Source organism: Streptomyces sp. NPDC058279, from assembly GCF_042881255.1.
GTDB lineage: Bacteria > Actinomycetota > Actinomycetes > Streptomycetales > Streptomycetaceae > Streptomyces.
This window is the reverse complement of sequence record NZ_JBHVYA010000002.1, coordinates 55,250-112,920: the sequence shown is the minus strand read 5'-3', so window position 1 is coordinate 112,920 and position 57,671 is coordinate 55,250. Positions and strand designations below refer to the sequence as shown.

At 71.9% G+C, this 57,671-nt stretch carries 48 protein-coding genes (1 of these 48 cut by a window edge); 31 read left to right on the top strand and 17 right to left on the bottom strand.

Annotated elements, in window-relative coordinates:
• From ACFVXJ_RS05260 to ACFVXJ_RS05240, 5 genes are all read left to right on the top strand, one after another.
• On the top strand, window positions 1-1,195 hold the 3' portion of the coding sequence (locus ACFVXJ_RS05260; RefSeq protein ID WP_389658926.1) for an NAD(P)/FAD-dependent oxidoreductase. The gene continues 32 nt to the left of window position 1, outside the view; the window shows 1,195 of its 1,227 coding nt (coding positions 33-1,227); the start codon falls outside the window, past its left edge; its stop codon occupies window positions 1,193-1,195.
• A gap of 67 nt (window positions 1,196-1,262) precedes the next feature.
• Complete coding sequence (locus tag ACFVXJ_RS05255) at window positions 1,263-1,628, top strand: Rv2175c family DNA-binding protein (RefSeq protein WP_136215209.1); 366 nt, start codon at window positions 1,263-1,265, stop codon at window positions 1,626-1,628.
• A 90-nt stretch (window positions 1,629-1,718) separates the two neighbouring features.
• On the top strand, window positions 1,719-2,351 hold the full coding sequence (gene thiE / locus ACFVXJ_RS05250; protein WP_389658923.1) for a thiamine phosphate synthase: 633 nt from the start codon (window positions 1,719-1,721) through the stop codon (window positions 2,349-2,351).
• A gap of 96 nt (window positions 2,352-2,447) precedes the next feature.
• Window positions 2,448-3,362 (top strand): methylenetetrahydrofolate reductase [NAD(P)H], encoded by a 915-nt coding sequence (gene metF / locus ACFVXJ_RS05245; protein ID WP_389658920.1) that lies wholly within the window; start codon window positions 2,448-2,450, stop codon window positions 3,360-3,362.
• A 50-nt stretch (window positions 3,363-3,412) separates the two neighbouring features.
• Window positions 3,413-4,321, top strand: coding sequence for a hypothetical protein (locus ACFVXJ_RS05240; protein WP_389658918.1), 909 nt, complete (start codon window positions 3,413-3,415; stop codon window positions 4,319-4,321).
• Window positions 4,322-4,336: 15 nt separating this feature from the next.
• On the opposite strand, the gene ACFVXJ_RS05235 is transcribed toward ACFVXJ_RS05240, so the two are convergent.
• The 5 genes from ACFVXJ_RS05235 to ACFVXJ_RS05215 form a co-directional block, all read right to left on the bottom strand.
• The gene (locus ACFVXJ_RS05235; protein ID WP_389658915.1) at window positions 4,337-5,737 is read right to left on the bottom strand and encodes a phytoene desaturase family protein; all 1,401 of its coding nucleotides are present in this window, start codon (window positions 5,735-5,737) and stop codon (window positions 4,337-4,339) included.
• A 103-nt stretch (window positions 5,738-5,840) separates the two neighbouring features.
• On the bottom strand, window positions 5,841-6,467 hold the full coding sequence (locus tag ACFVXJ_RS05230) for a DUF4126 domain-containing protein (protein ID WP_389658912.1): 627 nt from the start codon (window positions 6,465-6,467) through the stop codon (window positions 5,841-5,843).
• A gap of 132 nt (window positions 6,468-6,599) precedes the next feature.
• Window positions 6,600-7,001 carry a DUF3040 domain-containing protein gene (locus ACFVXJ_RS05225; RefSeq protein ID WP_361315931.1) on the bottom strand — a complete coding sequence of 134 codons (402 nt, stop codon included), beginning with the start codon at window positions 6,999-7,001 and terminating at the stop codon, window positions 6,600-6,602.
• Window positions 7,002-7,307: 306 nt separating this feature from the next.
• On the bottom strand, window positions 7,308-8,066 hold the full coding sequence (locus ACFVXJ_RS05220) for a methyltransferase (RefSeq protein WP_389658909.1): 759 nt from the start codon (window positions 8,064-8,066) through the stop codon (window positions 7,308-7,310).
• A 97-nt stretch (window positions 8,067-8,163) separates the two neighbouring features.
• Window positions 8,164-8,658, bottom strand: coding sequence for an SAV_6107 family HEPN domain-containing protein (locus ACFVXJ_RS05215; RefSeq protein WP_389658906.1), 495 nt, complete (start codon window positions 8,656-8,658; stop codon window positions 8,164-8,166).
• Between the two features lie 215 nt (window positions 8,659-8,873).
• Between ACFVXJ_RS05215 and ACFVXJ_RS05210 the strand changes: the two genes are divergently transcribed.
• Genes ACFVXJ_RS05210 through ACFVXJ_RS05200 form a run of 3 tightly spaced genes read left to right on the top strand, consistent with a single transcriptional unit; the run spans window position 8,874 to window position 12,539 of the window.
• Window positions 8,874-9,818 (top strand): ATP-binding cassette domain-containing protein, encoded by a 945-nt coding sequence (locus ACFVXJ_RS05210; protein WP_389658903.1) that lies wholly within the window; start codon window positions 8,874-8,876, stop codon window positions 9,816-9,818.
• A complete protein-coding gene (locus ACFVXJ_RS05205) occupies window positions 9,790-11,877 on the top strand; it encodes a YhgE/Pip family protein (protein ID WP_389658900.1) in 2,088 nt (695 codons plus the stop codon). The genes ACFVXJ_RS05210 and ACFVXJ_RS05205 overlap by 29 nt, the downstream gene beginning before the upstream one ends.
• 29 nt (window positions 11,878-11,906) lie before the next feature.
• Window positions 11,907-12,539: a TetR/AcrR family transcriptional regulator gene (locus ACFVXJ_RS05200; RefSeq protein ID WP_136215220.1), complete on the top strand. Its 633-nt coding sequence runs from the start codon at window positions 11,907-11,909 to the stop codon at window positions 12,537-12,539.
• Between the two features lie 340 nt (window positions 12,540-12,879).
• On the opposite strand, the gene ACFVXJ_RS05195 is transcribed toward ACFVXJ_RS05200, so the two are convergent.
• From ACFVXJ_RS05195 to ACFVXJ_RS05180, 4 genes are all read right to left on the bottom strand, one after another.
• On the bottom strand, window positions 12,880-15,273 hold the full coding sequence (locus tag ACFVXJ_RS05195) for a transglutaminaseTgpA domain-containing protein (protein ID WP_389658896.1): 2,394 nt from the start codon (window positions 15,271-15,273) through the stop codon (window positions 12,880-12,882).
• Window positions 15,270-16,649 carry a DUF58 domain-containing protein gene (locus ACFVXJ_RS05190; RefSeq protein ID WP_389658893.1) on the bottom strand — a complete coding sequence of 460 codons (1,380 nt, stop codon included), beginning with the start codon at window positions 16,647-16,649 and terminating at the stop codon, window positions 15,270-15,272. Before ACFVXJ_RS05190 ends, ACFVXJ_RS05195 begins: the two co-directional genes overlap by 4 nt.
• Window positions 16,649-17,659: an AAA family ATPase gene (locus ACFVXJ_RS05185; RefSeq protein WP_389658890.1), complete on the bottom strand. Its 1,011-nt coding sequence runs from the start codon at window positions 17,657-17,659 to the stop codon at window positions 16,649-16,651. The genes ACFVXJ_RS05190 and ACFVXJ_RS05185 overlap by 1 nt, the downstream gene beginning before the upstream one ends.
• Before the next feature lie 157 nt (window positions 17,660-17,816).
• Window positions 17,817-18,404 carry a beta-class carbonic anhydrase gene (locus ACFVXJ_RS05180; protein WP_389658887.1) on the bottom strand — a complete coding sequence of 196 codons (588 nt, stop codon included), beginning with the start codon at window positions 18,402-18,404 and terminating at the stop codon, window positions 17,817-17,819.
• A gap of 275 nt (window positions 18,405-18,679) precedes the next feature.
• Between ACFVXJ_RS05180 and rsmH the strand changes: the two genes are divergently transcribed.
• From rsmH to ACFVXJ_RS05100, 16 genes are all read left to right on the top strand, one after another.
• A complete protein-coding gene (gene rsmH, locus ACFVXJ_RS05175; protein WP_389658884.1) occupies window positions 18,680-19,639 on the top strand; it encodes a 16S rRNA (cytosine(1402)-N(4))-methyltransferase RsmH in 960 nt (319 codons plus the stop codon).
• The gene (locus ACFVXJ_RS05170; RefSeq protein WP_389658881.1) at window positions 19,636-20,154 is read left to right on the top strand and encodes a hypothetical protein; all 519 of its coding nucleotides are present in this window, start codon (window positions 19,636-19,638) and stop codon (window positions 20,152-20,154) included. Before rsmH ends, ACFVXJ_RS05170 begins: the two co-directional genes overlap by 4 nt.
• Window positions 20,155-20,289: 135 nt before the next feature.
• Window positions 20,290-22,260 (top strand): peptidoglycan D,D-transpeptidase FtsI family protein, encoded by a 1,971-nt coding sequence (locus tag ACFVXJ_RS05165; protein ID WP_389658878.1) that lies wholly within the window; start codon window positions 20,290-20,292, stop codon window positions 22,258-22,260.
• A 37-nt stretch (window positions 22,261-22,297) separates the two neighbouring features.
• On the top strand, window positions 22,298-24,007 hold the full coding sequence (locus ACFVXJ_RS05160) for a UDP-N-acetylmuramoyl-L-alanyl-D-glutamate--2,6-diaminopimelate ligase (RefSeq protein WP_389658875.1): 1,710 nt from the start codon (window positions 22,298-22,300) through the stop codon (window positions 24,005-24,007).
• On the top strand, window positions 24,004-25,422 hold the full coding sequence (gene murF, locus ACFVXJ_RS05155; RefSeq protein ID WP_389658872.1) for a UDP-N-acetylmuramoyl-tripeptide--D-alanyl-D-alanine ligase: 1,419 nt from the start codon (window positions 24,004-24,006) through the stop codon (window positions 25,420-25,422). Before ACFVXJ_RS05160 ends, murF begins: the two co-directional genes overlap by 4 nt.
• Entirely contained in the window at window positions 25,419-26,489 is a 1,071-nt protein-coding gene (gene mraY / locus ACFVXJ_RS05150; RefSeq protein WP_361315892.1) for a phospho-N-acetylmuramoyl-pentapeptide-transferase, read from the top strand. The genes murF and mraY overlap by 4 nt, the downstream gene beginning before the upstream one ends.
• Complete coding sequence (gene murD / locus ACFVXJ_RS05145) at window positions 26,471-27,904, top strand: UDP-N-acetylmuramoyl-L-alanine--D-glutamate ligase (RefSeq protein ID WP_389658869.1); 1,434 nt, start codon at window positions 26,471-26,473, stop codon at window positions 27,902-27,904. Before mraY ends, murD begins: the two co-directional genes overlap by 19 nt.
• Window positions 27,905-27,973: 69 nt before the next feature.
• The gene (ftsW, locus tag ACFVXJ_RS05140) at window positions 27,974-29,389 is read left to right on the top strand and encodes a putative lipid II flippase FtsW (protein WP_389658866.1); all 1,416 of its coding nucleotides are present in this window, start codon (window positions 27,974-27,976) and stop codon (window positions 29,387-29,389) included.
• Between the two features lie 6 nt (window positions 29,390-29,395).
• On the top strand, window positions 29,396-30,490 hold the full coding sequence (gene murG / locus ACFVXJ_RS05135) for an undecaprenyldiphospho-muramoylpentapeptide beta-N-acetylglucosaminyltransferase (RefSeq protein WP_361315885.1): 1,095 nt from the start codon (window positions 29,396-29,398) through the stop codon (window positions 30,488-30,490).
• Between the two features lie 15 nt (window positions 30,491-30,505).
• Entirely contained in the window at window positions 30,506-31,348 is an 843-nt protein-coding gene (locus ACFVXJ_RS05130; RefSeq protein WP_389658862.1) for a cell division protein FtsQ/DivIB, read from the top strand.
• A gap of 288 nt (window positions 31,349-31,636) precedes the next feature.
• Window positions 31,637-32,842, top strand: coding sequence for a cell division protein FtsZ (gene ftsZ / locus ACFVXJ_RS05125; protein ID WP_389658859.1), 1,206 nt, complete (start codon window positions 31,637-31,639; stop codon window positions 32,840-32,842).
• Window positions 32,839-33,570: a peptidoglycan editing factor PgeF gene (pgeF, locus tag ACFVXJ_RS05120; protein WP_389658856.1), complete on the top strand. Its 732-nt coding sequence runs from the start codon at window positions 32,839-32,841 to the stop codon at window positions 33,568-33,570. Before ftsZ ends, pgeF begins: the two co-directional genes overlap by 4 nt.
• A gap of 3 nt (window positions 33,571-33,573) precedes the next feature.
• Window positions 33,574-34,293 carry a YggS family pyridoxal phosphate-dependent enzyme gene (locus tag ACFVXJ_RS05115; protein ID WP_389658853.1) on the top strand — a complete coding sequence of 240 codons (720 nt, stop codon included), beginning with the start codon at window positions 33,574-33,576 and terminating at the stop codon, window positions 34,291-34,293.
• Between the two features lie 164 nt (window positions 34,294-34,457).
• Window positions 34,458-35,066: a cell division protein SepF gene (locus ACFVXJ_RS05110; protein WP_361135826.1), complete on the top strand. Its 609-nt coding sequence runs from the start codon at window positions 34,458-34,460 to the stop codon at window positions 35,064-35,066.
• Between the two features lie 60 nt (window positions 35,067-35,126).
• Complete coding sequence (locus ACFVXJ_RS05105; RefSeq protein ID WP_030155988.1) at window positions 35,127-35,423, top strand: YggT family protein; 297 nt, start codon at window positions 35,127-35,129, stop codon at window positions 35,421-35,423.
• 82 nt (window positions 35,424-35,505) lie between these two features.
• On the top strand, window positions 35,506-36,720 hold the full coding sequence (locus ACFVXJ_RS05100) for a DivIVA domain-containing protein (RefSeq protein WP_389658848.1): 1,215 nt from the start codon (window positions 35,506-35,508) through the stop codon (window positions 36,718-36,720).
• A 434-nt stretch (window positions 36,721-37,154) separates the two neighbouring features.
• On the opposite strand, the gene ileS is transcribed toward ACFVXJ_RS05100, so the two are convergent.
• Window positions 37,155-40,301, bottom strand: a complete 3,147-nt coding sequence (gene ileS / locus ACFVXJ_RS05095; RefSeq protein WP_389658845.1) for an isoleucine--tRNA ligase — start codon at window positions 40,299-40,301, stop codon at window positions 37,155-37,157.
• A 562-nt stretch (window positions 40,302-40,863) separates the two neighbouring features.
• Here ileS and ACFVXJ_RS05090 point away from each other — a divergent pair.
• The 5 genes from ACFVXJ_RS05090 (at window position 40,864) to ACFVXJ_RS05070 (ending at window position 45,953) form a co-directional block, all read left to right on the top strand.
• A complete protein-coding gene (locus ACFVXJ_RS05090; protein ID WP_389658842.1) occupies window positions 40,864-41,970 on the top strand; it encodes a TraR/DksA C4-type zinc finger protein in 1,107 nt (368 codons plus the stop codon).
• 109 nt (window positions 41,971-42,079) lie between these two features.
• Entirely contained in the window at window positions 42,080-42,640 is a 561-nt protein-coding gene (lspA, locus tag ACFVXJ_RS05085; protein ID WP_389658838.1) for a signal peptidase II, read from the top strand.
• Between the two features lie 53 nt (window positions 42,641-42,693).
• The gene (locus ACFVXJ_RS05080) at window positions 42,694-43,635 is read left to right on the top strand and encodes an RluA family pseudouridine synthase (protein ID WP_389658835.1); all 942 of its coding nucleotides are present in this window, start codon (window positions 42,694-42,696) and stop codon (window positions 43,633-43,635) included.
• Entirely contained in the window at window positions 43,632-44,096 is a 465-nt protein-coding gene (locus ACFVXJ_RS05075) for a GNAT family N-acetyltransferase (RefSeq protein WP_389658832.1), read from the top strand. Before ACFVXJ_RS05080 ends, ACFVXJ_RS05075 begins: the two co-directional genes overlap by 4 nt.
• Window positions 44,097-44,360: 264 nt before the next feature.
• Entirely contained in the window at window positions 44,361-45,953 is a 1,593-nt protein-coding gene (locus tag ACFVXJ_RS05070) for a Na+/H+ antiporter (protein WP_389658829.1), read from the top strand.
• On the opposite strand, the gene ACFVXJ_RS05065 is transcribed toward ACFVXJ_RS05070, so the two are convergent.
• Window positions 45,950-47,002, bottom strand: a complete 1,053-nt coding sequence (locus tag ACFVXJ_RS05065) for a mechanosensitive ion channel family protein (RefSeq protein WP_389660046.1) — start codon at window positions 47,000-47,002, stop codon at window positions 45,950-45,952. The genes ACFVXJ_RS05070 and ACFVXJ_RS05065 overlap by 4 nt on opposite strands.
• Before the next feature lie 55 nt (window positions 47,003-47,057).
• On the opposite strand from ACFVXJ_RS05065, the gene ACFVXJ_RS05060 reads away from it, so the two are divergent.
• Entirely contained in the window at window positions 47,058-47,627 is a 570-nt protein-coding gene (locus ACFVXJ_RS05060; protein WP_389658826.1) for a dienelactone hydrolase family protein, read from the top strand.
• A 115-nt stretch (window positions 47,628-47,742) separates the two neighbouring features.
• Here the strand turns inward: ACFVXJ_RS05060 and ACFVXJ_RS05055 are convergent, their stop codons facing one another.
• The 5 genes from ACFVXJ_RS05055 to ACFVXJ_RS05035 all read right to left on the bottom strand — a co-directional run bounded on the left by ACFVXJ_RS05055 (window position 47,743) and on the right by ACFVXJ_RS05035 (window position 53,626).
• Window positions 47,743-48,690 carry a zinc metalloprotease gene (locus ACFVXJ_RS05055; RefSeq protein WP_389660043.1) on the bottom strand — a complete coding sequence of 316 codons (948 nt, stop codon included), beginning with the start codon at window positions 48,688-48,690 and terminating at the stop codon, window positions 47,743-47,745.
• A gap of 223 nt (window positions 48,691-48,913) precedes the next feature.
• Window positions 48,914-50,572 (bottom strand): alkaline phosphatase D family protein, encoded by a 1,659-nt coding sequence (locus tag ACFVXJ_RS05050; RefSeq protein ID WP_389658823.1) that lies wholly within the window; start codon window positions 50,570-50,572, stop codon window positions 48,914-48,916.
• Between the two features lie 123 nt (window positions 50,573-50,695).
• On the bottom strand, window positions 50,696-51,490 hold the full coding sequence (locus tag ACFVXJ_RS05045) for a thioredoxin domain-containing protein (protein WP_389658821.1): 795 nt from the start codon (window positions 51,488-51,490) through the stop codon (window positions 50,696-50,698).
• Window positions 51,491-51,546: 56 nt separating this feature from the next.
• Window positions 51,547-52,239 (bottom strand): hypothetical protein, encoded by a 693-nt coding sequence (locus ACFVXJ_RS05040; RefSeq protein ID WP_389658818.1) that lies wholly within the window; start codon window positions 52,237-52,239, stop codon window positions 51,547-51,549.
• A 61-nt stretch (window positions 52,240-52,300) separates the two neighbouring features.
• On the bottom strand, window positions 52,301-53,626 hold the full coding sequence (locus ACFVXJ_RS05035) for a DUF2252 domain-containing protein (protein WP_389658815.1): 1,326 nt from the start codon (window positions 53,624-53,626) through the stop codon (window positions 52,301-52,303).
• A 159-nt stretch (window positions 53,627-53,785) separates the two neighbouring features.
• Between ACFVXJ_RS05035 and dnaE the strand changes: the two genes are divergently transcribed.
• A complete protein-coding gene (gene dnaE / locus ACFVXJ_RS05030; protein ID WP_389658812.1) occupies window positions 53,786-57,328 on the top strand; it encodes a DNA polymerase III subunit alpha in 3,543 nt (1,180 codons plus the stop codon).
• 72 nt (window positions 57,329-57,400) lie between these two features.
• On the opposite strand, the gene ACFVXJ_RS05025 is transcribed toward dnaE, so the two are convergent.
• Complete coding sequence (locus ACFVXJ_RS05025; RefSeq protein WP_389658809.1) at window positions 57,401-57,565, bottom strand: hypothetical protein; 165 nt, start codon at window positions 57,563-57,565, stop codon at window positions 57,401-57,403.
• Window positions 57,566-57,671: the final 106 nt, after the last annotated feature.

Genomic DNA, 57,671 nt, shown 5'->3' with positions numbered 1-57,671 from the left:
CGTCGTCATCGTCGGTGCCGGAATGGCCGGGGTGCAGACCGCGGTCGCCCTGCGGGAACAGGGCTTCACCGGCCCCGTGACGCTGCTGGGAGCCGAACCCCACCAGCCCTACGACCGGCCCCCGCTGTCCAAGGCGGTGCTGCTCGGCAAGGCCGAGGGCTCCGCCTTCGACGTGGACTTCGAGGCCCTCGGCATCGGCCTGCGGCTCGGCGTCGAGGTCACCGGGCTACGGGCCGAAGCGCGCGTCGTGGACACCGAGGCGGGCCCGGTCCCGTACGACGTCCTCGTCCTGGCGACCGGCGCCCGCCCGCTGACCCTGCCCGGCTCCGACGGGGTCCCCGGCGTGCACCTGCTGCGCACGCTGGACGACGCGACCCGGCTGCGGCCGGTGCTCGCGGCGGCGCCGCCGGTGGTGGTGGTCGGCGCCGGGTGGATCGGCGCGGAGTTCGCGACGGCGGCCCGGGAGGCGGGCTGCCCGGTGACCGTGGTCGAGGCGGCGGAGCGGGTGCTGGCCGGTGCCGTGCCGGCGGAGGTCGCCGAGCCGATGGGGCGCTGGTACGCCGAGGCGGGCGCGGAACTGCTGACCGGGGCCCGGGTGGCGTCCGTGGAGGAGGGCCGGGTCCATCTGGCGGACGGGCGGACGCTGGAGGCGGGCGCGGTCGTCGTCGGCGTCGGGGCGCGGCCGGCGACGGACTGGCTGGCCGGATCCGGGGTCGAGCTGGGCGCGGACGGGTCGGTCACCGCCGACTCCCGGCTGCGGACCTCCGTGCCGGGCGTGTACGCGGTCGGGGACTGCGCGTCGTTCCCCTCGGCGCGGTACGGGCAGCGGCTGCTGGTCCACCACTGGGACAACGCGCTCCAGGGCCCGAGGGTGGTCGCGGCGAACGTGGTCGCGGGGGAGGCGGTGGAGACCGAGCCCTACGACCCGGTGCCGTACTTCTGGTCGGAGCAGTTCGGGCGGTTCGTGCAGTACGCGGGACACCACGGCGGGGCGGACGAGATGGTGTGGCGCGGCGATCCGGCCGGCCCGTCGTGGTCGGTGTGCTGGCTGCGCGGCGGGGCGCTGGTGGCGGTCCTGGCGGTGGGGCGGCCCCGGGACCTGGCGCAGGGGCGCCGCCTGATCGAGGCCGGCACGGCGGTCTCCGCGGCGGCGGTCTCCGACTCCGACACCCCGCTCAAGTCGGCGGCCGTCTGACCCGGCCCCAACCCGGACGGGGTGGTCCAGGTACCGGCGGCGAGTCCGAGATGGCAGGCTTGTGCCCGTGACCGAGATTGACGCAAAGATCGATGCCCTTGTCCCCGCCTGGCTCTACCTCCCCGACATCGCCGAGATGCTCGACATCGAAGTGACCCGGGTCCGCCAGCTGGTCAAGGAAGGTCAGCTGCTCGCGGTGCGCCGCGGTGAGAACCGCTCCCTCCAGGTCCCCGCCCCCTTCATCGACGGCGACAAGATCGTCAAGGGCCTCACCGGCCTGCTGACGGTCCTCCGCGACGACGGCTTCTCCGACGAGGAGATCCTGGAGTGGATGTTCACCCCCGACCCGACCCTCCCCGGCACCCCCGCGCAGGCGCTGAGCGAGAATCGTGGCACGGAGGTGAAGCGCCGCGCTCAGGCGCTCGCCCTCTGATTCCACCCGCACTGATCCATACGGACTGACCCGCCCGGTGTACGGGCCACCCGCGGCCCGTACACCGCCACGACCCCCGGGGGTACACCCATGCTGCTGTCCGACGCCCGGCTCTACCTGTGCACGGACGCCCGCAAGCGGCAGGGCGACCTCCCCGAGTTCCTCGACGCCGCCCTGGCCGGCGGCGTGGACATCGTCCAGCTCCGCGACAAGGGCATGGAGGCCGGCGAGGAACTCGAACACCTCCGAGTCTTCGCCGAGGCCGCCCGCCACCACGGCAAGCTGCTCGCCGTCAACGACCGTGCCGACGTCGCGCACGCCATCGGCTCCGACGTGCTCCACCTCGGCCAGGGCGACATCCCCGTCCCCGCCGCCCGGGCGATCCTCGGCGGGAACGTCCTCGTCGGCCGCTCCTGCCACGGCGGGTCCGAGGTCGACGCGGCCGTCGCCGAGCCCGGCGTGGACTACTTCTGCACCGGCCCCTGCTGGCCGACCCCCACCAAGCCCGGCCGGCACGCCCCCGGCCTCGACCTCGTGCGGTACGCGGCCTCCCTGCGCCAGGACCGCCCCTGGTTCGCCATCGGCGGCATCGACGCCACGAACCTGGACCAGGTGCTCGACGCCGGCGCCACCCGCATCGTGGTCGTACGGGCCATCACCGAGGCCACCGACCCCGGCGCCGCCGCCAACGAACTCGCCAAGCGGGTCCGCGAGCGCGGCTGACCGGCCGACGACCCCGCACCGCCACGGGTGTCCAAAAAGCTGTCCAATGGGCGGACCGCGCTACGGCGGGTGCCCACCCCCGTCTAACCTGCCCGTATGGCCCTTGGTACCGCTTCCACCTGGTCGGACCGTGCACACACGGTCCGCGACCTCCTCGCGTCCGGGCGCTCGTACTCCTTCGAGTTCTGGGCCCCCAAGACCGAGAAGGGCGAGCGCAACCTGTGGAACGCGCTGCGCCGGATCGAAGCGGTGGCCCCCAGCTTCGTCTCCGTCACCTACGGAGCCGGCGGCTCCACCCGCGGCGGCACCGTCCGCGCCACCGAGCAGATCGCCGCGAACACCACCCTGACCCCCGTCGCGCACCTCACCGCCGTGGACCACTCCATCGCGGAGCTGCGCCACGTCATCGGACAGTTCGCCGACGCGGGGATCCGCAACATGCTCGCGCTGCGCGGTGACCCGCCGGGCGACCCCATGGGCCCCTGGGTCAAGCACCCGGAGGGCGTGGACTACGCCGCCGACCTCGTGCGCCTGCTCAAGGAGTCCGGCGACTTCTGCGTGGGCGTCGCGGCCTTCCCCGAGATGCACCCCCGCTCCGCGGACTGGGACACGGACATCCGGCACTTCGTGGACAAGTGCCGTGCCGGCGCCGACTACGCCATCACGCAGATGTTCTTCGACCCGGAGAATTATCTGAGGCTGCGCGACAGCGTGCAGAATGCGGGCTGTGAGACCCCGATCATCCCCGAGGTCATGCCTGTTGTGGGGATCAAGCAGTTGGACCGACTGCCCCAGCTCAGCAACGCCGTCTTCCCCGAGGCGGTAAAAGACCGCATGCTCGCGGTCAAGGACGACCCGGCCGCTGTACGCTCCATTGGCATCGAGTTCGCCACGGAGTTCTGCGCGCGGCTGCTGTCCGAGGGTGTCCCGGGGCTGCACTTCATCACGCTGAACAATTCCACGGCGACTCTCGAGATCTACGAAAACCTGGGTCTGCACCAGCGGGCCTGATCGGCCGGCCCCCGTTTCCCGCGCGGTCGGCCGTACGAGAGGGGCCATGCATGGGAATGACGGTCCTCTACATCGCGTTCGGCTTCGTCGCGTTGTGGCTGCTTGCCGAGGTCCTGATGCAGTACAAGGCCCGGCTCCGCTGGCGCCTGCTCGCCTTCGCCGGCTTCGTCGGCGTGGTCGCCGGGGTGGTGCTGCCGTCGGTGCTCGTCATCGCCGTCGGCGCGAGCGCTTTCGCGGTGGGCCAGACCCTCGTGACGCTCTCCTTCCGCAAGGGCTTCGTGGCCGGCTGGGCGCTGCGCCGGGGCGGGGAGCCGGTGCGCAAGGGCGGACGCCGCCGTAGCGGCGGCCCGCGACCGCCGCGTCCGGAGCCCGCGTTGGAGGTGACGGCGCTGGAGTACGGCGCCGAGCGCGACCTGCCCGACTACGAGGCGTCGTCCGGGCACCGGACGGCCGACCGGGACGCGTCGGACGCGGGGGACGAGGACGTGTTCACCCCGCAGCCCGTGCCCGAGGAGACCGGCTCCTACGGCATACAGAGTTTCGCGCCCCAGGCGTCGGCGTACTCCGAACACCCCGCCGAGACGGCCGCCTTCGCCGCCCCGTTCGCCTCGCCCGAGCCGGACGCCCACCAGTTCGCCGCCTACTACGACCCGCAGAACCAGGGCGGCTACGACTACTCCGCGGGCTACCCGGGAGCCGAACAGCAGGTCTACGCCGCCTACTCGGACCCGTACATCGGCACCGGCGGCGGCGTCGCCCCGCAGCAGTACGACTACACGGCGTACGGCGACTACGGCCGGCAGCAGTACGCGATGGACACCCCGCCAGGCGGGGTCTGGGTGCCGCAACAGCGCGACGCCGCCCAGCCCTACCCGCCGGAGGAGCAGCAACCCCCGCAGCAGCCGCAGGGTTACCCGTACCAGGGCGAGCCCGGCGAGTACGGCCAGTACCGCTACTGAGCCCCCGGGCCGTCGTCAGCGGGAGCCGCGGAAGCCGGCGCCCTCCACGATCAGCCCGGCCACCAGGGCGCCGGTCATTCCCGCGTGCGGGAGGCCACCGCCCGGGTGGGCCCAGCCGCCCGCGAGGTACAGGCCGGGCAGGGCGGTGGTGTTCGCGGGGTAGAGCAGCCGGCCGCCGGCCCCGGCCAGCGCGGGCGCCGGGACCGCGCCGTCCACCGCGCCCGTGACGTCGGCGATGTCGGCCGGGGTGCGCAGCTCGTGCCACAGCAGCCGCTCCCGCAGCCCGGGCAGGGCGCGGGCGGCCGCCGCCAGCAGGTCCTCGGCCGAAGGCGCCGCCGCGGGCTCCACGACGGCCTGTACGGTGACGGCCTCGTGCTCAGGGTCGGGCGCCGTGGCCGGGTCGTCCGGGCGCAGCACGGTGACGCCGGCCCCCGCCAGGGTGCGGTGCACGGCATCCGCCGGGCGGCCCCCGCGCAGGGCCAGGAACAGGGTGGACCGGGAGCGCAGGCCGGCACCGCCGCGGGCGGGCGTGGAACCGGGGGCGAGCGGGATCGCCAGTGCCCTCGGATCCACCCCGCACACCACCGCGTCGGCCTCCGCCACCGCACCGTCGGCCAGCAGCAGCCCGGCGGCCCGTCCGTCGCGCCGCACGACCTCCCGCACCTCGCAGCCGAAGACGAAGTCGACCTTCCGCTCGCGACACCGCTCGTGGACGGCGGTGGCCAGCGCCCGCATCCCGCCGCGGACGTACCAACTCCCGAAGGTCTGCTCCATGTACGGCAGCACCGCCGCGGCGGCGGGCGCGGTCGCGGGGTCCACCCCGTGGGCGAGCACCCGCTCGGCGAGCAGGTCGCCGAGCGGGCCGCCCAGTTCGCGCGCGGCGACTTCGGCGAGGGTGGGCGGCCGGCGTCGCAGCAGACCGCTCTTGCGCACCGCGGGGTAGGGGTCCGCGCCCAGCACCTGCCAGTCGGGCCACAGCGGCTCTTCCAGCAGCGGGCGGCGGGTGGCGTCCCAGGCGTCCCGGGCGCGGCCGAGCACCGCGCTCCAGCGGTCCCCGGCGCCGGCGCCGAAGGCATCGTCCAAGACGGCCGCCGCACCGCCGCGCGAGGCGTTGGGCAGGGTCACCGTCGCACCGTCGGGCAGTACGTGCCGAACGGCCGGGTCGACCTGGACGAGGTCGACGCACTCCTCCAGGGGGCGCTTGCCGGTCTTCACGAAGAGATCGCGGAAGACGGCGGGCAGGTGCAGCAGTCCGGGGCCGGTGTCGAAGGCGAAGCCGTCGCGCTCGTACCGTCCGAGGGCGCCGCCGTAGGTGCTCCCGCGCTCGTACACCGTCACCTGGTGGCCCGCCACGGCCAGCCGGGCCGCCGTCGCCATCGCGCCCATGCCGGCGCCGATCACCGCAATTCGTGCCATGCGAGGGAGCCTACCGAGCGCGGCGGACACGGATCGAGCCAGGTCAGTCCCGGTAAGCGCGGGTAAGCCCGGGTGGGTCGAGGCCGGGCCGGGTCGGTCGCGGTCAGTACGGCGGGACGCCGGCGGTCCCGCGGGTCCCGGCCGCGAGCCGCTTCTCCTCGCGCCGCCGGGCCCGGCGCCGCAGGTAGCGGCGGATACGGGTCCAGAGGTAGATCACCAGGGCCAGGCCCGCAGCGAGCAGGACGGCGGCGACGACGGCCGCCGCCCAGGGGTGGAACATCGCGAAGGTGACGACGCCGGCCACGGCGAGGTCCTCGGCGGTGCTGAGCGCGATGTTGCTGAACGGCTCCGGCGAGGTGTTGACCGCCATGCGGGTGCCCGCTTTGACGAGATGGCTGGCCAGTGCCGTGGAGCCGCCGATCGCACCGGCCGCGATGTGGGAGAGCGAGCCGCTCTGCCCGGCCAGCAGGGCGCCGACCACCGCCCCCGCGACGGGGCGGATCACCGTGTGGGCGGAGTCCCACACGGAGTCCACGTACGGGATCTTGTCCGCCACGGCCTCGCAGAGGAACAGCACGGCCGCGACGATCAGGACGTCGGGGCGCTGGAGGGAGGCCGGAACGTCGTCGCTCAGCCCGGTCGCGCCGAAGACGCCGAGCAGCAGGACCACCGCGTAGGCGTTGATCCCGCCGGCCCAGCCGCTGGTGAAGACCAGGGGGAGGACGGTCATCGGGCCATCATGCCGCAGGGCCGGGCACGGCGGGCCCGAGCGGGCGGTGGGGGAGCCGGCCGTAAGGAAGCCGGGCGTACGCGAGAGGGACGGGCGCCAACCGGCGGCCGTCCCTCACGAAGCCATACGGGATCACTGTCCCTGATCGTCCCGGCGGCGCTGCCACCGTTCCTCGATCCGGGTCATCATGGACCGACGCTGCCGGTTCTGCCCGCGGGCCGAACCGCCTGCACTTCCGGAGACGGGCTGCTCGCCAGGCTTCGGGGCTCTGCGCCACCCGGTGACGACCAGGACCGTGCAGGCCAGCATGACGAGGAATCCCACCACGCTGATCCAGAGCACGCTTTGCCAGATCACACCGGTCATGAGGAGCGCGATACCCACCACAATGCCTGCGACTGCCTGGTAGACCCGTCGCCGGGTGTACGTACGCAGTCCGCTTCCCTCAAGCGCTGTCGCGAACTTGGGGTCTTCGGCGTACAGCGCTCGCTCCATCTGCTCGAGCATTCGCTGCTCGTGCTCCGAGAGCGGCACGGGAGTCCTCCTCATCCGTCGGTCGCGGGGGGAGCGACCAGGGGTCCCTTTCAGGATAGGCGGGGAATCGCCCCCGTGACACCCGCCCTCTACGCCAGGTTCGAAAAAGCACCGCCTGGAAAAGCACTGCCGGAAAAGCGCGCCTCGAACGAGCGCAGCGCCAGACCGCACCGGCGCGGGCGGGGTCATTGAGGCGGTTATTCCCCGATGACCGTTCCGCCATGCCGACCGGTGCACTCGATCATACGGTGACGGCGGCCCGTTCGGAGGGTGTCCGGCGAACCCCGGTCACGAGAGCTTCGCAGATCAGGCGGGCTTCTCGCCCAGGACGTGCAACTGCGTGGCGACCGCGTGGAAGGCGGGCAGCTCGGCGGCGGCCTCCTCCAGACGCAGCAGCGCCTCCACCGCCCCCGGTTCGGTGTCCACCAGTACACCGGGGACGAGGTCGGCGAAGATCCGGACGCCGTGCACCGAGCCGACGTCGAGTCCGGCTCCACCCACCACCTCGGACAGTTGCTCGGCGGTGAAGCGGCGCGGTACGGGGTCGCCCGCGCCCCAGCGGCCGGCCGGGTCGGTCAGGGCCGTGCGGGCCTCGGTGAAGTGCCCGGCCAGCGCGCGGGCCAGTACGGCTCCGCCGAGGCCGGCGGCGAGCAGGCTGAGGACACCGCCGGGGCGCAGGGCGGCGGCCGCGTTGGCCACACCCTCGGCCGGGTCGTCCACGTACTCCAGCACGCCGTGGCACAGCACGACGTCGTACGCGTCCCGCTCGACCACGTCCAGGAGGCCCTGGGCGTCGCCCTGCACGCCGCGCACCAGGTCGGCGACGCCCGCCTCGGCGACCCGGCGCTCCAGCCCGAACAGGGCGTTCGGGCTGGGGTCGACCACGGTGACGCGGTGGCCCAACCGGGCCACCGGTACCGCGAACTTGCCGGTGCCGCCGCCGGTGTCCAGTACGTCCAACACGTCCCGGCCGGTCGCCTTCGCCCGGCGGTCGAGGACCTCCTTGAGGACCTCCCACACCACGGCGGTGCGGAGCGAGGCGCGGGGGCGGGAAGTGTCCGACACGACTGATGACTCCTCGGCGTAGGGGCACGTCCCAGCGGCAGCTGGGGGAGGGTGGGCGGTGCAGGCCCCACCCTATTGCCTCCCGCAGCCGGGCAGGTCATCCCGCCTGCGGACGCTCCGACCGGGGTTGCGGCAGGCCCTGCCGGCCGCCCGGGGCGGCCGGCCGCAGCGCCAACATCCGCTCGACCAGGCGCAGGAACATGCCCACCTCGCGGACCAGGTCGTCGGCGTCCCGGCAGGTCGCCGCATCCGGTATGCCGGCCTCCGCCCGGGCCCGCCGGGCGGCGCCCGAGGCGAACAGCGCACTCCACTCCGTCAGCTCCGGCGCTATCTCCGGCAGCACCTCCCACGCGCTGCGGATGCGAGGTCGCCGCCGCGGGTTCACCGGCTCGGGCCTGCCGCGGGCGGCGAGGACGGCCGCCGCCGCGCGCAGGGCGGCGAGGTGGGCGGTGGCGTACCGCTCGTTGGGCCGGGGCAGAAGGGCAGCCTCGGCCAGGCCGTGATGGGCCTTGGCGAGCAGGTCGAGGGCGGCCGGTGGGGCCGCCGACTTCCTCGGGACGGGGTGGACAGGGGACGGGGACGGTGTGGCCATGACGAACCTCCTGTCGATGCGTACTGCTGCGGACCGCTGGATGGTGCCGGGCAACTGGTCGCTGCCTGTTCCCCATCGTGACGGGCCCCACTGACAATCGCGCTGACCTGCGGATTTGCCGCCGCGGTGGCGTTTTGGGAGCCCTCGGGAGGCGAAGTGCAACTAAGCCTGGTAGTTTTTGAACTGACCGGTCAGTTCAAAAGAAGGGGGCGGGCATGGACAGCCCACACGGCGCGGCCGTCAAGGCCGAGGGCTTCGGACTCAAGGGCCCGCGCGGCTGGGTGTTCCGCGGAGTGGAGATCGACGCGGAGCCCGGCTCGCTGATCGCGATCGCGGGCCCCTCGGGCAGCGGTCGGACCTGTCTCCTGCTCGCCCTCACCGGCCGCATGAAGTCCTCCGAGGGGCATGCCGAGATCGGCCGCCACCGGCTGCCGAAGAAGATGGCCGCGGTCCGCCGGAGCTCCGCCCTCGCCCACGTGCCCGGGGTCAACGACCTGGACCCCGCCCTCACCGTCGCCGAACAGCTCCGCGAGGGAGCCCTGCTCCAGCGCCGCTACGAGGGCCCCGTGCGCGCCCTGCTGCGCCCACGCGGCGAGCGCCGGATCTCCACCGCGGCCCGGATCGACGAGGCGCTCGCCGCCGCCGGACTGGACCTCGCCACCCTGCCCAAGGGCCCGCGCACCTCGGTGCGCGACCTCGAACGGCTGGAGTCCCTGCGGCTCTCGGTGGCCATCGCCCTGCTCGCGCAGCCCCGGCTGCTGGCCCTGGACGACGTCGACCTCAAACTCCCGGCAACCCAGAGCGCCGAAGTGTGGGCCCTGCTCCGCTCGCTCGCCGAGCGCGGCACCACCGTCCTCGCGGCGTGCAGCGAGGCGCCGCGGGACGCGACGGTCCTGCGTCTGGGCGCCGCCGGCGAGGCGGCGGAACGGCCCGAACCGCCCGCCGCGCCGGCTACCGGTCCCGACACCGCCGGAGCCGACTCCGACTCCGACACCGCCGAAGCCGACTCCGACACCGCCGCCACCGGGTCCGCGTCGGACACCGCCGCGACCGACCACCACGACGACACCGACGCGGATGCCACCGAAGCCGACACCGCCGCCGACGACACGAACCCGAAGGGGGCCGACGATGCGCTCACCGAAGCTCGCCGCGCTTGAGCTCAAGCGCTTCGGCCGGGGCAAGCTCCCCGCCGCCGCCCTCGTCGCGCTGCTCCTGCTGCCCCTGCTCTACGGCGCGCTGTACCTGTGCTCGTTCTGGGACCCGTACAGCCGCCTCGACAAGATCCCCGTCGCCCTCGTCAACGCCGACCGCGGCGCCACCGTCGACGGCAAGCGCATCGCGGCGGGCGACGACATCACCAAGAAGCTGCACACCAGCAAGACCTTCGACTGGCGCGAGGTGAACGCCGCCGAGGCGGCCAAGGGGCTGGAGCACGGCACGTACTACCTGTCCCTGACCATGCCCGCCGACTTCAGCGCGAAGATCGCCTCCAGCTCCGGCGCGGACCCCGCGACCAGCGCCCTCCAGGTCCGCACCAACGACGCGAACAACTACATCGTCGGATCGATCTCGAAGACCGTCTTCTCCGAGGTCCGCGCGGCGGCGTCCACCAACGCCTCCCGAGGCTTCCTCGACAAGATCTTCGTCAGCTTCTCCGACCTCCACGACAAGACCGCCGAGGCCGCCGACGGTGCCGACAAGCTCAAGGACGGCGCGGGCAAGGCCCAACAGGGCGCCAAGGAGCTCGCCGACGGCCTCGACACGGCCAAGGAGAAGTCCGGTGAACTCACCGGCGGCCTCAAGAAGCTGAACTCCGCCGCCGGTCAGCTGGAGACCGGTACGAAGGAGGTCGCCGACGGCACCCAGTTGGTCGCCGACCAGGTCAACGGCGCCGCCGCGAAGGCGCGTCCGTTCGTCAAGGACCCCAAGTCCGTCGCCGACACCGCCCGGCTGGTCGCCGACACCGCCAAGGTGGTCAACAACCACCTCGACAAGTTCGCCGAGAAGGCACCCGCCGCGGCGGCCGTCACCAAGCGGGTCGCGACCGACGCCGCCACCTACTACACCGACCACTGCGTCACCCCGGGCGCCGAGCCGCACCCCACCTCCTGCCCCACCCTCAAGAAGCTCAAGGACGACGCGGCCGAGGGCGCCCTGCTGGCCGGAGACGTCAACAACGTCCTCAAGGATACGAACGGCGACCTCACCACCCTCCGTGGTCAACTCACGGACCTGGAGACGAAGGCCAACGCCCTCGCCGCGGCCGCCCCCGGCCTCTCCTCCGACCTCGACGCGGCCGTCGCCAAGGTCAACGCCCTCAACGCCGGCGCCCACCAGGTCGCCACCGGCGTGGCCAAGCTGCACACCGGCCTCGGCACCGCAGCCGGCGGCTCCGGCACCCTCGGCGAAGGCGTGGGCAAGCTCGGGGAGGGCGCCCACACCCTCGACGGCGGCATGTACAAGCTGGTGGACGGCACCGGCGAGCTGGCCGGCGGCTTGCACGACGGTGCCGGCAAGATCCCCGACTACGACCAGCAGGCGCGCGACGCCCACACCCAGGTCATGGCCGACCCGATCCGGCTCGCCAACCAGTCCCTGCACAAGGCGCCCAACTACGGCACCGGATTCGCCCCCTACTTCATCCCGCTCTCCCTCTGGGTCGGCGCGATGGTCGCCTACATGCTGATCGCGCCCCTCAACAAGCGGGCCCTGGCCACGGGCGCCTCGCCGTGGCGGATCGCCTTCGCGGGCTGGCTGCCCGTGGCGGGTATCGGCGTCGCCCAGGTCGCCGCGCTGATGTCCGTGCTGCACTGGGGCCTCGGCCTGGAGATGTCGCGCCCGGCGCTGACCATCGCGTTCCTGGCGCTGACGACCGCCTGCTTCGCCGCGATCGTCCAGTGGCTCAACGCCAAGTTCGGCGCGGCCGGACGCATCCTGGTCCTCGCCTTCCTGATGCTCCAGCTGACCTCGGCGGGCGGCACCTACCCGGTCCAGACCAGCCCCGGCTTCTTCAACGCCGTCCACCCGTACCTGCCGATGTCGTACGTCGTGGAGGGCCTGCGCCGACTGATCACCGGCGGTGACCTCACGCCGGTGTGGACGGGCTGCGCGGTCCTGGCCGCCTTCACGGCCGGGGCGCTCGCCCTCACCGCCCTCGCCGCCCGCGGCAAGCAGGTGTGGACGATGGACCGGCTGCACCCCGAACTGAGTCTTTAGGGAGCCGGTGACCTGTGAGAATCAGCGCCATGGAAAGCAGCAGCACCGGTACGGGTGCCGGCAGCGGCCGGCGGCGGGCGACCCGGCAGAAGCTCTACGAAGCGGCCGTCACCCTCATCGCCGAGCAGGGATTCTCCGCGACGACGGTCGACGAGATCGCCGAGCGGGCGGGCGTCGCCAAAGGCACCGTCTACTACAACTTCGCCAGCAAGACCGATCTCTTCGAGGAGCTGCTGCGCCACGGGGTGGGGCTGCTGACCGCCTCGCTGCGGGAAGCGGCGGAGTCCACCGAGGCCCGGGGCGGCACCCGGGTCGAGGCGCTGGACGAGATGATCCGCGCGGGTCTGGTCTTCATCGACCGCTACCCGGCCTTCACCCAGCTGTACGTGGCCGAGCTGTGGCGCACCAACCGGGCGTGGCAGTCCACGCTGATGGTGGTCCGCCGGGAGGCGGTGGCCGTGGTGGAGACGGTGCTGCGCGAGGGCGTGGAGCGCGGGGAACTCAGCGCGGAGATCGACGTGCCGCTGACGGCGGCGGCGATGGTCGGCATGGTGCTGGTGGCCGCGCTGGACTGGCAGTCCTTCCAGAGCGAGCGTTCGCTGGACGACGTGCACTCGGCGCTGTCCCTGCTGCTGCGGGGCCGGGTCAGCGGGAGCCGCTGACACCGGCGGGTGACCCCCGGTCGGCGGTGCCGCCGGGCGGGGGTCGCGGCGTAGAACTGAGTATCCGTACCCAGACGTCCCCGGGCCTCGAAATGAGTACCTGTACGGATGGGCTCCCACCTGCGTGAACAGCAGACTGGGGGCGACGGACGGGGCCGCTCGGCCCGCACCGCGGACACGGGGCCGCGGAGCGGGACCGGGTCCTCGCCCGGCACCGGTTCCCCGTCCCGTACCGGGAGGGGAAACCCGGTGGGTACGCCGGTCGCGGCGGGGCTCGGGGGGATCGGGCCCCGCCGCACCGGCGGGTACTCCCACCTCAGCCCACACCTCGGCCCACCCCTCAGCCGCGCCCCCGCAGCGGGAGGCGGATCGCCGCCAGGCGGGCGGAGAGCGCCGAGACGAACACCGACCACCGGGCCGAGAGCGCCCAACCCACCCGGGCGGCCGAACGCGGCAGCAGCAGGGCCCGCAGCCGGGTGCCCCGGGACAGCGCCGCCAGCAGCCCGGCCCGCGCCACCAGGACGTCGCCCGCACACCCCTCGTACGGCGACTCCGCGCCCGGCGGGGCGTACAGCGCCCGCTCCACCGCGCCCGCGACCCGGTGCACGGCCCGGGCCGCGTCACCCTCCAGCCGACCCCGCTCCACGATGCGCCCGGCCGCCCGGCGGGGCGACAGCGCCTCGTCCGGCGGGATGTTCACGTCCCAGGCCGCGTCACCCAGCTCCCGCCAGGCGAGCAGCACGTCCCGCGCGGCCAGCCGCCGCTGCCGCAGCCGCCTGCGCCACACCACCGGGAGCAGCGGCAGCGACAGCAGCATCAGCGCGCCCGCCGTCCAACCCAGCACGGCCAGGGCCGACACACCGCCGGAGCCCGCTCCCGCGTCCTGTCCGAGGACCGGGGCCCCGCACTCGCCGAGCTTCTTGAGGTCCGGCGGGCAGGCGTCCGGCTGTGACGGCGCGGCCGTCGGCTGCGACGCGTTCGGCGAAGGCAGGGCGGTCGGCGCGGACGGCTGGGTCTGCGGGGCGTCGGTGCGGCTGTAGTCCGGCAACGAGATGCCGGACCGGGGCGTCGGCTCGAAGCGGGTCCAGCCCACGCCCTCGAAGTACAGCTCCGGCCAGGCGTGCGCGTCGCGCATCGTCACGTTCACGCTGCCGTCCGACTGCTTGGTGCCCGGGGTGAACCCGACCGCGACCCGCGCGGGGATGCCCAGCGAGCGGGCCATCGCCGCCATCGAGAACGAGAAGTGGATGCAGAAGCCCTCCTTGTCGTTCAGGAACCGGGCGATGGCCTGCGAGCCCGTCCCCGAGGAGACCGTCGTGTCGTAGCGGAAGCCGCCGCTGACCGCGAAGAAGTCCTGGAGCATCACGGCCCGCGTGTAGTTGTCCTGCGCGCCCCGGGTGACCCGCCGGGCCGTTTCGCCGACGACCGGCGGAAGGTTGTCCGGCAGCCGGGTGTACTCGTTCACGACCGGCGGGTCGGTCGCCGGGGCGTGCCGGAGCTGCTCCGCCGTCGGCTGGAGCAGCAGGCTCCGGACCGTGTACTGGGCGCCCTGCACGTTCTGGTAGGTGTCCTTGCCGAGCTGGTCGCCGACCAGGGTCCGGCCGACCGGTTCGAACCGCCACTTCCCGCCGATGTCCACCTGCGTCGCCGGGTAGGGCATCGGCAGGTAGCGCTGGGCGTACGTCTCGGCCGCCGAGACGGTCGTGCGCACCTCGGACGCGCCGCGCCGGATCTCCGGGTCGCTGAGCCCCTGCGGGCTCGGCAGCCGCGGCGGGACGTCCGTCAGGGGCCGCCCGGACGCCTCCCACTTGACGCCGTCGAACTCGTCGAGCGCCAGGATGCGCAGGTACTGCTCGGAGAGCTGCGGGCTGTCCGTGCGGTACCGCAGCACCACCCGGTTGTCCTGCGCGTTGAGGCTGCTCTGCAGGGAGACCAGCGGGTTGACCGCCGAGATCGTCCCGCCGCCCGCACCGCCCGAGCCGTCCCCGCCACCGCCCAGCATCCCGCCGCCCATGGCCGGCAGCGCCAACGGCACCGCCAGCGCCAGGCCCAGCGCGACGGCGCCGATCCGCCGCCCGGTCCGTACGGGGGCCACGGCCTGACCGCCGCTCCCGACGCCGCCGGACCCGGGGGCGGCCCCGCCGAAGACCCGACCCCACTGCGCGAGCCGGTCACGGCTCTCCGCGAGCAGGAGCAGCAGATAGCCGCAGCCGGCCAGGACGAAGGACAGCCAGGCGCCGCCGCGGCCCGCCGACAGCCCGGCGGCCACCGAGTACAGCGCGAGCAGCGGAAGGCCGGCCGCGGCGGCGGAGCGCACCGTCACGGCCAGCAGGTCCACCAGCAGCCCGATCAACAGCACCCCGGACAGCAGCAGCATCCGGATGCCGTCGGTCGTCGGAGCCGGTATGGCGAACTCGCCGACGTCCCGGACGCCCTGCCCGAACAGCGAACCGAAGTCCGTGAGGAAGTAGCCCAGCACCCCGCCCGAGGGGTTCTCGGCCTTCCCGGCGAACAGGAACGCCAGGAGCGACAGGGACACCAGGACCTGTGCGCCGACCGTCAGGGCCGGGCCCGCCGGCAACCGCCGGGCGCCGGCCCCGACCAGGCTCTGTACGGCCAGCAGCAGCGCCGCCTGCGCCAGCCAGCCGGGGGACTCCACCAAAGGTGTCAGCGACCAGGAGGTGAGCAGCGTCGCCAGCAGCGCGAAGAACGTCAGTCGTGCCTGCCCGCTCATCCGCGGCCTCCCGAATTGGTCGCGCCCCGCGCGGTCGTACCCGCGGGGCCGGCACCGGCCTGGCGCCACAGCTCGCCGAAGGCGGCGCCGGGCGGAACCGCGAGCGCAGTCCAGCCCGCGTCGCGCAGCCGGCGCAGCGGTTCCTCCACCCGCGAGGGCAGCCCGGTCCAGGCCGCCGGGTCCAGGACGAACGCCACCGCGCCCCCGCTGCGCCGGCACATCCGGGCCGCGAGCTCGCTCTGTACGTCGTCCAGGTCCCCGAAGAAGGCGATGAGGAGCCCGTCGGAGCCGGCCGAGGCGAAGCCGCCCCCGCCCACGCCGCCGCGCAGTGCCTCGTGGGCACCGGCGAGACCCGCGCCGTCGGAGTGGCCGACGACCGCCAGGGTGTCCATCATCAGCCCGGCCGCCTCGGCGGACTCCTGGGCGCCGGAGGAGAACCCGCCGCCCGCCTCGCCGGGCACCGAGTCGCCCGTGTCGGTCAGCAGCCGCACCGAGAAGCCGTGCTCCAGCAGGTGCAGCAGGGTGGAGGCGGCCCCCGACACCGCCCACTCGAACGCGGAGTCGGGTCCCGCGCCCTCGTAGGCGCCCCGCCGGGTGTCCAGCAGGACGGTCGCCCTGCTGCGCTGCGGCTGTTCCTCGCGGCGCACCATCAACTCGCCGTAGCGGGCGGTGGAACGCCAGTGCACCCGGCGCAGGTCGTCCCCGCGCCGGTAGGTGCGCGGGATGACGTCGTCGTCCCCGGCCAGGGCCAGCGAGCGGCGGCTGCCGTCGCCGTACCCGGAGGACTCGCCGCCCAGCCGGACCGGGGGCAGCGCCTCGGTGCGCGGGACGACGGTCAGGGTGTCGTAGGTGCTGAACGAGCGCGTCAGCTCGACCATCCCGAACGGGTCGGTCAGGCGAAGCTGGAGCGGGCCCAGCGGGTAGCGTCCGCGCAGGTCGGAGCGGACCCGGTAGGACACCTCGCGGCGGCCGCCCGGCTCGACCCGGTCCAGTACGAAGCGGGGCCGCGGCCCCAGGACGTAGGGCACCCGGTCCTGGAGCATCAGCAGTCCGGTGGGCATCCGGGACACGTTGTCCATGCGCAGTCGCACCCGGGCCTCGCCCCCGGCGGGCACCCGGTCCGGGGTCAGCCGGCGGCTGCCGGAGACCCGGTAGCGGGTGCGGTGCAGGGCGGCGACGCAGATCAGCGGCAGCAGGGCGAGCAGCAGCCCGACCCGGAGCAGTTCGCTCTGGCCCAGGACGTACGCGCACACGGCGGCGGCCGCCCCGGCGGCCAGGAAGGACCGGCCGCGGGTGGTCAGCCCGGACAGCGAGGCCCGCAGGCCGCCGGTCCCCTGGGCCGTCCCGCCGGCGCCGTGCGGGGCACCGGCGCTCATCAGAAGCCCCGGATGCCCGCGCCGGGCGGCATCTCGCCGCGGGCGTGCGCGGCGGGGACGGGGGTGCGCCGGAGGATGTCGACGACGACCTGCTCGGCGGTGCGCCGGTTGAGCTGGGCCTGCGCGGTGGGCAGCAGCCGGTGCGCGAGGACGGGCCCGGCCAGTTGCTGGACGTCGTCGGGAAGCACGTAGTCGCGCCCCGACAGCGCGGCGGACGCCTTGACGGCGCGCAGCAGGTGCAGGGTGGCGCGGGGCGAGGCGCCCAGGCGGAGGTCCGGGTGACCGCGGGTGGCGGAGACCAGGTCGACCACGTACCGGCGCACGGGCTCGGCCACGTACACCTCGCGGACGGCCTCGATCAGCTTGACGATGTCGTGGGCGTGGGCGACGGCCTGGAAGTCGTCGAGCGGGGAGACCCCGCCGTGCACGTCGAGCATCTGGAGCTCGGCCTCGCGGCTGGGGTAGCCGACCGAGACGCGTGCCATGAACCGGTCGCGCTGGGCCTCGGGCAGCGGGTAGGTGCCTTCCATCTCCACCGGGTTCTGGGTGGCGACGACCATGAAGGGGCTGGGCAGCGCGTAGGTGGTGCCGTCGGTGGTGACCTGCCGCTCCTCCATCGACTCCAGCAGCGCCGACTGGGTCTTCGGCGAGGCCCGGTTGATCTCGTCGCCGATGACGATCTGGGCGAAGATCGCGCCGGGCTTGAACTCGAACTCGTGGCGCTGCTGGTCGTAGATGCTGACGCCGGTGATGTCGGAGGGCAGCAGGTCCGGGGTGAACTGGATGCGTTGCACCGAGCAGTCGATGGACTTGGCGAGCGCCTTGGCGAGCATCGTCTTGCCGACGCCCGGCACGTCCTCGATGAGCAGGTGGCCCTCGGCGAGCAGGACGGTCAGCGCGAGGCGGACGACCTCGGGCTTGCCCTCGATGACGCTTTCGACCGAGTGGCGCACCCGCTCCGCCGTGCTGGTCAGATCCGCGAGGCTCGCTCGATCGTCGTACGTGGTCACCTGGTTCTCCTCGGCCCTTTCCCAGGGCCGACGCCCCTTGGCGCATGAACCGGCCCACCCCGAAACCCCCCGATCGCGCGAGGGGGTGGACGCCGGGCCCGACGGCTCCCGGGTGGCGTCACCCCGCATTCTTGACGGCGTTGCGGCGCCGTGTCACTCAGGAGACGGGATCGATCTCCCGCAGGAGCCCGGTGTGCACGTCGAAGACGAAGCCTCGCACATCGTCCTTGAAGAGCAGGAAGGGGTTGGTGCGGACCCGCTGCATGGACTGGCGCACGTCCTGGTCGACGTCCCGGAACGCCTCGACGGCCCAGGCGGGACGCTGGCCCACCTCGTCCTCCAGCTCGTGCCGGAAGTCCTCGGTCAGGCTTTCGAGGCCGCAGCCGGTGTGGTGGATCAGTATCACCGCGCGGGTGCCGAGAGCCCGCTGGCTGATGGTGAGCGAGCGGATCGTGTCGTCCGTGACCACACCCCCCGCGTTGCGGATGGTGTGGCAGTCGCCGAGTTCCAGCCCGAGGGCCTTGTGCAGGTCGAGTCGGGCGTCCATACAGGCCACGACGGCCACCTTCAGCACGGGACGGGCGTCCATGCCGGGGTCCGTGAACTGTGCGGCGTAACGCCGGTTCGCCTCGACCAGCCGGTCCGTGACGGAGCGGCCACCGGTTGCCTGGGTTGCCGGGTCTGCGGGCAGCGATGCGGAAGTCGTCATGAGTACGACGTTAATGGTCACAGCACGTTGTGGCATCGAGTGAGGGGGGACAAAGAACGTCAACGGGGGTTGTTGTGAGCTAACCCACAGGGGTGGGGCGGGGTCGGCCGTTGGGGTGATTGGCGGCTTTTGCGGATTGGCCCACAGCGGGGCGCACCGCGCGCGGGGCGGTTCGTTGACCGTGGCGACCGTTGCACTAAAGTGACGCGAACCGGCCGGAGCCCGGCCCTCACCGGCCGCCCGGCCCCCTGGTAACACTCCGCGTGCGCGGCGCGGCGTATGCCTGCCGCGCCGTTATCTGAGAGGGCGCTTTGACTAGCGAGTCCCGACATGTCCCGGTGATGCTCCAGCGGTGCCTGGACCTGTTGGCCCCGGCGCTGGAGAGGCCCGGCGCCGTCGTCGTCGACTGCACCCTCGGCCTCGGCGGCCACAGCGAGGCCCTGCTCACCCGGTTCCCCGAGGTCCACCTCATCGGCCTGGACCGCGACAAGGAGGCCCTGCGGCTCTCCGGCGAACGGCTCGCGCCCTTCGGCGAGCGGGCCACCCTCGTACACGCCATCTACGCCGACCTCGCCGAGGTGCTGGACGGCCTGGGCATCCCCACCGTCCAGGGCATCCTCTTCGACCTGGGTGTCTCCTCCATGCAACTCGACGAGGCCGACCGCGGGTTCGCGTACGCCCAGGACGCGCCGCTGGACATGCGGATGGACCAGACCACCGGCATCAGCGCCGCCGAGGTCCTCAACACCTACGCGCCCGGCGAGCTGGTCCGCATCCTGCGCCAGTACGGCGAGGAGAAGCAGGCCAAGCGCATCGTCTCGGCGATCGTGCGCGAGCGCGCGAGGGAACCGTTCTCGAACAGCGCCCGACTGGTCGAGGTGATCCGCGAGGCGCTGCCGCAGGCGGCGAAGCGGACGGGCGGCAACCCGGCGAAGCGGACCTTCCAGGCGCTGCGGATCGAGGTCAACGCCGAACTGGCCGGGCTGGAGCGGGCGATCCCGGCGGCCGTGGACCGGATCGCGGTCGGGGGCCGGATCGCGGTGCTGTCCTACCACTCGCTGGAGGACCGGCTGGTGAAGCAGGTCTTCGCCGCGGGCGCGGCCTCCACCGCGCCGCCGGGGCTGCCGGTCGTGCCCGAGCGCTACCAGCCGAAGTTGAAACTGCTCACGCGCGGTGCGGAGCTCCCGACCGAGGAGGAGATCGCCGAGAACCGGCGGGCCGCCCCGGCGCGCTTCCGCGGGGTCGAGCGCATCCGGGAGGCGCGACTGTGACGAAACGCGGGCTGCTGCGGGGCGGGGGCGGCGCGGGGGCCGGCCAGGGCGGGTTCGGCCAGGGCGCGTCCGGCCAGAGCACGTCCGGGCAGGCGGCGCGGATGCCGTTCGTCGTGTTGGTCGTGGCCCTGCTCGGCGGCGGGCTGATCAGCCTGCTGCTGCTGAACTCGGCGTTGAACCAGGGCTCCTTCCAGCTCAGCAAGCTGAAGAAGGAGACCACCGTCCTGCGGGACGAGCAGCAGGAGCTGCAGCGGGACGTGGACGGGTACTCGGCGCCGGACGCGCTCCAGCGGCGGGCGCACGAGCTGGGCCTGGTGCCCGGCGGCAGCCCGGTCTTCATCGGCCCGGACGGGAAGGTCGCGGGAACACCGACGGCGGCCGAGACACCGCCCCCGCCGTCGCCCCCGCCGGCCGCACCGCCGGTTGCCCAGAGCCCGTCCGCACCGGCCGCCCCGCCGGCCGCGTCGATCTCACCCACCCCGAGCCCGGCGGGCTCGCCCTCCTCCGGAAGGTGACGTCGTGAACCGAATCCAGCCCCGCCGGCCACCGAGGCACGGGGTCGGGCGCGGAGCCCCGGCAGCGGCGCCGCCGGCGACCAAGGCGACGACCACGGCGACGCCCACGACGGGCCGGCGGCACGGGGCGCGGACGTGAGCCCGCAGGTGCCCCGACGCAGGGTGCCCGGCCCGGCGCGGGCGCGGGCCACCGGCCGCCCCGGTCCCGCGCGCACCGCCCACACCATCCGCCTCGGCAGCCCCAAACCCCGACTGCGTCTGGTCAGCGTCGCCCTCACCCTCGTGATGCTCGCCTTCGTCGTCCGGCTCCTCCAAGTACAGGCCGTCGACGCCTCCGCCTACTCCGCCAAGGCGTCCGAGAACCGCTTCGCCAGCTACACCCTGGCCGCCGAGCGCGGGGAGATCACCGACCGCAGGGGCGTGGCCCTGGCCACCAGCGTCGACGCGTACGACATCACCGCCGACCCGAAGATGTTCACCCCGCAGGAGAGCAAGGCCCCGGACGCCCCCGAGCAGGCCGCCGCCCTCCTCGCGCCGATCCTCGGCAAGGACGCGAAGGAGATCGCGGGCCGCCTGGGGACCAAGAACTCGCGCTACGTCGTCCTCGCGCGCCGGCAGACCCCCCAGGTCTGGAACCAGATCAAGGACCTCCAGAAGGTCTTCGCCGACAAGGCGGCCGCCGACCGGAAGAACAACGGGCCCGGCGCCAACGTCCTGGCCGGCGTGTTCAAGGAGGACAGCAGCAAGCGCGTGTACCCGAACGGCGACCTGGCCGCCGGGATACTGGGTTACGTCAACGCCGACGGCAAGGGCGGCGGCGGCCTGGAGTCCGCCCTCGACAAGAAGCTGGCCGGCAAGGACGGCGAACTCACCTACGCCCAGTCCGGCGGCCGCCGCGTGCCCACCGCCGGATCCAGCGAGAAGCCCGCCGTGCCCGGCGACGACATCGAGCTGACCATCGACCGCGACATCCAGTGGGCCGCGCAGAGCGCCATCACCGAACAGGTCGAGAAGTCCGGCGCCGACCGCGGCTACGTCATCGTCCAGGACACCCGCACCGGCGAGGTGCTGGCCATGGCCAACGCCCCCGGCTTCGACCCCAACGACCTCGGCAAGGCCAGCTCCGCGGCCATGGGCAACGCGGCCCTCCAGGACGTCTACGAGCCCGGCTCCACCGCCAAGGTGATGTCGATGGCCGCCGTACTGGAGGAGAAGAAGGCCACCCCGGAGACCCACGTCGAGGTGCCCAACCGGCTCCACCGCGGCGACCGGCTCTTCAAGGACGACATCGACCACCCCACCTGGTACCTGACCCTCAACGGGGTCCTCGCCAAGTCCTCGAACATCGGCACGATCCTCGCCACCGGTCAGCTGGGCAGCACGCAGACCGAGGCCAACAAGGTCCTCTACTCCTACCTGGACAAGTTCGGCATCGGGCAGCCCACCGGCCTGAACTACCCGGGCGAGTCCCGCGGCATCCTCGCCAAACCCGAGGACTGGTCCACCTCGCAGCAGTTCACCATCCCCTTCGGCCAGGGCCTCTCCCTCAACGCCATGCAGGCCGCCTCGGTGTACTCGACCATCGCCAACGGCGGGGTCCGCATCCAGCCGACCCTGGTCCGCGGCACCAAGGGGCCCGACGGCCGCTTCACCCCCGCCAAGGCGCCCGGGCAGACGCGCGTCGTCAGTCCGGAGACCGCGAAGACCCTCGCCCAGATGCTCGAATCGGTGGTCGACGACCAGGAGGGCACCGGCACCAAGGCGCGGATCCCCGGCTACCGGGTCGGCGGCAAGACCGGCACCTCCAACCGGGTGGATCCGGCCACCGGCCGCTACAAGGGCTACACCGCCTCCTTCGCCGGGTTCGCACCCGCCGACAACCCGCGGATCACCGTCTACTGCGCCATCCAGAACCCCACGAAGGGCAGCTACTTCGGCGGCCAGATCTGCGGGCCGATCTACAAACAGGTCATGGAGTTCGCGCTCAAGACCCTTCAGGTCGCCCCCACCGGAACCGCCCCCGCCGGGCTGCCCGTCACCTACGACGTCGCACCCCCGCCGGCCCCGGAGCCCGCGCCCCGGACCAGCCCGCAGCCCGGCCAGTGAACCGACCGCCCAGCCAGAGACGCGTGAGGCACCATCAGTGACAACGATCACCCCGAAACCCGGGAACCAGTCGGCCCCCGACGCCGCCGCCGGGCCCTCGCTTCGCGAGCGGCCCGCCACGCCCGGTACGCTCACCGCCGTGTCCCACGCTGATCAGCCCAGAACGCCCCAGAAAGACGCCCCGGCAGCGCCGCCGGGAGCGCCCCGGCCCGGCTCCGTCCGCCCGACCCCGCTGGGCGGGCTGGCGCGGCTGCTGGGCGTCGAAACGGCAGGCGCCGAACCACGGACGGAAACGACGCGGATCACCGGCATCACGCACGACTCCCGCGCCGTGCGCCCCGGCGACCTGTACGCGGCCCTGCCCGGCGCCAAGCTGCACGGGGCGGACTTCGCCGCCCAGGCGGCCGCGCTCGGCGCCGCCGCCGTGCTGACCGACCCGGCCGGCGCGGAGCGCGCCGCCGCGACGGGGCTGCCGGTGCTCGCCGTCGCCGACCCGCGCGCCCGGATGGGCGAGCTCGCCGCCGAGATCTACGGCCGCCCCGGTGAGGCCCTGCTCCAGCTCGGCATCACCGGCACCTCCGGCAAGACCACCACGGCCTACCTCGTCGAGGGCGGCCTGCGCGGCGCCGGACGCGCGACGGGCCTGGTCGGCACCGTCGAGACGCGCATCGGGGACGAGCGCATCAAGTCCGAGCGCACCACCCCCGAGGCCACCGACCTCCAGGCCCTCTTCGCCGTCATGCGCGAGCGCGGGGTCGAGGCCGTGACCATGGAGGTCTCCAGCCACGCCCTGGTGCTCGGCCGGGTGGACGGCTGCGTCTTCGACGTCGCCGTCTTCAACAACCTCAGCCCCGAGCACATGGAGTTCCACTCCGACATGGAGGACTACTTCCAGGCCAAGGCGCAGCTCTTCACCGAGCGCCGCGCCCGCCTCGGAGTGGTCAACGTCGACGACGAGTACGGCCGCCGCCTGGCCAAGCAGGCGACCATCCCGATCGTCACCTTCTCCGCCTCGGGTGACCCCGCCGCCGACTGGCGCGCCGAGGACGTGGCGCTGGGCGCCGCCGACTCCACGCTGACCCTGCTGGGCCCCGAAGGGCGGCGGGTACGGGCCACCGCGCCGCTGCCCGGCCCGTTCAACGTCGCCAACACCGTCGCCGCGATCGTCACGCTCGCCGCCGCCGGCCTCGACCCGCAGACCGCCGCCGACGGCGTCGCCGCGGTCCCCGGGGTCCCCGGCCGGTTGGAGCGGGTCGAGGCCGGACAGCCGTTCCTGGCCGTCGTCGACTACGCGCACAAGACCGACGCCGTCGAATCGGTGCTGCGGGCGCTGCGCGAGGTCACCGAGGGCAAGCTGCACATCGTGCTCGGCTGCGGCGGCGACCGCGACACCACCAAGCGCGGCCCGATGGGCGCCGCGGCCGCCCGCTTCGCCGACACCGCCGTCCTGACCTCCGACAACCCGCGCTCCGAGGACCCGCTCGCGATCCTCGCCGCGATGTTCGAGGGCGCCGTCTCCGTACCGCCCGCCGAGCGTGGCGCCGTCCTGGTCGACGCCGACCGGGCCGCGGCCATCGCCGCCGCCGTCGCGCGGGCCCGGCCCGGTGACACCGTCCTGGTGGCCGGCAAGGGCCACGAGCAGGGCCAGGACACCGCGGGTGTCGTCCGCCCCTTCGACGACCGCGCGGTGCTCCGCGCCGCCATCGAACGCCAACAGCAGGCCCCCCAGGCCGAGGTGACCCCGTGATCCCCCTCTCCCTCGCCGAGATCGCCGACATCACCGGCGGGCAGCTCCACGACATACCGGATCCGTCCGTCCTGGTCACCGGCCCGGTCGTGTTCGACTCCCGCGAGGTGGCGGACGGCAGCCTGTTCGCCGCCTTCGTCGGCGAACGCGTCGACGGCCACGACTACGCCGCCACGGCCATCGCGGCGGGCGCCCGCGCCGTCCTCGCCACCCGGCCCGTCGAGGTGCCCGCCATCGTCGTCCCCGACGTCGTCGCGGCCCTCGGGGCGCTGGCCGGCGCCGTCGTCGCCCGGATCGGCACCGACGTGGTGGCCCTGACCGGTTCGGCCGGCAAGACCTCCACCAAGGACCTCATCGCCCAGGTCCTCCAGCACCACGCGCCGACCGTGTGGACGCCGGGCAACCTCAACAACGAGATCGGCCTGCCGATCACCACGCTGCGCGCCACCGAGGAGACCCGGCACCTGGTGCTGGAGATGGGCGCCCGCGGCATCGGCCACATCCGCTACCTCACGGGGCTCACCCCGCCCCGCATCGGCCTCGTGCTGAACGTCGGCACCGCCCACATCGGCGAGTTCGGCGGCCGGGAGGCCATCGCCCAGGCCAAGGGCGAGCTGGTCGAGGCCCTGCCCTCCGAGGCCGAGGGCGGCGTCGCCGTCCTGAACGCGGACGATCCGTTGGTCCGCGCCATGTCCGCCCGCACGAAGGCCCGTACGGTCTTCTTCGGCGAGGCGGAGGAGGCCGACGTACGCGCCACGGATGTCCGGATGACGCCCCAGGGCCGGCCGTCCTTCACACTCCACACACCCACCGGGTGCAGTGACGTGACCTTGCGCCTGTACGGTGAGCACCACGTGTCGAACGCGCTCGGCGCGGCCGCGGTCGCCCATGTTCTGGGCATGTCCGCCGAGGAGATCGCCACCGCGCTCTCCGGGGCGGGCACCTTGTCCCGGTGGCGGATGGAGGTCACCGAGCGCGCGGACGGCGTCACCATCGTCAACGACGCCTACAACGCGAACCCCGAGTCCATGCGGGCCGCTCTGCGAGCGCTCGCCGCGATGGGCTCCGCCGCTCAGGCGACCGGGGGTCGCACGTGGGCGGTGCTCGGCCCCATGGCCGAACTCGGTGACGACGCGCTGGCCGAACACGACGCGGTGGGACGGCTCGCCGTCCGGCTCAACGTGAGCAAGCTCGTCGCAGTCGGGGGCAGGGAAGCGTCCTGGCTGCAACTGGGCGCATATAACGAGGGTTCGTGGGGTGAGGAGTCGGTGCTCGTGTCCGACGCGCAGGCGGCGGTCGACCTGTTGCGCAGTGAACTGCGCCCGGGGGACGTCGTGCTGGTGAAGGCTTCCAGGTCCGCCGGTCTGGAGCGGGTCGCACAGGCTCTGCTCGAAGGCGAGGCCGCCGAGCGATGAGGCAGATCCTGTTCGCCGGTGTCATCGGCATGTTCCTCACCGTCATCGGGACCCCGCTGCTGATCAAGCTGCTGGCCCGCAAGGGCTACGGCCAGTTCATCCGCGACGACGGCCCGCGCGGCCACGCCGGCAAGAAGGGCACGCCCACCATGGGCGGTATCTCCTTCATCCTGGCCACGCTCATCGCGTACGCACTGACCAAGGTGATCACGGGCGAGGAGCCGAGCTTCTCGGGTCTGCTGGTCCTGTTCCTGATGGCGGGCATGGGCCTGGTCGGTTACCTGGACGACTACATCAAGATCGTCAAGCGGCGTTCGCTCGGTCTGCGGGCCAAGGCCAAGATGGCCGGCCAGCTGATCGTCGGCATCGCCTTCGCGGTCCTCGCACTCCAGTTCAAGGACGCGCGCGGGCTCACCCCGGCCTCCACCAAGCTGTCGTTCGTCACGGACTTCGGCTGGGCGATCGGGCCGGTGCTGTTCGTGGTCTGGGCGCTGTTCATGATCCTCGCCATGTCCAACGGCGTGAACCTCACGGACGGCCTCGACGGCCTGGCCACGGGCGCCGCGGTGATGGTCTTCGGCGCGTACACCTTCATCGGTGTCTGGCAGCACCAGGAGTCCTGCGTGAACGCGCAGGACCTGACCAACCCGGCGGCCTGCTTCGAGGTCCGCGACCCGCTGGACCTCGCGGTCGTCGCCTCCGCCCTGATGGGCGCCTGCTTCGGCTTCCTGTGGTGGAACACCTCGCCCGCCAAGATCTTCATGGGTGACACCGGTTCGCTCGCGCTCGGCGGCGCCCTCGCCGGCCTCGCGATCTGCTCCCGCACGGAGTTCCTGATCGCCCTGCTCGGCGGCCTCTTCGTCCTCATCACCATGTCGGTCGTCATCCAGGTCGGCTCCTTCAAGGCGACCGGGAAGCGCGTCTTCAGGATGGCCCCGCTGCAACACCACTTCGAACTCAAGGGGTGGTCCGAAGTCCTTGTCGTGGTCCGCTTCTGGATCATCCAGGGCATGTGCGTGATCGTGGGCCTCGGACTCTTCTACGCGGGATGGGCAGCGGACAAGTGACGTCCTGGCAGGGCAAGAACATCACCGTCGCCGGCCTCGGCGTGAGCGGCGTCAGCGCCGCCCGCGCCCTGGCCGGCCTCGGCGCCGTCGTGACCGTCGTCGACGGCGGCGACAGCGAGGGCCACCGGGCCCGGGCCGCGGAGCTGGAGGCGGAGGCCAAGGGCGTCTCCGTACGCCTCGGCGACGCCGAGACCCTCCCCGAGGGCACCGACCTCGTGGTGACCTCGCCCGGCTGGAAGCCCGACAGCCCCCTCTTCCTGGCGGCAGCCAAGGCGGGCGTGGATGTCGTGGGCGACGTGGAGATCGCCTGGCAGCTGCGCGGCCCCGACGCCGCCCCCTGGCTCGCCATCACCGGCACCAACGGCAAGACCACCACCACGCAGATGCTGGCCTCGATCCTGCGGGCGGCCGGTCTGCGGACCGCCGCCGTCGGCAACATCGGCACGCCCATCATCGACGTGGTCACCGGCGAGGAGGAGTACGACGTCCTCGCCGTCGAGCTCTCCAGCTACCAGCTGCACTGGGCCCCCTCCGTACGCGCCCACTCCGCGGCCGTCCTCAACCTGGCCCCGGACCACCTCGACTGGCACGGCTCCATGGAGGCCTACGCCGCCGACAAGGGCCGCATCTACGAGGGCAATACCGTCGCCTGCGTCTACAACGTCGCCGACCCCGCCACCGAACGGCTGGTCGAGGAGGCCGACGTAGAGGAGGGCTGCCGGGCCATCGGGTTCACCCTCGGCGCCCCCGGCCCCTCCATGCTCGGCGTCGTCGACGGCATCCTCGTGGACCGCGCCTTCGTCGAGAACCGGCAGAAGAACGCCCAGGAACTCGCCGAGGTCGGCGACGTCAACCCGCCCGCCCCGCACAACATCGCCAACGCGCTCGCCGCCGCCGCCCTCGCCCGCGCCTTCGGGGTCGAGCCCCGCGCCGTCCGTGACGGCCTGCGCGACTTCCGGCCGGACGCGCACCGGGTCGCGCACGTCGCCGAGGTGGCGGGAGTCACGTACGTCGACGACTCCAAGGCCACCAACACGCACGCCGCGGAGGCGTCCCTCGCCGCCTTCGAACCCGTCGTCTGGATCGCCGGCGGCCTCGCCAAGGGCGCGACCTTCGACGAACTCGTGCAGAAGTCGGCGGAGCGGCTGCGCGCCGTGGTGCTGATGGGCGCCGACCGGGCCCTGATCGCCGAGGCGCTGGCGCGACACGCCCCGCAGGTCCCGGTCGTGGACCTCGACCGGACCGACACTGGGGCGATGCTCGCAGCGGTCCGGGAAGCGGCCCGGCTCGCCGAGCGCGGCGACACGGTCCTGCTGGCACCTGCCTGTGCCTCGATGGACATGTTCGCGAACTACAACAAGCGTGGGGACGCGTTCGCCGACGCGGTACGCGAACTGGCCGCCGAGAGCGCCTAGGTCGACCCAGGGCAGGTGTCCCTCCCCGACCGGCTGCTCGCCTCGTACGAGTGGAGGGGAAGATCACAGATGCCGGCCAGACAAGTCCTGCCGGGGCGGCGGCCGTCCGCCACCAAGGCCGTGAAGGCCGTGAAGGCGGTCAGAGCCGCCACGTCCGTGAAGACGGTCCGGGCGCAGGGCCGCAAACGCCCCGCGCCCCGTCCCGGCGGCCCCGCGGGGCGTGGGCCGCTCGCCGGGCTCCGGCGCACGCAGTGGCAGTTGCGCAAGGCCTGGGACCGTCCACTCACCGCGTATTACCTGATTTTCGGCAGCTCGCTGCTCATCACCGTCCTCGGACTGGTGATGGTCTACTCCGCCTCCATGATCAAGGCGCTCCAGCTGGGCCTGGGCGACGCCTACTTCTTCAAGAAGCAGTTCCTGGCCGCCCTGATCGGCGCCGGCCTGCTGCTGATCGCCTCGCGGATGCCGGTCAAGCTCCACCGGGCGCTCTCCTACCCGGTGCTCGCCGGAACCCTCTTCCTGATGGCCCTGGTCCAGGTCCCCGGGATGGGGGTGTCGATCAACGGCAACCAGAACTGGATCTCCCTCGGCGGCCCGTTCATGCTCCAGCCCAGCGAGTTCGGCAAACTGGCGCTGATTTTGTGGGGTGCCGACCTGCTGGCGCGCAAGGGGGAGAAGGGGCTGCTGAGCCAGTGGAAGCACCTGCTGGTGCCGCTCGTGCCGGTGACCTTCCTGCTGCTCGGACTCATCATGCTCGGCGGGGACATGGGAACCGCCGTGATCCTCGGGGCGATCCTGTTCGGGCTGCTCTGGCTCGCCGGGGCGCCCACGAGGATGTTCGCGGGCGTGCTGGCCTTCGCGGGTGTGATCGTCGTACTGCTGATCAAGACCAGTCCGCACCGGATGGACCGGCTCGCCTGCATCGGTGCGACAGAACCGGGCAAGAACGACCTTTGCTGGCAGGCCGTGCACGGGATCTACGCGCTCGCGTCCGGTGGATGGTTCGGTTCGGGTCTGGGTGCGAGTGTGGAAAAATGGGGGCAACTCCCCGAAGCCCACACGGACTTCATCTTTGCCATCACCGGTGAGGAACTGGGTCTGGCGGGGACGCTGTCGGTGCTCGCCCTGTTCGCGGCTCTAGGCTATGCGGGTATCCGCGTGGCCGGACGCACGGAGGACCCCTTCGTACGGTATGCCGCGGGAGGCGTGACCACGTGGATCACGGCGCAGGCCGTGATCAACATCGGTGCGGTGCTCGGTCTGCTGCCGATCGCCGGGGTCCCGCTCCCGCTGTTCTCCTACGGAGGGTCAGCCCTGCTGCCGACCATGTTCGCGGTCGGACTGCTCATCGCCTTCGCGCGGGAGGAGCCGGCGGCGCGCGCGGCGCTCGCGATGCGGCAGCCGAAGAACGGCCGGCTGCGGACCGGGCTGAGATGGAAGTCGATGAGACGGCGCGTCACCAGGCGTCCGTCCGGAGAGCGGTGAATTTCGGTGCATGTCGTACTCGCCGGTGGGGGGACCGCCGGCCACATCGAGCCGGCGCTCGCCCTCGCGGACGCCCTGCGCAGGCAGGACCCTTCCGTGGGCATCACCGCCCTCGGCACGGAACGCGGACTCGAAACCCGCCTCGTGCCCGAGCGCGGCTACGAGCTGGGGCTGATCCCCGCCGTTCCGTTGCCCCGCAAACCCACCCCCGAGCTGATCACCGTCCCCGGACGGCTGCGCGGCACGATCAAGGCGGCCGAGGAGATCCTGGAGCGCACCAAGGCCGACTGCGTCGTCGGTTTCGGCGGCTACGTGGCCCTGCCCGGCTACCTCGCGGCCAAGCGCCTCGGGGTGCCGATCATCGTCCACGAGGCCAACGCCCGGCCCGGACTGGCCAACAAGATCGGCTCCCGGTACGCGCACGCCGTCGCGGTGTCCACCCCGGACAGCAAGTTGCGCGGCGCCCGTTACGTGGGCATCCCGCTGCGCCGCTCGATCTCGACCCTGGACCGGGCCGCCGTCCGCCCCGAGGCGCGCGCCGCCTTCGGGCTGGACCCCAACCTCCCCACCCTGCTGGTCTCCGGCGGCTCGCAGGGCGCCCGCCGCCTCAACGAGACGATCCAGGCGGTCGCGCCGACCCTCCAGCGCTCCGGGATCCAGATCCTGCACGCGGTCGGCCCGAAGAACGAACTGCCGCGTGTCGACAACATGCCCGGGATGCCGCCGTATGTCCCGGTACCGTACGTGGACCGGATGGACCTCGCGTACGCCGCCGCCGACATGATGCTGTGCCGCGCGGGCGCGATGACCGTCGCCGAACTCTCCGCCGTCGGGCTTCCGGCCGCCTACGTACCGCTGCCGATCGGCAACGGTGAGCAGCGGCTCAACGCCCAGCCGGTGGTGAAGGCCGGCGGCGGCCTGCTCGTCGACGACGCGGAACTGACCCCCGAGTGGGTGCTCGGTCAGGTCCTCCCGGTGCTCGCCGACCCGCACCGCCTCTACGAGATGTCCCGCGCCGCCGCCGAGTTCGGCCGCCGGGACGCCGACGAACTGCTCGTCGGCCTGGTCTACGAGGCGATCGCCGCACGCAGTAACCGCTAGCCAGGAGGCACAGGAGTGGCCGGAGCGACGACCGCACAGCGAGGCAATCCCGGCCCCGGCCGGCCCCGCCCCAAGGGCGGGGGCCCCGGCGCTCCCACGCCGCCGGGCGGCCCGAAGTCGTCGAAGCGGAGCGGCCCGCGCGGGCCCGGCATCGGATCGCGCCGGGTCCTCGTGCTCGCCTCGCTCGTCGCGGCCGTGCTCCTCGCCGCCGCCGGTACCTGGGTGCTCTACGGGTCCTCCTGGCTCCGCGTCGAGAAGGTCACCGCCGCAGGCACCGACGTGCTCACCGAGCAGCAGGTGCTCGCGGCGGCGGCCGTGCCCGTCGGCGCGCCCCTGGTGAGCGTCGACAGCGACGAGATCGAGAGCCGGTTGCTCCGCCGGTTGCCCCGTATCGATTCGGTCGATGTGGTGCGGGCCTGGCCGCACGGAATCGGTCTGAAAGTGAAGGAACGCAAACCCGTCCTGCTCATCAAGAAGGACGCGAAGTTCGTCGAAGTGGACGCTTCGGGTGTGCGATTCGACACGGTGGCGAAAGCACCCACCGGTGTCCCGGTCCTCGAATTGGCCGCGGAACGCTCGCCGAGCGGTCGTCGCTTCGACGCCGAACGGTTGCTGCGCGAGGCCGTGGGCATCGCCGGGAGCCTCCCCGAAGCCGTCGCCGGGCAAGCGGTGCAGGTCAAGGTGGAGTCCTACGATTCGGTCGTGCTCCAGCTGACGCGGGGCCGTACGGTCGTGTGGGGGAGCGGCGAACTGGGCGAGGCGAAGGGGCGGGCGTTGACCGCTCTGCTGAAAGCCGCGCCGGACGCCGGGCACTTCGACGTGAGCGTGCCCACCGCCCCTGCGGTGTCCGGGAGTTGACGTCCGGTCGAACGGCGTCGCACCCTGGTTGGCCAGCGATACGGGTGATCACATAGGGTGAAAAGAAAAACGGGAGGTTCGGCGTGTTCGTTGAACACGCGCTACTTGTCGACTTAGTGTCCTGTTCGGAAGAGTCCGAAGAGTCCAAGGAACAGACACACCCTCTCACCCTAAACTTCAGGGTGAGGGTTCGGGTCGGCGCGTACGGACCGCCCCATTTCGGCATCAGTCGTCGCAACGCAGGCCCGCGAGGCGGCGACACGTAACTCGAGGCGAGAGGCCTTCGACGTGGCAGCACCGCAGAACTACCTCGCAGTCATCAAGGTCATCGGTGTCGGCGGCGGTGGTGTCAATGCCATCAACCGAATGATCGAGGTCGGTCTCAAGGGCGTCGAGTTCATCGCCATCAACACGGACGCCCAAGCGCTGTTGATGAGCGACGCCGACGTCAAGCTCGACGTCGGCCGTGAACTCACCCGGGGCCTCGGCGCCGGCGCCAACCCGGCCGTCGGCCGCAAGGCGGCAGAGGACCACCGCGAGGAGATCGAGGAGGTCCTCAAGGGGGCCGACATGGTCTTCGTCACCGCCGGTGAGGGCGGCGGCACCGGCACGGGCGGCGCACCCGTCGTCGCCAACATCGCGCGTTCGCTGGGCGCCCTGACGATCGGTGTGGTCACCCGGCCGTTCACCTTCGAGGGCCGGCGTCGCGCCAACCAGGCGGAAGACGGCATCGCCGAGCTCCGCGAAGAGGTCGACACCCTCATCGTCATCCCCAACGACCGCCTGCTGTCCATCTCGGACCGCCAGGTCAGCGTCCTGGACGCGTTCAAGTCGGCCGACCAGGTCCTGCTCTCGGGCGTGCAGGGCATCACCGACCTGATCACCACCCCCGGCCTGATCAACCTCGACTTCGCCGACGTCAAGTCCGTGATGTCCGAGGCGGGCTCGGCCCTGATGGGCATCGGCTCGGCCCGCGGCGACGACCGCGCGGTGGCCGCCGCCGAGATGGCGATCTCCTCGCCGCTCCTGGAGGCGTCGATCGACGGCGCCCGGGGCGTCCTGCTCTCCATCTCCGGTGGTTCGGACCTCGGTCTCTTCGAGATCAACGAGGCCGCGCAACTGGTCAGCGAGGCCGCGCACCCCGAGGCGAACATCATCTTCGGCGCCGTCATCGACGACGCGCTCGGCGACGAGGTACGGGTCACCGTCATCGCCGCCGGGTTCGACGGCGGACAGCCCCCGGCCCGCCGGGACAACGTCATCGGCGCCGCGTCCACCAAGCGCGAGGAGCCGGCCCCGGCGCCGGTCCGCGCCGCCCCCGAGCCGGTCCGCCCGGCCTTCGGCGGACTCGGCACGGTCACCCCCCGCGAGGACCCCCCGGCTCCGGCCGAGGTCCCCGTCGAGGCGGCGGCCCCCGCGCCGCAGGTCCCGACGGCCCGCCCCTACGCGGACAGCCCGGCCGAGGAACTGGACGTACCGGACTTCTTGAAGTGACGCTGGCACACCACAGCGAGAACGGCGCGCACTTCGCCTTCACCGACAGGTGGGGCGGGGTGAGCGCCGTTCCGTACGAGGAGCTCAATCTCGGCGGCGCGGTCGGAGACGACCCGGCCGCCGTTCGCGCGAACCGGACCCGGGCCGCCGCATCCCTGGGCGTCGACCCCGAACGGGTCGTCTGGATGAACCAGGTGCACGGCCGGGACGTGGCGGTGGTCGACGGACCGTGGGACGCCGACCGGGAGATCCCGGCGGTGGACGCGGTGGTGACCGGTCGTCGGGGGCTCGCCCTCGCGGTGCTCACCGCCGACTGCGTGCCCGTCCTGCTCGCCGACCCGGTCGCCGGGATCGCGGGCGCCGCCCACGCCGGGCGGCCGGGGCTGGTCGCGGGCGTGGTGCCCGCCGTCGTCGAGGCGATGACCGCCCTCGGCGCCGACCCCGCCCGCGTGATCGCGCGTACCGGACCGGCCGTCTGCGGACGGTGTTACGAAGTGCCGGCCGAGATGCGGGCGGCGGTGGCGGAGGTGGTTCCGGCCGCCTGGGGCGAGACCCGTCGGGGAACGCCCTCCGTCGACGTGGTCGCCGGGGTGCACGCCCAACTGGCCGAGGCGGGGGTGGCCGACAGTCGGCGATCCGCGGTCTGCACACTGGAGTCGCGGGACCACTTCTCGTACCGCCGTGACCGGGTGACCGGGCGGCTGGCCGGATATGTCTGGTTGGACTGAAATATGATGGACCGTAAGTCGGAACTCGCGGAGAACCTCGCGCGGGTGGAGGGGCGGATCGCCTCCGCGTGCGCGGCGGCCGGCCGCGCACGGGACGAGGTGACGCTGATCGTGGTCACCAAGACGTATCCGGCGAGCGACGTACGACTGCTGGCGGACCTGGGTGTCCGTCATGTGGCGGAAAATCGCGACCAGGACGCCGCCCCCAAGGCCGCGGCCTGCGCGGATCTGCCGCTCGACTGGCACTTCGTGGGCCAGTTGCAGACGAACAAAGTCCGTTCGGTCGCCGGATACGCGCATGTGGTGCAGTCGGTCGACCGACCGAGACTCGTCACGGCGCTGTCCGCGGCGGCGTTGAACGCGGGGCGCGAGATCGGCTGCCTCGTACAGATCGCCCTCGACGCCGAGTCGGGCGAACGGGGCGCGCGGGGAGGGGCGGCGCCCGACCTGCTCCCGGAACTGGCGGAACTCGTGGCCGCCGCACCGGGACTGCGGCTCGACGGTCTCATGACCGTGGCCCCGCTGGCGGGTCCCTACGCGGGACGCGAACAGGCGGCCTTCGAGCGGCTGATGGAATTGTCATCCGGCCTGCGCGCCGACCATCCGGCTGCCACGATGGTATCGGCCGGAATGAGCGCGGACTTGGAACAAGCCGTGACGGCCGGTGCGACACATGTGCGCGTCGGCACTGCGGTACTCGGCGCGAGACCCCGGCTCGGGTAACGTCGCGAAGAAAGTCGGACCACAGCAGAAAATATGGTCATTTCCGCCGATGAGCGGACGGGCCACGTGGATCGCGGGCAGTTGGTGACATTGCCGACAAAGCCTTCGCCGGTACGGCGGCACCTGCGACAGGGCGATCCACCACAGAGCGGAGGACTCGGAGAATGGCCGGCGCGATGCGCAAGATGGCGGTCTACCTCGGCCTCGTGGAGGACGACCGGTACGACAATCCGGGGTACGACCCCGATGACGAGTTCGAGCCGGAGCCGGAGCCGGAACGGGATCGCCGGCGTCAGCCGCCCGCGCACCAAACGCCCGTAACGGACGAACCGGTACGGGCCGTACAGCCTCCGGCGCCACGGGAACCCACCCCGGCACCGGTCGAAAACGGACGTCCGGCGCGAATCGCACCCGTGGCATCCATCACACCTGACCGCACCAGCATGGAGAAGAACGCCCCCGTGATCATGCCCAAGGTCGTCTCCGAGCGGGAGCCGTACCGCATCACGACGCTGCACCCCCGGACCTACAACGAGGCCCGTACCATCGGGGAACACTTCCGTGAGGGCACTCCGGTGATCATGAATCTCACGGAGATGGACGACACCGACGCGAAGCGTCTGGTCGACTTCGCCGCCGGACTCGTGTTCGGTCTGCACGGCAGTATTGAACGCGTGACACAGAAGGTGTTCCTGCTGTCGCCTGCTAACGTCGATGTCACGGCGGAGGACAAGGCCCGCATCGCGGAGGGCGGGTTCTTCAACCAAAGCTAGACCGATCCGTCAGACACGGGGCCGGGAACAGAGCGGGAGCAGGGGAGAGGGAAGCGCGGGATGGGCGTCGCACTGCAGGTGGTCTACATCGCGCTGATGTGCTTCCTTATCGTGCTGATCTTCCGACTGGTCATGGACTACGTGTTCCAGTTCGCACGCTCATGGACACCCGGCAAGGCGATGGTGGTCGTTCTGGAGGCCACCTACACTGTCACCGATCCACCGCTCAAGCTTCTCCGGCGTTTCATCCCGCCGTTGCGTCTCGGGGGCGTGGCACTCGACCTGTCCTTCTTCGTTCTGATGATCATCGTTTACATCCTCATCAGTTTCGTGAGCACCGCTGCGAGAAGCGTGTGAACGATGAGCTTCTCCGCGCGCGCGGGGACAGTCCCGATACGGTCTTGCCGACTGCCGACGACTACGTAGAGGTGAAGAAGACATGCCGCTGACTCCCGAGGACGTGCGGAACAAGCAGTTCACGACCGTCCGCCTGCGAGAAGGCTATGACGAGGACGAGGTCGATGCCTTCCTCGACGAGGTCGAGTCCGAACTGACGCGCCTGCTGCGCGAGAACGAGGACCTGCGCGCCAAGCTGGCCGCCGCCACGCGTGCCGCCGCGCAGAACCAGCAGCAGCAGGGCATGCGCAAGCCCGAGCCCCAGGACCAGCGAGGCCCCGGCGGCCCCGTCCCGGCGGCCATATCCGGCCCGCCGCAGCAGCAGCAGCCGCAGATGGGTCCGCCGCAGCTGCCCGGTGGCCAGCCGCAGCTGCCCGCCGGTCCCGGCGGCCACGGCCCGCAGGGCCCCGGCCCGATGGGCGGCCCCATGCAGCAGCACAGCATGGGCGGCCAGCAGCAGATGGGCCAGCAGCAGCAGATGGGGCAGCAGCAGATGGGCCAGCAGCCCATGCAGCAGCAGTCCATGGGCGGCCAGAACCCGCTCGGCCAGCCCATGGGTCAGCAGATGGGCCAGCAGATGCAGCCGATGGGGCAGCAGATGCAGCCCATGGGCCAGCCGATGCACCAGCAGCAGCCGCAGCTCCCGCAGCAGGGCCCCGGTGGCGACAGCGCCGCCCGCGTCCTGTCGCTCGCGCAGCAGACCGCCGACCAGGCGATCGCGGAGGCCCGCTCCGAGGCCAACAAGATCGTCGGCGAGGCCCGTAGCCGCGCCGAGGGCCTGGAGCGGGACGCCCGCGCCAAGGCCGACGCGCTGGAGCGGGACGCGCAGGAGAAGCACCGCGTCGCGATGGGCTCCCTGGAGTCCGCCCGCGCCACGCTGGAGCGCAAGGTCGAGGACCTGCGGGGCTTCGAGCGCGAGTACCGTACGCGCCTCAAGTCCTACCTGGAGTCGCAGCTGCGCCAGCTGGAGACCCAGGCCGACGACTCGCTCGCCCCGCCGCGCAACCCGGCCGGTCCGGCGCTGCCGCCGTCGCCGGCTCCGTCGATGGCTCCGGCCGGTGCGATGGGTCACTCCATGGGCGGCCCGTCCCCCATGGGCGGTCCCTCCCCGATGAGCGGCGGTCCGTCCTACGGCGGCCAGCAGCAGATGTCCCCGGCCATGACGCAGCCGATGGCTCCGGTGCGGCCGGCCGCGCCGCAGCCGATGCAGGCGCCGTCTCCCATGCGGGGATTCCTGATCGACGAGGACGACAACTAAGCCGCCGCCGCGTCTGTCGGCAGTCGCTTCACGGGCCGGGCCCGGTTCCCCTTCGGGGGCACCGGGCCCGGCCCGTTTCGCGTGGCGCCGCCGGGCCTTTGCCTGGGACCCCGCGCCTCAAACGCCGGCGGGGCTGAATGTGCACCGGGCCCGGCCGCCGGGTGCGGCGCTGCTGCCGGGGCTCCGCCCCGGACCCGGCGCCTCAAACGCCGGCGAGGCTGAATATGGCCCCCGGGTCTCGACCGTCGGCGGGGCTGGATGTGGTCACGGGCCGGGGAGTTTGAGGCGCGGGCGCGGAGCGTCGTGTAGTGACCTGGAGCCGCGTCAGCGATTGAGGCTCGGGTCCGGACGGCCCGCGCGGCGGCTCCCGGGCGGGATACGGCTGTGGCCCGGACCCCCGCGCGGGGGGACCGGGCCACAGTCGGCCGGAGCGGCTACGCCTTGCGGAGGCGGAACGTCAGGCCGAGGGCCTCGTCCGTGAACTCGGCGCCGTAGGCGCCGTCCGCCGGGCCCTGCGCGAAGTCCGTCGCCAGGACCTCGTCCGCGATCAGCGCCGCGTGGTCCGTCAGGGCCGTCACGACCTCCGCGTCCGACGCGGACCACCGCAGGGCGATCCGGTCCGCCACGTCCAGGCCGGAGTTCTTCCGGGCCTCCTGGATCAGCCGGATCGCGTCCCGGGCGAGGCCCGCCAGCCGCAGCTCCGGGGTGATCTCCAGGTCCAGCGCCACCGTGGCACCCGAGTCGGACGCCACCGACCAGCCCTCACGCGGGGTCTCCGTGATGATGACCTCCTCCGGGGTGAGGGTGACCGGCTCGCCGTTCACCTCCACCGAGGCCTCGCCCGAGCGCAGGGCCAGGGACAGCGCCGCCGCGTCAGCCGCGGCCACCGCCTTCGCGACGTCCTGCACGCCCTTGCCGAAACGCTTGCCCAGCGCGCGGAAGTTGGCCTTCGCCGTGGTGTCCACCAGCGACCCGCCCACCTCCGAGAGGGAGGCCAGCGAGGAGACGTTCAGCTCCTCCGTGATCTGGGCCTGGAGCTCGGGGGACAGGGCGTCGAAACCGACGGCCCCGACCAGCGCCCGCGACAGCGGCTGCCGGGTCTTGACCCCGGACTCCGCACGCGTCGCCCGGCCCAGCTCCACCAGGCGGCGCACCAGTTGCATCTGCTGCGACAGCACCGGGTCCACCGCCGAGGCGTCCGCGACCGGCCACGACGACAGGTGCACCGACTCGGGGGCGTCCGAGGCGACCGGCACGATCATGTCCTGCCAGACCCGCTCCGTGATGAACGGGGTCAGCGGGGCCATCAGCCGGGTCACCGTCTCCACCACGTCGTGCAGCGTGCGCAGCGCCGCCGCGTCGCCCTGCCAGAACCGGCGGCGCGAGCGGCGCACGTACCAGTTGGAGAGGTCGTCCACGAAGGAGGACAGCAGCTTGCCGGCGCGCTGGGTGTCGTAGGACTCCATCGCCTCCGTGACCTCGGCGGTCAGCGTGTGGAGTTCCGACAGCAGCCAGCGGTCCAGCACCGTGCGGTCCGCGGGGGCCGGATCGGCCGCCGAGGGGGCCCAGTTCGCGGTGCGGGCGTACAGGGCCTGGAAGGCGACGGTGTTCCAGTACGTGAGGAGCGTCTTGCGGACGACCTCCTGGATCGTGCCGTGGCCCACGCGGCGCGCCGCCCACGGGGAACCGCCGGCCGCCATGAACCAGCGCACCGCGTCCGCGCCGTGCTGGTCCATGAGCGGGATGGGCTGGAGGATGTTGCCCAGGTGCTTGGACATCTTGCGGCCGTCCTCGGCGAGGATGTGGCCCAGGCAGACCACGTTCTCGTAGGACGACTTGTCGAACACCAGGGTGCCGACCGCCATCAGCGTGTAGAACCACCCGCGGGTCTGGTCGATGGCCTCCGAGATGAACTGCGCCGGGTAGCGCTTCTCGAAGACCTCCTTGTTCTTGTACGGGTAGCCCCACTGCGCGAACGGCATCGAACCCGAGTCGTACCAGGCGTCGATGACCTCGGGGACGCGCACCGCTTCGAGGGAGCAGCCCTCGTGGGTGCAGGTGAAGGTGACGTCGTCGATGTACGGGCGGTGCGGGTCCAGGGCCGACTGGTCCGTGCCCGACAGCTCCGACAGCTCCGCGCGCGAGCCGACGCAGGTGAGGTGGTTCTCCTCGCAGCGCCAGATGGGCAGCGGGGTGCCCCAGTAGCGGTTGCGGGACAGCGCCCAGTCGATGTTGTTCTTCAGCCAGTCCCCGAAGCGGCCCTGCTTGACCGAGTCCGGGAACCAGTTCGTCTTCTCGTTCTCCCGCAGCATCGCGTCCTTGACGGCGGTGGTGCGGATGTACCAGGACGGCTGCGCGTAGTAGAGCAGGGCCGTGTGGCAGCGCCAGCAGTGCGGGTAGCTGTGCTCGTAGGCGATGTGCTTGAAGAGCAGGCCGCGGGCGTCGAGGTCGGCGGTCAGCTTCTCGTCCGCCTTCTTGAAGAAGATGCCGCCGACCAGCGGGACGTCCTCCTCGAAGGTGCCGTCGGGGCGCACCGGGTTCACGACCGGCAGGCCGTACGCGCGGCAGACCGCGAGGTCGTCGGCGCCGAAGGCGGGGGACTGGTGGACCAGGCCGGTTCCGTCCTCGGTGGTGACGTACTCGGCGTTGACCACGTAGTGGGCCGGCTCGGGGAACTCCACCAGCGAGAACGGGCGCTCGTACGTCCAGCGCTCCATCTCCTTGCCCGTGAAGGTCTGGCCGGTGGCCTCCCAGCCCTCGCCGAGCGCCTTCTCCAGCAGCGGCTCGGCGACGACGATCTTCTCCTCGCCGTTGGTGGCGACGACGTAGGTGACCTCGGGGTGGGCGGCGACGGCCGTGTTGGACACCAGGGTCCACGGGGTCGTCGTCCACACCAGCAGGGCCGCCTCGCCGGCGAGGGGGCCGGAGGTCAGCGGGAAGCGCACGTAGACCGAGGGGTCCACGACCGTCTCGTAGCCCTGAGCCAGCTCGTGGTCGGAGAGGCCGGTGCCACAGCGCGGGCACCAGGGGGCGACGCGGTGGTCCTGGGTGAGCAGGCCCTTGTTGAAGATCTCCTTGAGCGACCACCACACGGACTCGACGTACTCGGGGTCCATGGTCCGGTAGGCGTCGTCCAGGTCGACCCAGTAGCCCATCCGGGTCGTGAGCTCGGCGAACGCGTCGGTGTGGCGGGTGACGGAGTCGCGGCACTTGGCGTTGAACTCGGCGATCCCGTACGCCTCGATGTCCTGCTTGCCGTTGAAGCCCAGCTCCTTCTCGACGGCGAGCTCGACGGGCAGGCCGTGGCAGTCCCAGCCGGCCTTGCGTGCGACGTGGTAGCCGCGCATGGTGCGGAAGCGGGGGAAGACGTCCTTGAAGACGCGGGCCTCGATGTGGTGGGCGCCGGGCATGCCGTTCGCGGTGGGCGGGCCCTCGTAGAAGACCCACTCGGGGCGACCCTCGGACTGGGCCAGGGTCTTGTCGAAGGTCTTGTTCTCGCGCCAGAAGTCGAGAACGGCGTGCTCAAGGGCAGGCAGGTCGACCTGGGCGGGTACCGGGCGGTACTGCGGCGGTGTGGTCATGAGGCTGAACTCTTCCTCCGGCGGGATGCGACGTCCGTCCGGAGGGACGAGAGCCGTCTGCTCCCGCGGTACCACCCTCCTTGGCCGCCGGCAGCGCCGGTGGCCCCCTCATTGGGGTGCGAAGCCGGTTCTACTCGCCGTCGTGACGGCTTTCTTCCGGCGGCTCCGGGGTGATCCTTCGCATCGCGCTCGCCCCCGGGCTCTCACCGTCCCCGGGTCGCTCCTGGCTGCGTCCGACGCTACTCGTCCCCATCCATGCCTTTCGCTGGGCCCAGTGTACGGGGCGGGGCGGTGCGCGGCCGACCGGTTTACCGGTCGGGGAGGGGGCGCGGGCGGCCCGGCGGAGGCCCCGGCGGGGCGCCCCGGATGACCCGGATGGGCCGACGCGGCCGGTCGGCGCCCTGTCGGGACGGAGGGGGCGGATTACCGGGCTTCCGGCTGGGCACAACGGATGCAGGTCGACCACGACGGATGCGCGCCCCGTTGCCGCGCGGCCGGAGCCGATTTATCGTTCCGGCACGATTCGCGAGCAATGATCACAGTATGTGAAGGGGCCGCGGCCATGGTGGCGAAGAAGACCGCCGGGACTACCGAGAAGGCTGTCGAAAAGGCTGCCGGGACCCGCGCCGGGACGGACGCCCCGGCCGGGAAGGGAGCCGCCACCAGGAAGGCGTCCGCGACCGCTCCCGCCGCGAAGAAGGCGGCCGTGAAGGCCGTGAAGGCGGTGAAAGCCGCGGCGAAGGACGGCGGGAAGAAGGCGGCCGAGAGAAAGGCGGCCGAGAGAAAGGCGGCCGAGGGAAACACACCGGAGGCGAAGGCACCCGCGAAGAAGGCGCCCGGGAAGAAGTCGGCGGCCGAGAAGGCACCCGTCGAGAAGGCATCCGCCGAGAAGTCATCCGCGACCAAGACACCCGGGAAGAAGGCAGTGGTGGACAAGACGGCTGTGCAGAAGGCGCCCGCGACCACGGCGTCCGCGAGCGGCAAGGCGCCGGCGACCAAGGCGCCCGGCAAGACGGCGCCGGCGAAGAAGGCACCCGCGAAGAAGGCGCCGACGGCGCCCGCGGAGAAGGCGACGGCCGCCGCCAAGAAGACGACGGCGAGGAAGACCGCGGCCAAAACGGCCGGGGCCGAGGGGGCGGCGCAGGCCGCGAAAGAGACTGGAGCCCGCACAGTGGTTGCCAAGAAGAGCACCGGCGCGACGCGCAAGACGGCCGAGGCCGCCACCAGCGGCCTCCCCAAGGCGACTCCCGCCGCCACCGGCCCCGTGGCTCCCGGCCGGCTGCCCGTACGCCCCGGCGAGGAGCCGTGGACGCCCGACGAGGTGGCCGAAGCCAGGTCGGAGCTGACCGGCGAGGTACTGCGGCTGCGCGCCGAGCTGGAGGCGTCCGAGCAGGCGATCTCGGGTCTCATGCGGGACTCGGGCGACGGCGCCGGCGACGATCAGGCCGACACGGGCACCAAGAACATCACCCGGGAGTCCGAGCTGGCCCTCGCCGCCAACGCCACCCTGATGCTGGAGCAGACGGAGCGGGCCTTGGAGCGCCTGGAGGCGGGCACGTACGGCTTCTGCGAGAACTGCGGCAAGCCCATCGGCAAGGCCAGGATGCAGGCGTTCCCGCGGGCCACCTTGTGCGTGGACTGCAAGCAGAAGCAGGAGCGACGGCACTGAACCGGCCCGGGCAGGCGGAGCGGCCCACGGCACCCTGACGTACTCTCGTGTCTCGTCAGGGTCCAGGAACCTGCCGGGAACCTGGTTCGTGCTAGTTCGAGGGACTCACGTGGCAGAGGCGGAGCGCATCATCGGTACGCCGGACGTCGGGGACGGCGCGGAGCCGGAGCCGACCGCGCCCAAGGGGCGCCGGCGGATCGCGGCGCTGCTCGTCGTGGCGGTACTGGCGTACCTGATCGACCTCGGAAGCAAGATGGTCGTCGTCGCCAAGCTGGAACACCGACAGCCCATCGAGGTAGTCGGCGACCTGCTGAAGTTCGAGGCCATCCGCAACCCCGGGGCCGCGTTCGGCTTCGGCGAGGCGTTCACGATCATCTTCACCTGCATCGCGGCCACCGTGATCGTGGTGATCGTCCGGCTGGCCCGAAAGCTCTACAGCCTGCCGTGGGCGATCGCGCTGGGGCTGCTGTTGGGCGGCGCCCTGGGCAACCTGACCGACCGGATCTTCCGGTCGCCGGGGGTCTTCCGCGGGGCCGTCGTCGACTTCATCGCGCCCGCCCACTTCGCGGTGTTCAACCTCGCGGACTCGGCGATCGTGTGCGGCGGCATCCTGATCGTCCTGCTCTCCTTCAAGGGCCTGGACCCGGACGGCACCGTCCACGAGGACTGATCGAGGGACCGATCGCGGGACTGCTCGTCTGCCGAGTCCTGCATACTCGACGGGTGAGTACGATTCCCGAGATCCGCACCCTGCCCGTTCCCGATGGCCTGGAGGGCGAGCGCGTCGACGCCGCCATCGCCCGTATGTTCGGGTTTTCCCGGACGAAGGCGGCCGAGCTCGCGGCCGCGGGGAAGGTGGCGGTCGACGGCAGCGTCGTCGGGAAGTCCGAGCGCGTGCACGGTGGCGCCTGGCTCGAAGTCGAGATGCCCGCGCCGCCGCGGCCGGTCGAACTCGTCGCCGAGCCGGTCCCGGGCATGGAGATCGTCCATGACGACGACGACATCGTGGTCATCATGAAGCCGGTGGGCGTCGCCGCCCACCCGAGCCCCGGCTGGACCGGCACCACCGTCATCGGCGGCCTCGCCGCCGCCGGCTACCGGATCTCCACCTCCGGCGCGTCCGAGCGCCAGGGCGTCGTGCACCGCCTCGACGTCGGCACGTCCGGCCTGATGGCCGTCGCCAAGTCCGAGCGCGCGTACACCTCGCTCAAGAACCAGTTCCGCGAGCGCGTCGTGGACAAGCGCTACCACGCGCTGGTGCAGGGCCACCCGGACCCGATGAGCGGCACCATCGACGCGCCGATCGGCCGGCACCCCAGCGCGGACTACAAGTGGGCCGTGACGCAGGAGGGCAAGCCCTCCGTCACCCACTACGACCTGATCGAGGCGTTCCGCGCGGCCTCGCTGCTGGACATCAAGCTGGAGACCGGTCGTACGCACCAGATCCGCGTGCACATGTCCGCCCACCGCCACCCCTGCGTCGGCGACCTGACCTACGGCGCCGACCCGACCGTCGCCAAGCGGCTCGGGCTGACCCGCCAGTGGCTGCACGCCGTCCGCCTCGGCTTCGAGCACCCCGCCGACGGCCAGTGGGTGGAGTTCGAGAGCGGCTACCCGGCCGACCTCCAGCACGCCCTGGACGTGATCCGGGCCGAGAGCGAGTGACCTCCTTCACCGTTCGCGTGGCGGCCGGCGAGGCGGACCGCGCGGCGTGCTTCGCGGTGCGCCACCAGGTGTTCGTGGTCGAGCAGGCCGTACCGGAGTCGATCGAGTACGACGCCTACGACGCGGGCGCCGTGCACGTGCTGGCCGAGGGGCCCGACGGGAAGCCGCTGGGCACGGGCCGGCTGCTGTACGGGCCGGACGCCCTCGGCAAGACCGGCTCCCCGGAGGTCGGCTCCCTCGGGCGGCTCGCCGTGAGCGCCGCCGCGCGCGGGCTGGGCGTGGGCGCGGCCCTGGTACGGGCCATCGAGGCGGAGGCCGGCCGGCTGGGGCTCACGGCCGTGGACCTGGGCGCGCAGACGCACGCCCTCGGCTTCTACGAGCGCCTGGGCTACGTGGCCTACGGACCGGAGTTCCAGGACGCGGGCATCCCGCACCGCGCCATGCGGCGCCCGCTGCCGTAACGCCGCCCCGCGGTCCGGCCCCGGGGGGTGCGTCATTCAGCCCCGCCGGGGGCAGATTCAGCCCCGCCGCGTTTGAGGCGCGGGGCCGCACTTTCAGCCTCGCCGGCGTTTGAGGCGCGGGTACCCCCACGCGAGGCTGAATTGGCCGGCGGGGCTGAAGGGGCGCGGCGGGGAGCGGCGCGGGGTGGCCCGCGTCCGGCCGACACGGGCGCGGTGGGAGCCCTGCCCCGCAGGCGAGCGGCAGCGTAATGGCAGGGTGGGGGAGTGGATCAGCTCGCTCTGTTTTTCGTACTGCTGCTCGGCGCCGTGGTCACCGTGCCGCTCGGGGACCGGCTGAAGCTGCCCGCCCCCGTGCTGATGACCATCGGCGGGGTGGTGCTGGCGCTCGTGCCCTTCGTGCCGAACGTCGACTTCCCGCCCGAGTACATCCTGCCGCTGGTGCTGCCGCCGCTGCTCTACGCCTCCGCGCAGCGCACCTCCTGGCGCCAGTTCGCCGCCAACGTCCGGCCGATCCTGCTGCTGGCCGTGGCCCTGGTCTTCGTGACCACGGCGGCCGTCGCCGCCGTCGCGAACGCCGTGGTGCCCGGGCTGCCGCTGGCGGCGGCGGTGGCGCTCGGTGCGCTCGTGGCGCCGCCCGACCCGGTCGCGGCCACCGCCGTCGCCGGGCAGTTGGGACTGCCGCGCCGGCTGGTGTCGATCCTGGAGGGCGAGGGACTGTTCAACGACGTCACCGCGATCGTGCTCTACCACGTGGCCGTCGGCGCCGCCGTCAGCGGCAGCTTCTCCTGGCCGGACGCCCTCGGGGAGTTCGTGCTGTCCGCCGTGGTCGCCCTGGCGGTGGGGTTGGCCCTCGGTTGGCTCACGAACCGGCTCATGGGGCGGCTCGGCGACGCCACGCTACAGATCGGGCTGACGCTCCTGGTGCCGTTCGTCGCGTACGTGGTGGCGGAGGAACTCCGGGGCTCGGGCGTACTGGCCGTGCTGACGACGGCCCTGTTCCTCGCCGAGTACGCGACCGACGCCGACGACGTGCTGGGGCGGCTGGCGGGACACACCTTCTGGGAGATCGTCGACACCCTGGTCACCGGGGTCGCGTTCGGGCTGATCGGACTGGAGCTGCACCACGTCTTCGGTACCGCGCGGGGCCGCGAGGAGCAGATGGCGGGCTGGGCGGCGGCCGTCGTGGCGGTGGTCGTCGGGGTACGGCTGCTGTGGTTGCTGCCGGCGGGCTGGCTGGCGAAGCGGCTGCACAAGCGGCGCGACTACGCCGAGGAGATCCCGGTGAGCTGGCGGGAGAGCACGGTCATGTGGTGGGCCGGGATGCGCGGCGTGGCCTCGGTGGCGCTGGCGTTGGCCATCCCGCTGAAGACCGATGCCGGGGAGCCCTTCCCGGGCCGGGACCAGATCATCTTCATCGCCTTCGCCGTGATCATGGTGACGCTGCTCTGCCAGGGGCTGACCCTGCCCTGGCTCGTGCGCCGGCTGGGGGTCGAGGCCGACGAGGACGCGGAGCGCGAGACGGAGCGGCGGCTCGCCGTCCGCGCCGCCAAGGCCGCCAAGCGCCGGCTACAGGAGATCGAGGGGGCCGAGGACCTCCCCGACGACCTGCTGGAGGTCCTGTACCGCCGGGCCTACGACGTGGGGGCCAGGATCAGCCCCGACATGGTGGACGAGGAACGGCGCGAGGCGTACGCGAAGCGGGTGGAGCGCATCCGCGACGTCCAACGCATCCAACGGGAGATGATGTCGGCCGCCCGGCACGAGGTGCTGGCCGCGCGCAGCGAACCCGGCGCCGATCCGGAGATCGTCGACCGGGTCCTGCGCCACCTGGACGTCCGTAGCCTGCGCAACCCTTAGGAGGCGTCGTAGGAGGGCTCGCGGACCGCCCCTGCGGTCGTCACGCGGGGGAGGGCGTACGGGTGGTGGGCCACCAGCCAGGCGATGAGGCGTTCGCGGACCGCGCAGCGGACGGTCCACAGGTCGTCGGCGTCCTTCGCCGTGACCATCGCCCGCACCTCGATGGTGCTCGGTGTGGTGTCGGTCACCACCAGGGCGCTCGCCCGGCCGTCCCACTCCGGGGTGTCCTTGAGGACGTACAGGAGCTGCTCGCGCATCAGGTCGATCGGAGCCGAGTGGTCCAGGTGCAGGAAGACCGTGCCCGTCATCTGGGGGCCGCCGCGGGACCAGTTCTCGTACGGCTTGCCGGTGAAGTAGGAGACCGGCATCGTGATGCGGCGTTCGTCCCAGGTGCGGACGGTCAGGAAGGTGAGGGTGATCTCCTCGACCGTGCCCCACTCCTTGTCCACCACCACGGTGTCCCCGATCCGGACGGTGTCGCCGAAGGCGATCTGCAGGCCGGCGAAGAGGTTGCCCAGCGAGGACTGCGCGGCGATGCCCGCCACGATGCCCAGCACCCCGGCCGAGGCCAGCATCGACGTGCCGACCGTACGCATCGCCGGGAACGTCAGCAGCATGGCCGCGACGGCGACCACGGAGACCACCGCCGTCACCACCCGTTGGATCAGCGTCACCTGGGTGCGGACCCGGCGGACCCGGGCGGCGTCGCGGGAACCGGAGGCGTAGCGCGCGTAGCCGGAGTCGACTATCGCCGTGGCGATGCGGACCAGGAGCCAGGCGGTGGAGGCGATGAGGATCAGCGTCAGGGTGCGGCCGACGCCGTCCGCGTGCCGCGGCAGGATGCGCGACGAGCGGTAGGAGCCTCTGAGCAGCGCGGCGCACAGGACGATCTGGAACGGGACCCGGCACCGGCGCAGCAGGTCCCACAGGGGCGTTTCGTGGTGTCGGGCATCGGCCCGGCGCAGCAGCACGTCGAGCACCCACCCGGCGAGCAGGGTGATGACCAGCGAGCCGCCGATGACGGCGACGGGGCGAAGGACGTTCTCCATCTCCATGCGGGCCACCTAACCCGATCCCGGTTTCGGAAACTGGCACGATGGGGGAATGAACATCCTGCTCTTCCATTCGACGTACGGGCTGCGGCCCGCGGTGCACGCGGCGGCCGACCGGCTGCGCGCGGCGGGACACACGGTCCGGGTCCCCGACCTCTTCGAGGGCCGTACGTTCGCGACGGTCGAGGAGGGCATGGCCCACCGGGACGGGATCGGCCGCGACGAGCTGCTCAAGCGGGCCGTCCTGGCCGCCGCGCCCTACTCCGACCAGGGCCTGGTCTACGCCGGCTTCTCCTTCGGTGCCTCCGTGGCCCAGCACCTGGCGCTGCACGACGAGAAGGCGCGCGGGCTGCTGCTCCTGCACGGCACCTCGGACCTGGAGGACGGCGCCTCGGTCGACGGGTTGCCGGTGCAGTTGCACGTGGCCGATCCGGACCCGTTCGAACCGCACGACTGGTTGACGGCCTGGTACCTGCGGATGCGGCGGGCCGGGGCGGACGTGGAGGTCCACGGCTACCAGGGCGCCGGGCACCTGTTCACCGACCCCGAGCTCGACGACTACGACGCGGAGGCCGCCGAGCAGACGTGGAAGGTCGCGCTGGCGTTCCTCGACACCCTTTAGCCGCGCGGTACGCGGGCAGGGGCCCGGTCCGGCTTCCGCCGGGCCGGGCCCCTGTTCACGTGGTCGCCGTCCGCCGCCGCCGCGGCGGGCGCCGATCAGCCACGGGAGGTGCCGATCAGGCGCGGTAGGCGGTCCACATGCTCTGCATGCGCGACACCTGGCCGGCCGTGAACTGGTACATGCAGGAGTCGTACGTGTAGTCCATGAAGTTGTGGATCGGGTCGACACCGGTCTTGTTGGTGCAGCTGTCGCGGCCCGTCGGGCACTCGAACGCGGCGCTCTGTTCGGCCGGGGTGTCGGCGACGGAGTCGCCGCTGCCCGAGCAGCCGCCCTGGAAGGTGTGGTACAGACCCATCCAGTGGCCGACCTCGTGGGTCGCGGTGTCACCCTCGTTGTAGTTGGTCGAGGACCCGCCCGGGAGCGAGCTGTTGAGGATGACCACGCCGTCCATCTTCGGCTGCGAGGCGTAGGAGCTGGGGAAGGTCGCCCAGCCGAGCAGTCCGCCGCCGAGGTTGGCGGTGTAGAGGTTGAGCGCGTTCTTGCCGCCCTTGCGCAGGGCGTTCTTCATGTCCTTCTCGGCCTGGGTGCCGTCGGAGACGTTGTACCAGGCGGCGTTGTCCGTGTAGTCCGTGCCGGCCAGGCTGAACTGGTAGCCGGAGTCCACGTTGCCGGTGCCCTTGCCGCTGTAGGCGGAGTTCAGCACCGAGATCTGGTTGTTGATGTCGGTGGCCGTCAGCTTGCCGGCGGTGCCGGAGGTGATGACGTGCACGTACACCGGGATGGTGGTCGCGGCGGCGGCGCCCGTGCGCAGGCCGTTCAGCTGCTGGGGACCGAGCTGTGACAGCTTCTTGTTGAGGTCGGCGTCCATGGCCTTGACCTGGGCGTCCGTGATCTCGTTCGGGTCGGCCGCATGGTGGTTCTTGGGGCGGGCGACGCGGGCGTTGGCCGGGGCGGCGGCGGACTGGCCGGGGGTACAGGTCTCGCCGGACTTGGCGACGGCGACGGTCGTGGGGGCCGTCAGCGGGGCGAAGGCCAGGGTGCCGGCCAGGACGGCCGTACCCATGAGGCGGCGGCGGAGCAGGGGGGATATGCGGGCGTTGGCGCGCACGTTGACTCCTCGCGAAGCGTGGTGGGGGGTGAGGTACGTCCTCACGCTGACGCGCAGCTTACGTGTGCATGTCATCAGAATGGCAAGATCTCGTAGGTTAAAGATTTGTTGCCGATGACGCCGAAAAGGCGCCTGGTATGAACCAAGCGCCTCCCTCGACAGCAAATTTGACGCTACGTCAACGAACCGGGTGGTCGGCCCGTTCCACCTTCTGCGTGCCGCTCAGGGTGCGGTACGACCGCTCCCACGCCGATGTGGCGTCCGGGCGCCGCTTGTCGGAAACGATGTAGTAGTCCATCTGCGTGCGCTCGGCCGTCACGTCCAGGACGCCGTACCCGTGGGCGTCCATGTCCAGCCACTTGACGTGCCAGTTCGCGGCCTTGATGGCCGATTCGGCGACCAGCGAGGCGGTGTCGGCCGGCACGTGCAGCAGGTCGTCGATGTTGTCGGAAGTCACCGAGGTCACCACGAACTCCGTCGCCGCCGAGCCCGAGGCCGGATACGTCGCCTTGTTCACCGGGACGTCGTTCGCCCACGCCATGTGGATGTCCCCGGTCAGGAACACCGTGTTCTCGATGCCCTGGTCCTTCAAGTGGGACAGGAGTTCCCTGCGATCGTCGGTGTAGCCGTCCCACTGATCCACATTGACCGCTATGCCGCCCTCGGGCAGCCCGAGCAGTTTGGTGAGCGGCTGCAGCAGGTGCGCCGGCAGCGAGCCGAAGGCCACCGGCGAGATCATCACGGAGGTGCCGACGAGCTGCCAGGTGGCGCGCGAGGCCGACAGCCCCGACTTGAGCCAGTCCAACTGCGCGCGCCCGGTGATGGTGCGCTCGGGGTCGTCCACCGAACCGCTGCCCACCTTGGCCTGCTGCGAGCGGAAGGTGCGCAGGTCCAGCAGGTGCAGATCCGCCAGCGTGCCGAACCGCAGCCGCCGGTAGACGGTGCCGGCGATGGAGGGGCGTACGGGCATCCACTCGAAGTACGCCTGCTTGGCGGCGGCGGCGCGGGCCGTCCAGTCGCCCTCGGCGCCCGGGGTGTGGTTCTGCGCGCCGCCCGACCAGGAGTCGTTGGCGAACTCGTGGTCGTCCCAGATCGCGATGATCGCGTGCGCGGCGTGCAGCGCCTGGAGGTCGGCGTCCGTCTTGTAGTTGCCGTGCCGGGTGCGGTAGTCGGCGAGGTCGAGGATCTCGTGCTTCGGCTCGTGCGGGCGTACGACGTACTTGGCCTCCGGGTAGCCGCCGCTCTCGTACTCGTAGATGTAGTCGCCGAGGTGCAGGACCGCGTCCAGGTCGGCCCGGGCGGCCAGGTGGCGGTAGGCGGAGAAGTAGCCCGCCTCCCAGTTGGCGCAGGAGACCACGCCGAAGCGCACGCCCGCCGTGCTCGTGTCGGCGGCCGGGGCGGTCAGGGTGCGGCCCACCGGGGAGACGGTGGCGCCGGCGGTGAACCGGTACCAGTACGCGGTCTTGGGTCGCAGGCCGCGCACGTCCGCCTTGACGGTGTGGTCGGCGGCGGCCGTCGCGGTGACGGACCCGCTCGCGACGACGCGGGAGAAGGACGCGTCCTCCGCGACCTCCCAGCCGACCCGGGTGTCCGGGCCGAGCCCCGAACCGGGCACCGCGTCGGCGGTCGGGGTGACGCGGGTCCACAGCAGGATTCCGTCGGGCAGCGGGTCGCCGGAGGCGACGCCGTGCAGGAAGGCGGGGGCGGATTCCGCCGCGCGGGCGGCGCCGGCGCCCAGGGTCGCGATCGGCGCCAGCGCGGCCGTGGCGGCGGCGGCCAGCACGACCGTACGGCGGCGCGGATGCGCCGGGGCGGCAGGAGAGAGATGACTGGTCACGGACGATCATATTACTGACCGGTATGGCTTCGGGGATACCCTCGGTAAGGCAACGGGCGGGCGAACTCCAGGAGTTCGCCCGCCCGTTGTCTTGCGCCGCGACGTGGTGCGGCCCTCCGCGGATCAGCCCGCGAGCGCCTTGTCGATCGCCGCGGTGTACGCCTCGGGCGTCGCCGGGGTGTCGATCTTCTTGCCGTCCATCTTGAGCGTCGGGGTGGCCGTCACGCCGGACTTGTTGAACGCCTTGGCCATGTCCATCGCCCACCGGTCGTAGGTACCGTCCTCGACGGCCTTCTTGAACGCGGCGTTGCCCTTGAGAGCCGGAACCGTGTCCGCGACCTTGATCAGGTAGTCGTCCTTGGCGAAGCTGTCGACGGTCTCGTCGGGGTGCAGCTCCTTGGAGTACAGCGCGGCCTTGTAGTCGAGGAACGCCTCCGGGCTGACGTCCAGCGCCGCGCCCAGCGCGCTCAGCGCGTTCTTCGACCCCTCGCCCTTGGCACCGTTGTCGATGAAGGTGGCGCCGAAGTAGTGGAGCTTGTACTTGCCCGCGTCGACGTCCTTGCGCACCTGCGCGCCGACCGACTGCTCGAAGGCCGCGCACGCCGGGCAGCGCGGGTCCTCGTAGAGCTCCAGGGTCTTCTTCGCGTCCGCCTTGCCGACGACGACCGTCAGGCCGTCGTCGCCGGTGGTGTTCTTGGGCTTGACCAGCTCCGCCGTGGCGGCCTTCTCCCAGTGGGAGGGCTTGGTGTTCTGCACGACCAGGTAGCCGACGCCGCCCGCGACCGCGAGGGCCGCGACGACGGCGCCGGCCACGAACAGCTGGCGGCGCGCCTTGGCCTTCTTGGCCTGCTTCTCGCGTTCGATGCGCAGCCGCTCGCGGGCCGCCGCCTTGTTCGCGTGGCTGTTGCGTGCACTCATGTCGATCTCCGTGGGGTCTTCCGTGATGCGAAAGGGTTGGGGGTCTGCCGTACCGTTCAGGCGCTCGCGAGCGCCCCACGCCGTACGGGAGGTCCCCTCCGTCCCACGGAATGCGCGGGGAACCGGGTACGGGCGCCCGCGCCCCCGGGCGCCGGCCGCACCGCCCGCCGCACCGGCCCGGCGGCCGCCACCACCGCGGCCACCGCCAGCAACAGCGGCCGGAAGGCGAGGACGCCCACGGCCCGGAGCAACCGGCCCAGCGCGCGCTCCCCGTACCGCAGCCACACGGCGGCCAGCAGGCCGGCCGACACGTGGGCGCCCAGCAGCAGCCAGGGCGTCCACGGTCCGGGCGTCGCGAGGAGCGCGGCCGGGTCGGGGGCCGGTCCCGCCACCCCGGTCAGCGGCCCGCCCACCGGGGCTCCGCCACAGAGCCCGTCCAGGCCCAGCGCGTGCAACGGCCCGGCCACCGGACCGCCCGCCGGGCCGTAACAGAAGTGCTGACCGGCGGTGAAGGCGGTGTCGGCGGCCAGCTCCAGCGGCACCAGCAGCCCGGCGATCGCGCCGAAGCCCCGCTCCCGGCCGGCCACCGCGAAGGCGAGCGCGAACACCGCGGCGAAAGCCCCGCCCACCAGCGCGGGCGGCAGCGGCACCCGGGACAGCAGGACGTGCGAGCCGGTCGAGAGCAGCACGACGAGCGCGCTGAACAGCGCGGCCCGCAGCCCTCGAAGCCCTGCACCGGATATGTCCATCCCGGCGAGTCTGCCACGACTCCCTGTGAATCAGGGCCCGCGGGCCGCGCCGGCCCGGGGGCTACGGCGTGAGCCGGCCGTTGCGGAACAGGTCGACGAAGATCTGGTGGTCGGCGCGCGCCCGGGCCCCGTAGGCGTGGGCGAAGTCGACGAGCAGCTCGCCGAAACCCTCCTCGTCGGCGGCGATGGCCGCGTCGATGGCCCGCTCGGTGGAGAAGGGCACGAGGGAGTGGCCGCTCTCCGCCTCGTCCGCCGAGGCGTGCATGGTCGCCGTCGCCCGTCCCAGGTCCGCGACCACGGCCGCGATCTCCTCCGGGTCGTCCAGATCCGACCAGTCCAGGTCCACCGCGTACGGGGAGACCTCCGCCACCAGCTGCCCGGCCCCGTCCAGCTCCGTCCAGCCCAGCCACGGGTCGGCGTGCGCCTGGAGGGCCCGCTGGGAGATCACCGTGCGGTGCCCCTCGTGCAGGAAGTACTCCCGCACCGCCCGCTCGGTGATGTGCCGGGACACCGCCGGCGTCTGCGCCTGCTTGAGGTAGATCACGACGTCGTTCTCCAGGGCGTCGCTGTGCCCCTCCAGCAGGATGTTGTACGAGGGCAGCCCGGCCGAGCCGATGCCGACGCCCCGCCGCCCCACCACGTCCTTGACCCGGTACGAATCCGGCCGCACGAGGGACTCCTCCGGCAGGGTCTCCAGGTACCCGTCGAAGGCGGCCAGCACCTTGTAACGGGTGGCCGCGTCCAGCTCCAGCGTGCCGGGACCGGCCGTGAAGCGACGCTCGTAGTCCCGGATCTCGGTCATCGACGCCAGCAGCTCGAACCGGGTCCGCGCCCGGGCCGCGCGCAGCGCCCCGAGCAGCGGGCCCTCGGCGGTGTCCAGGGTGAAGGAGGGGACCTCCTCGTGCTTGGCGCCCGTCGCCAGCCGGTGGATCCGCTCCCGGTAGGCGGCCGCGTAGGTCCGCACCAGATCGCTGATCTGACCGTCGCTGAGCGCCTTGGTGTAGCCGAGCAGGGCGACGGAGGCCGCGAACCGCTTGAGGTCCCAGGTGAAGGGGCCGACGTACGCCTCGTCGAAGTCGTTGATGTTGAAGATCAGCCGGCCGTTGGAGTCCATGTACGTGCCGAAGTTCTCGGCGTGCAGATCGCCGTGGATCCACACCCGGCCCGTCCGCTCGTCCAGGTACGGGCCGCCGTGCCGGTCCCGCTCCAGATCGGCGTAGAACAGGCAGGCCGTACCGCGGTAGAAGGCGAAGGCGGAGGCCGCCATCTTCCGGAATTTCACCTGGAAGGCAGCGGGGTCGGCGGCGAGCAGCTCACCGAAAGCGGTGTCGAACACGTCGAGTATCTGCTCGGCGCGCTGCTCGTTCGTCGTCTCGGGGACCGCCATGGCGGGTTCCTCCTGGTGGCGCGTGTGCCAATCGGTTTTCGGACAGGTGCTCCTGGCCGGTGCAACGCCTGACCGTACCGGTGAGTGCCCCGGATGTGTCACCGGCCCGACGTAGGATTCGAAGTCGCCCCCCACTCCCGCCGCCGGAGGACCCCCACCGTGACCAAGCCGCCGTTCACGCACCTGCACGTCCACACCCAGTACTCGCTGCTGGACGGTGCCGCGCGGCTGAAGGACATGTTCAACGCGTGCAACGAGATGGGCATGACGCACATCGCGATGTCCGACCACGGGAACCTGCACGGCGCCTACGACTTCTTCCACTCCGCGCAGAAGGCCGGCGTCACGCCGATCATCGGCATCGAGGCGTACGTCGCCCCCGAGTCCCGGCGCAACAAGCGCCGCATCCAGTGGGGCCAGCCGCACCAGAAGCGCGACGACGTGTCCGGTTCCGGTGGTTACACCCACAAGACGATCTGGGCGGCGAACGCCACCGGCCTGCACAATCTCTTCCGGCTGTCCTCCGACGCGTACGCCGAGGGCTGGCTCACCAAGTGGCCGCGCATGGACAAGGAGACCATCTCCAAGTGGTCCGAGGGGCTCATCGCCTCCACCGGCTGCCCCTCCGGCGAACTCCAGACCCGGCTGCGCCTCGGCCAGTTCGACGAGGCCCTCAAGGCCGCGTCCGAGTACCAGGACATCTTCGGCAAGGAGCGGTACTTCCTGGAGCTGATGGACCACGGCATCGAGATCGAGCGCCGGGTCCGCGACGGGCTGCTGGAGATCGGCAAGAAGCTCGGCATCCCGCCGCTGGTCACGAACGACTCGCACTACACGTACGCGCACGAGGCCACGGCCCACGACGCCCTGCTGTGCATCCAGACCGGCAAGAACCTCTCCGACCCGGACCGCTTCCGCTTCGACGGCACCGGCTACTACCTGAAGTCCACGGAGGAGATGTACGCCATCGACTCCTCGGACGCCTGGCAGGAGGGCTGCGCCAACACCCGGCTGGTCGCCGAGCAGATCGACACCGAGGGCATGTTCCAGTTCCGGAACCTGATGCCGAAGTTCGACATCCCCGAGGGCTACACCGAGGTCACCTGGTTCCGCGAGGAGACCATGCGCGGCATGCACCGCCGCTACCCGGGAGGCATCCCGGAGGACCGGATGAAGCAGGCCGAGTACGAGATGGACACGATCATCTCGATGGGCTTCCCGGGCTACTTCCTCGTCGTCGCCGACTTCATCATGTGGGCCAAGAACCAGGGCATCGCGGTCGGCCCGGGCCGAGGCTCCGCGGCCGGTTCGATCGTCGCGTACGCCATGGGCATCACCGACCTCGACCCGCTCACCCACGGTCTGATCTTCGAGCGCTTCCTGAACCCCGAGCGCGTCTCCATGCCCGATGTCGACATCGACTTCGACGAGCGCAGGCGCGTCGAGGTGATCCGGTACGTGACCGAGAAGTACGGCGCCGACAAGGTCGCCATGATCGGCACCTACGGCACCATCAAGGCCAAGAACGCGATCAAGGACTCGGCGCGCGTCCTCGGCTACCCGTACGCGATGGGCGACCGGCTCACCAAGGCCATGCCCGCCGACGTCCTCGGCAAGGGCATCCCGCTCTCCGGCATCCTCGACCCGAAGCACCCGCGCTACAGCGAGGCCGGCGAGATCCGCGGGATGTACGAGAACGAACCGGACGTGAAGAAGGTCATCGACACCGCCATGGGCGTCGAGGGCCTCGTCCGCCAGATGGGCGTGCACGCCGCCGGCGTGATCATGTCCAGCGAGACGATCACCGACCACGTGCCCGTCTGGGTGCGGCACACCGACGGCGTCACCATCACCCAGTGGGACTACCCGAGCTGCGAGTCGCTCGGCCTGCTGAAGATGGACTTCCTCGGCCTGCGCAACCTCACGATCATGGACGACGCCGTCAAGATGGTGAAGGCCAACAAGGGGATCGACATCGATCTCCTGGCCCTCCCGCTCGACGACCCGAAGACCTTCGAGCTGCTCGGCCGCGGCGACACCCTCGGCGTCTTCCAGTTCGACGGCGGCCCCATGCGCTCGCTGCTGCGCCTGATGAAGCCCGACAACTTCGAGGACATCTCCGCCGTGTCCGCCCTGTACCGGCCGGGCCCGATGGGCATGAACTCGCACACCAACTACGCCCTGCGCAAGAACAAGCAGCAGGAGATCACCCCGATCCACCCCGAGCTGGAAGAGCCGCTCGAAGAGGTGCTCGCGGTCACCTACGGCCTGATCGTCTACCAGGAGCAGGTCCAGAAGGCCGCCCAGATCATCGCCGGGTACTCGCTCGGCGAGGCCGACATCCTGCGCCGCGTGATGGGCAAGAAGAAGCCCGAGGAACTGGCGAAGAACTTCACCATCTTCCAGGCCGGTGCCCGCAAGAACGGCTACAGCGACCAGGCGATCCAGGCCCTGTGGGACGTGCTGGTCCCCTTCGCCGGCTACGCCTTCAACAAGGCGCACTCCGCCGCCTACGGCCTGGTCTCCTACTGGACCGCCTACCTCAAGGCGAACTTCCCGGCCGAGTACATGGCCGGCCTGCTCACCTCGGTCAAGGACGACAAGGACAAGTCCGCGATCTACCTGAACGAGTGCCGCCGCATGGGCATCAAGGTGCTCCCGCCGAACGTCAACGAGTCCGAGCCGAACTTCGCCGCGCAGGGCGACGACGTGATCCTCTTCGGCCTCACCGCCGTCCGCAACGTCGGCCAGAACGTCGTGGACTCGATCATCAAGACCAGGAAGGCCAAGGGGAAGTTCTCCTCCTTCCCCGACTTCCTGGACAAGGTCGAGGCCGTCGTCTGCAACAAGCGGACCGTCGAGTCGCTGATCAAGGCCGGCGCCTTCGACGAGATGGGCCACACCCGCAAGGGCCTGGTCGCCCACCACGAGTCGATGATCGACAACGTGGTCGCGGTCAAGCGCAAGGAGGCCGAGGGCCAGTTCGACCTGTTCGGCGGAATGGGCGACGAGAACGCCGGCGACGAGCCCGGCTTCGGCCTCGACGTGGAGTTCTCCGACGTCGAGTGGGAGAAGTCGTACCTGCTCGCCCAGGAGCGCGAGATGCTCGGCCTCTACGTCTCCGACCACCCGCTGTTCGGCCTGGAGCACGTGCTGTCCGACAAGACGGACGCCGGTATCTCCCAGCTCACCGGCGGCGAGCACTCCGACGGCGCCGTCGTCACCATCGGCGGCATCATCTCGGGCCTCCAGCGCAAGATGACCAAGCAGGGCAACGCCTGGGCCATCGCCACCGTCGAAGACCTGGCCGGCTCCATCGAGTGCATGTTCTTCCCGGCGACCTACCAGCTCGTCTCCACCCAGCTCGTCGAGGACACGGTCGTCTTCGTCAAGGGCCGCCTCGACAAGCGCGAGGACGTGCCGCGCCTGGTCGCGATGGAGATGATGGTCCCCGACCTGTCCTCCGCCGGGACCAACGCCCCCGTCGTCCTGACCATCCCCACCGTCAAGGTCACCCCGCCGATGGTGACCCGTCTGGGGGAGATCCTGCGCCACCACAGGGGCAACACCGAGGTACGGATCAAGCTCCAGGGGCCGCGCACCACCACCGTCCTGCGCCTCGACAAGCACCGGGTCCAGCCCGACCCGGCGCTCTTCGGCGACCTCAAGGTGCTCCTCGGACCGTCCTGCCTGGCCGGGTAGTCGCCGACGGCCCACACGCCCGAGGGCGCGCCCGGTGTTCCGGGCGCGCCCTTCCCGCAGGTGCGGGGGCCGTCAGTTGTGGCCGAACTTCTTTTCCTTGCGCTTGCCCGCCATGTGCATCGGGCTCGGCGCCGACGACGGCTCGGGGGACGTCTGAACCGAGCTCTTCGCCGGATCCTGGGCCTGCGCGCGGTCCGAGGTCTTCGCGGGCTGCCGGCTGTTCTTGTTCTTGGCCATGGGAAGCCTCCGTGAGGGGTGTAGGGGCCAGGGCCGACTTCACCCTCACACAGCACCAGAAACCGCGCATTTTGGATCATCGCCGCGCGTAGTCGTCAACCCGCGC

Coding starts and splice junctions, on each gene's coding strand:
- thiE (WP_389658923.1), top strand. CDS start 1,719: ATGCTGCTGTCCGACGCCCGGCTCTACCTGTGCACGGACGCCCGCAAG.
- metF (WP_389658920.1), top strand. CDS start 2,448: ATGGCCCTTGGTACCGCTTCCACCTGGTCGGACCGTGCACACACGGTC.
- ACFVXJ_RS05240 (WP_389658918.1), top strand. CDS start 3,413: ATGGGAATGACGGTCCTCTACATCGCGTTCGGCTTCGTCGCGTTGTGG.
- ACFVXJ_RS05235 (WP_389658915.1), bottom strand. CDS start 5,737: ATGGCACGAATTGCGGTGATCGGCGCCGGCATGGGCGCGATGGCGACG.
- ACFVXJ_RS05230 (WP_389658912.1), bottom strand. CDS start 6,467: ATGACCGTCCTCCCCCTGGTCTTCACCAGCGGCTGGGCCGGCGGGATC.
- ACFVXJ_RS05215 (WP_389658906.1), bottom strand. CDS start 8,658: ATGGCCACACCGTCCCCGTCCCCTGTCCACCCCGTCCCGAGGAAGTCG.
- ACFVXJ_RS05210 (WP_389658903.1), top strand. CDS start 8,874: ATGGACAGCCCACACGGCGCGGCCGTCAAGGCCGAGGGCTTCGGACTC.
- ACFVXJ_RS05205 (WP_389658900.1), top strand. CDS start 9,790: ATGCGCTCACCGAAGCTCGCCGCGCTTGAGCTCAAGCGCTTCGGCCGG.
- ACFVXJ_RS05200 (WP_136215220.1), top strand. CDS start 11,907: ATGGAAAGCAGCAGCACCGGTACGGGTGCCGGCAGCGGCCGGCGGCGG.
- ACFVXJ_RS05195 (WP_389658896.1), bottom strand. CDS start 15,273: ATGAGCGGGCAGGCACGACTGACGTTCTTCGCGCTGCTGGCGACGCTG.
- ACFVXJ_RS05190 (WP_389658893.1), bottom strand. CDS start 16,649: ATGAGCGCCGGTGCCCCGCACGGCGCCGGCGGGACGGCCCAGGGGACC.
- ACFVXJ_RS05180 (WP_389658887.1), bottom strand. CDS start 18,404: ATGCCACAACGTGCTGTGACCATTAACGTCGTACTCATGACGACTTCC.
- mraY (WP_361315892.1), top strand. CDS start 25,419: ATGAGGCAGATCCTGTTCGCCGGTGTCATCGGCATGTTCCTCACCGTC.
- murD (WP_389658869.1), top strand. CDS start 26,471: ATGGGCAGCGGACAAGTGACGTCCTGGCAGGGCAAGAACATCACCGTC.
- ftsW (WP_389658866.1), top strand. CDS start 27,974: ATGCCGGCCAGACAAGTCCTGCCGGGGCGGCGGCCGTCCGCCACCAAG.
- ACFVXJ_RS05115 (WP_389658853.1), top strand. CDS start 33,574: ATGATGGACCGTAAGTCGGAACTCGCGGAGAACCTCGCGCGGGTGGAG.
- ACFVXJ_RS05110 (WP_361135826.1), top strand. CDS start 34,458: ATGGCCGGCGCGATGCGCAAGATGGCGGTCTACCTCGGCCTCGTGGAG.
- ACFVXJ_RS05105 (WP_030155988.1), top strand. CDS start 35,127: ATGGGCGTCGCACTGCAGGTGGTCTACATCGCGCTGATGTGCTTCCTT.
- ACFVXJ_RS05100 (WP_389658848.1), top strand. CDS start 35,506: ATGCCGCTGACTCCCGAGGACGTGCGGAACAAGCAGTTCACGACCGTC.
- ileS (WP_389658845.1), bottom strand. CDS start 40,301: ATGACCACACCGCCGCAGTACCGCCCGGTACCCGCCCAGGTCGACCTG.
- ACFVXJ_RS05090 (WP_389658842.1), top strand. CDS start 40,864: ATGGTGGCGAAGAAGACCGCCGGGACTACCGAGAAGGCTGTCGAAAAG.
- ACFVXJ_RS05065 (WP_389660046.1), bottom strand. CDS start 47,002: ATGGAGAACGTCCTTCGCCCCGTCGCCGTCATCGGCGGCTCGCTGGTC.
- ACFVXJ_RS05060 (WP_389658826.1), top strand. CDS start 47,058: ATGAACATCCTGCTCTTCCATTCGACGTACGGGCTGCGGCCCGCGGTG.
- ACFVXJ_RS05055 (WP_389660043.1), bottom strand. CDS start 48,690: ATGGGTACGGCCGTCCTGGCCGGCACCCTGGCCTTCGCCCCGCTGACG.
- ACFVXJ_RS05045 (WP_389658821.1), bottom strand. CDS start 51,490: ATGAGTGCACGCAACAGCCACGCGAACAAGGCGGCGGCCCGCGAGCGG.
- ACFVXJ_RS05040 (WP_389658818.1), bottom strand. CDS start 52,239: ATGGACATATCCGGTGCAGGGCTTCGAGGGCTGCGGGCCGCGCTGTTC.
- ACFVXJ_RS05035 (WP_389658815.1), bottom strand. CDS start 53,626: ATGGCGGTCCCCGAGACGACGAACGAGCAGCGCGCCGAGCAGATACTC.
- ACFVXJ_RS05025 (WP_389658809.1), bottom strand. CDS start 57,565: ATGGCCAAGAACAAGAACAGCCGGCAGCCCGCGAAGACCTCGGACCGC.